General features: G+C 35.0%; 68 protein-coding genes (2 of these 68 running past the window's edge). 13 read left to right on the forward strand and 55 right to left on the reverse strand.

Annotated features, from left to right (window positions below; genetic code table 11):
• The 10 genes from GTR01_RS19845 to GTR01_RS19890 form a co-directional block, all read right to left on the reverse strand.
• Window positions 1-507: the beginning of a TonB-dependent receptor domain-containing protein gene (locus GTR01_RS19845; protein WP_160139489.1), read on the reverse strand. It extends 1668 nt beyond the left edge of the window; 507 of the gene's 2175 nt are visible here — the first part of the coding sequence; the start codon lies at window positions 505-507; its stop codon lies off the left edge, out of view.
• 80 nt (window positions 508-587) lie between these two features.
• Window positions 588-1652, reverse strand: coding sequence for a helix-turn-helix domain-containing protein (locus GTR01_RS19850; protein ID WP_160139490.1), 1065 nt, complete (start codon window positions 1650-1652; stop codon window positions 588-590).
• A 543-nt stretch (window positions 1653-2195) separates the two neighbouring features.
• Window positions 2196-3482, reverse strand: a complete 1287-nt coding sequence (locus tag GTR01_RS19855) for a citrate synthase (protein WP_160139491.1) — start codon at window positions 3480-3482, stop codon at window positions 2196-2198.
• 84 nt (window positions 3483-3566) lie between these two features.
• Window positions 3567-4859, reverse strand: a complete 1293-nt coding sequence (gene eno / locus GTR01_RS19860) for a phosphopyruvate hydratase (RefSeq protein ID WP_160139492.1) — start codon at window positions 4857-4859, stop codon at window positions 3567-3569.
• A 217-nt stretch (window positions 4860-5076) separates the two neighbouring features.
• On the reverse strand, window positions 5077-5634 hold the full coding sequence (locus GTR01_RS19865; protein WP_160139493.1) for a hypothetical protein: 558 nt from the start codon (window positions 5632-5634) through the stop codon (window positions 5077-5079).
• Complete coding sequence (locus GTR01_RS19870) at window positions 5631-5837, reverse strand: hypothetical protein (protein WP_160139494.1); 207 nt, start codon at window positions 5835-5837, stop codon at window positions 5631-5633. Before GTR01_RS19870 ends, GTR01_RS19865 begins: the two co-directional genes overlap by 4 nt.
• A 17-nt stretch (window positions 5838-5854) precedes the next feature.
• Complete coding sequence (locus GTR01_RS19875) at window positions 5855-6181, reverse strand: hypothetical protein (protein WP_160139495.1); 327 nt, start codon at window positions 6179-6181, stop codon at window positions 5855-5857.
• A 127-nt stretch (window positions 6182-6308) separates the two neighbouring features.
• Window positions 6309-7112 carry a sensor histidine kinase gene (locus GTR01_RS19880; protein WP_228452294.1) on the reverse strand — a complete coding sequence of 268 codons (804 nt, stop codon included), beginning with the start codon at window positions 7110-7112 and terminating at the stop codon, window positions 6309-6311.
• 621 nt (window positions 7113-7733) lie between these two features.
• The gene (locus GTR01_RS19885) at window positions 7734-8468 is read right to left on the reverse strand and encodes a hypothetical protein (RefSeq protein ID WP_160139496.1); all 735 of its coding nucleotides are present in this window, start codon (window positions 8466-8468) and stop codon (window positions 7734-7736) included.
• A gap of 6 nt (window positions 8469-8474) precedes the next feature.
• Window positions 8475-9107: a response regulator transcription factor gene (locus tag GTR01_RS19890; protein ID WP_160139497.1), complete on the reverse strand. Its 633-nt coding sequence runs from the start codon at window positions 9105-9107 to the stop codon at window positions 8475-8477.
• A gap of 333 nt (window positions 9108-9440) precedes the next feature.
• Between GTR01_RS19890 and GTR01_RS19895 the strand changes: the two genes are divergently transcribed.
• Complete coding sequence (locus tag GTR01_RS19895) at window positions 9441-9875, forward strand: hypothetical protein (protein ID WP_160139498.1); 435 nt, start codon at window positions 9441-9443, stop codon at window positions 9873-9875.
• A 48-nt stretch (window positions 9876-9923) separates the two neighbouring features.
• Here the strand turns inward: GTR01_RS19895 and GTR01_RS19900 are convergent, their stop codons facing one another.
• The 33 genes from GTR01_RS19900 to GTR01_RS20060 form a co-directional block, all read right to left on the reverse strand.
• Window positions 9924-10769 (reverse strand): GLPGLI family protein, encoded by an 846-nt coding sequence (locus tag GTR01_RS19900; protein ID WP_160139499.1) that lies wholly within the window; start codon window positions 10767-10769, stop codon window positions 9924-9926.
• Window positions 10770-10940: 171 nt separating this feature from the next.
• Window positions 10941-12059 (reverse strand): TlpA family protein disulfide reductase, encoded by a 1119-nt coding sequence (locus tag GTR01_RS19905; protein WP_160139500.1) that lies wholly within the window; start codon window positions 12057-12059, stop codon window positions 10941-10943.
• On the reverse strand, window positions 12040-12246 hold the full coding sequence (locus tag GTR01_RS19910) for a bacteriocin-like protein (RefSeq protein WP_160139501.1): 207 nt from the start codon (window positions 12244-12246) through the stop codon (window positions 12040-12042). Before GTR01_RS19910 ends, GTR01_RS19905 begins: the two co-directional genes overlap by 20 nt.
• 291 nt (window positions 12247-12537) lie before the next feature.
• Window positions 12538-14601 (reverse strand): T9SS type A sorting domain-containing protein, encoded by a 2064-nt coding sequence (locus GTR01_RS19915; RefSeq protein ID WP_160139502.1) that lies wholly within the window; start codon window positions 14599-14601, stop codon window positions 12538-12540.
• Window positions 14602-14676: 75 nt separating this feature from the next.
• Window positions 14677-15195: a 50S ribosomal protein L17 gene (rplQ, locus tag GTR01_RS19920; protein ID WP_160139503.1), complete on the reverse strand. Its 519-nt coding sequence runs from the start codon at window positions 15193-15195 to the stop codon at window positions 14677-14679.
• 6 nt (window positions 15196-15201) lie between these two features.
• The gene (locus GTR01_RS19925) at window positions 15202-16197 is read right to left on the reverse strand and encodes a DNA-directed RNA polymerase subunit alpha (RefSeq protein ID WP_160139504.1); all 996 of its coding nucleotides are present in this window, start codon (window positions 16195-16197) and stop codon (window positions 15202-15204) included.
• A 33-nt stretch (window positions 16198-16230) separates the two neighbouring features.
• Window positions 16231-16839, reverse strand: a complete 609-nt coding sequence (rpsD, locus tag GTR01_RS19930) for a 30S ribosomal protein S4 (RefSeq protein WP_045491111.1) — start codon at window positions 16837-16839, stop codon at window positions 16231-16233.
• 19 nt (window positions 16840-16858) lie between these two features.
• On the reverse strand, window positions 16859-17248 hold the full coding sequence (rpsK, locus tag GTR01_RS19935) for a 30S ribosomal protein S11 (protein WP_034694697.1): 390 nt from the start codon (window positions 17246-17248) through the stop codon (window positions 16859-16861).
• A gap of 12 nt (window positions 17249-17260) precedes the next feature.
• Window positions 17261-17638: a 30S ribosomal protein S13 gene (gene rpsM / locus GTR01_RS19940; protein ID WP_034694696.1), complete on the reverse strand. Its 378-nt coding sequence runs from the start codon at window positions 17636-17638 to the stop codon at window positions 17261-17263.
• Between the two features lie 7 nt (window positions 17639-17645).
• Window positions 17646-17762 (reverse strand): 50S ribosomal protein L36, encoded by a 117-nt coding sequence (gene rpmJ / locus GTR01_RS19945; protein ID WP_007839480.1) that lies wholly within the window; start codon window positions 17760-17762, stop codon window positions 17646-17648.
• A gap of 62 nt (window positions 17763-17824) precedes the next feature.
• Window positions 17825-18040 (reverse strand): translation initiation factor IF-1, encoded by a 216-nt coding sequence (gene infA / locus GTR01_RS19950; protein WP_034684855.1) that lies wholly within the window; start codon window positions 18038-18040, stop codon window positions 17825-17827.
• A 3-nt stretch (window positions 18041-18043) separates the two neighbouring features.
• Window positions 18044-19423, reverse strand: a complete 1380-nt coding sequence (secY, locus tag GTR01_RS19955; RefSeq protein WP_045491124.1) for a preprotein translocase subunit SecY — start codon at window positions 19421-19423, stop codon at window positions 18044-18046.
• A 9-nt stretch (window positions 19424-19432) separates the two neighbouring features.
• Window positions 19433-19882 carry a 50S ribosomal protein L15 gene (gene rplO / locus GTR01_RS19960; protein WP_034694692.1) on the reverse strand — a complete coding sequence of 150 codons (450 nt, stop codon included), beginning with the start codon at window positions 19880-19882 and terminating at the stop codon, window positions 19433-19435.
• Between the two features lie 21 nt (window positions 19883-19903).
• Window positions 19904-20080 (reverse strand): 50S ribosomal protein L30, encoded by a 177-nt coding sequence (gene rpmD, locus GTR01_RS19965; protein WP_027371710.1) that lies wholly within the window; start codon window positions 20078-20080, stop codon window positions 19904-19906.
• Between the two features lie 11 nt (window positions 20081-20091).
• Window positions 20092-20613: a 30S ribosomal protein S5 gene (rpsE, locus tag GTR01_RS19970; protein ID WP_042721505.1), complete on the reverse strand. Its 522-nt coding sequence runs from the start codon at window positions 20611-20613 to the stop codon at window positions 20092-20094.
• 19 nt (window positions 20614-20632) lie between these two features.
• Entirely contained in the window at window positions 20633-20986 is a 354-nt protein-coding gene (rplR, locus tag GTR01_RS19975; protein WP_027371711.1) for a 50S ribosomal protein L18, read from the reverse strand.
• Window positions 20987-21001: 15 nt separating this feature from the next.
• Window positions 21002-21547, reverse strand: a complete 546-nt coding sequence (gene rplF / locus GTR01_RS19980) for a 50S ribosomal protein L6 (protein ID WP_160139505.1) — start codon at window positions 21545-21547, stop codon at window positions 21002-21004.
• 17 nt (window positions 21548-21564) lie between these two features.
• Window positions 21565-21963, reverse strand: a complete 399-nt coding sequence (gene rpsH / locus GTR01_RS19985; protein WP_034694686.1) for a 30S ribosomal protein S8 — start codon at window positions 21961-21963, stop codon at window positions 21565-21567.
• Between the two features lie 146 nt (window positions 21964-22109).
• Window positions 22110-22379, reverse strand: a complete 270-nt coding sequence (gene rpsN / locus GTR01_RS19990; RefSeq protein ID WP_002983233.1) for a 30S ribosomal protein S14 — start codon at window positions 22377-22379, stop codon at window positions 22110-22112.
• 3 nt (window positions 22380-22382) lie between these two features.
• Window positions 22383-22934 (reverse strand): 50S ribosomal protein L5, encoded by a 552-nt coding sequence (gene rplE, locus GTR01_RS19995; protein ID WP_034694682.1) that lies wholly within the window; start codon window positions 22932-22934, stop codon window positions 22383-22385.
• Between the two features lie 13 nt (window positions 22935-22947).
• The gene (gene rplX / locus GTR01_RS20000) at window positions 22948-23274 is read right to left on the reverse strand and encodes a 50S ribosomal protein L24 (RefSeq protein ID WP_002983229.1); all 327 of its coding nucleotides are present in this window, start codon (window positions 23272-23274) and stop codon (window positions 22948-22950) included.
• Between the two features lie 21 nt (window positions 23275-23295).
• Window positions 23296-23664: a 50S ribosomal protein L14 gene (rplN, locus tag GTR01_RS20005; protein ID WP_002983226.1), complete on the reverse strand. Its 369-nt coding sequence runs from the start codon at window positions 23662-23664 to the stop codon at window positions 23296-23298.
• Window positions 23665-23666: 2 nt separating this feature from the next.
• Window positions 23667-23921, reverse strand: coding sequence for a 30S ribosomal protein S17 (rpsQ, locus tag GTR01_RS20010; RefSeq protein WP_034678021.1), 255 nt, complete (start codon window positions 23919-23921; stop codon window positions 23667-23669).
• 12 nt (window positions 23922-23933) lie between these two features.
• Window positions 23934-24119, reverse strand: a complete 186-nt coding sequence (rpmC, locus tag GTR01_RS20015) for a 50S ribosomal protein L29 (protein WP_027381309.1) — start codon at window positions 24117-24119, stop codon at window positions 23934-23936.
• A 12-nt stretch (window positions 24120-24131) separates the two neighbouring features.
• Window positions 24132-24557, reverse strand: a complete 426-nt coding sequence (gene rplP, locus GTR01_RS20020) for a 50S ribosomal protein L16 (RefSeq protein WP_002983219.1) — start codon at window positions 24555-24557, stop codon at window positions 24132-24134.
• A 98-nt stretch (window positions 24558-24655) separates the two neighbouring features.
• On the reverse strand, window positions 24656-25405 hold the full coding sequence (gene rpsC / locus GTR01_RS20025; RefSeq protein WP_034694675.1) for a 30S ribosomal protein S3: 750 nt from the start codon (window positions 25403-25405) through the stop codon (window positions 24656-24658).
• 7 nt (window positions 25406-25412) lie between these two features.
• The gene (gene rplV, locus GTR01_RS20030; protein ID WP_047096818.1) at window positions 25413-25811 is read right to left on the reverse strand and encodes a 50S ribosomal protein L22; all 399 of its coding nucleotides are present in this window, start codon (window positions 25809-25811) and stop codon (window positions 25413-25415) included.
• A 2-nt stretch (window positions 25812-25813) separates the two neighbouring features.
• Window positions 25814-26092, reverse strand: coding sequence for a 30S ribosomal protein S19 (gene rpsS, locus GTR01_RS20035; protein ID WP_002983209.1), 279 nt, complete (start codon window positions 26090-26092; stop codon window positions 25814-25816).
• A gap of 2 nt (window positions 26093-26094) precedes the next feature.
• A complete protein-coding gene (rplB, locus tag GTR01_RS20040) occupies window positions 26095-26916 on the reverse strand; it encodes a 50S ribosomal protein L2 (protein ID WP_047422407.1) in 822 nt (273 codons plus the stop codon).
• Between the two features lie 22 nt (window positions 26917-26938).
• Window positions 26939-27229, reverse strand: a complete 291-nt coding sequence (gene rplW, locus GTR01_RS20045; RefSeq protein WP_045491154.1) for a 50S ribosomal protein L23 — start codon at window positions 27227-27229, stop codon at window positions 26939-26941.
• 3 nt (window positions 27230-27232) lie between these two features.
• Window positions 27233-27862 (reverse strand): 50S ribosomal protein L4, encoded by a 630-nt coding sequence (rplD, locus tag GTR01_RS20050; RefSeq protein WP_047422406.1) that lies wholly within the window; start codon window positions 27860-27862, stop codon window positions 27233-27235.
• Window positions 27853-28476 carry a 50S ribosomal protein L3 gene (gene rplC, locus GTR01_RS20055; protein WP_160139506.1) on the reverse strand — a complete coding sequence of 208 codons (624 nt, stop codon included), beginning with the start codon at window positions 28474-28476 and terminating at the stop codon, window positions 27853-27855. Before rplC ends, rplD begins: the two co-directional genes overlap by 10 nt.
• A gap of 504 nt (window positions 28477-28980) precedes the next feature.
• Window positions 28981-29742, reverse strand: coding sequence for a DeoR/GlpR family DNA-binding transcription regulator (locus GTR01_RS20060; protein WP_160139507.1), 762 nt, complete (start codon window positions 29740-29742; stop codon window positions 28981-28983).
• A gap of 115 nt (window positions 29743-29857) precedes the next feature.
• Here GTR01_RS20060 and GTR01_RS20065 point away from each other — a divergent pair, with 115 nt between their 5' ends.
• The 7 genes from GTR01_RS20065 to GTR01_RS20095 all read left to right on the forward strand — a co-directional run bounded on the left by GTR01_RS20065 (window position 29858) and on the right by GTR01_RS20095 (window position 39272).
• Window positions 29858-31456: a glycerol-3-phosphate dehydrogenase/oxidase gene (locus GTR01_RS20065; RefSeq protein WP_160139508.1), complete on the forward strand. Its 1599-nt coding sequence runs from the start codon at window positions 29858-29860 to the stop codon at window positions 31454-31456.
• 7 nt (window positions 31457-31463) lie between these two features.
• Window positions 31464-32960, forward strand: coding sequence for a glycerol kinase GlpK (gene glpK, locus GTR01_RS20070; protein ID WP_160139509.1), 1497 nt, complete (start codon window positions 31464-31466; stop codon window positions 32958-32960).
• Between the two features lie 24 nt (window positions 32961-32984).
• A complete protein-coding gene (locus GTR01_RS20075) occupies window positions 32985-33716 on the forward strand; it encodes an MIP/aquaporin family protein (RefSeq protein WP_160139510.1) in 732 nt (243 codons plus the stop codon).
• Between the two features lie 20 nt (window positions 33717-33736).
• On the forward strand, window positions 33737-34543 hold the full coding sequence (locus tag GTR01_RS20080) for a hypothetical protein (protein ID WP_160139511.1): 807 nt from the start codon (window positions 33737-33739) through the stop codon (window positions 34541-34543).
• Window positions 34544-34791: 248 nt separating this feature from the next.
• Window positions 34792-35211: a hypothetical protein gene (locus GTR01_RS20085; RefSeq protein ID WP_160139512.1), complete on the forward strand. Its 420-nt coding sequence runs from the start codon at window positions 34792-34794 to the stop codon at window positions 35209-35211.
• Between the two features lie 237 nt (window positions 35212-35448).
• Window positions 35449-36420 carry a hypothetical protein gene (locus GTR01_RS20090; RefSeq protein WP_160139513.1) on the forward strand — a complete coding sequence of 324 codons (972 nt, stop codon included), beginning with the start codon at window positions 35449-35451 and terminating at the stop codon, window positions 36418-36420.
• Window positions 36421-36533: 113 nt separating this feature from the next.
• Window positions 36534-39272: a hypothetical protein gene (locus tag GTR01_RS20095; RefSeq protein WP_160139514.1), complete on the forward strand. Its 2739-nt coding sequence runs from the start codon at window positions 36534-36536 to the stop codon at window positions 39270-39272.
• Between the two features lie 43 nt (window positions 39273-39315).
• Here GTR01_RS20095 and GTR01_RS20100 read toward each other — a convergent pair whose 3' ends face one another.
• The 10 genes from GTR01_RS20100 to GTR01_RS20145 form a co-directional block, all read right to left on the reverse strand.
• Entirely contained in the window at window positions 39316-39819 is a 504-nt protein-coding gene (locus tag GTR01_RS20100; RefSeq protein ID WP_160139515.1) for a low affinity iron permease family protein, read from the reverse strand.
• 237 nt (window positions 39820-40056) lie between these two features.
• Window positions 40057-42066 (reverse strand): TonB-dependent receptor domain-containing protein, encoded by a 2010-nt coding sequence (locus GTR01_RS20105; RefSeq protein ID WP_160139516.1) that lies wholly within the window; start codon window positions 42064-42066, stop codon window positions 40057-40059.
• A gap of 307 nt (window positions 42067-42373) precedes the next feature.
• Window positions 42374-43198 carry a GLPGLI family protein gene (locus tag GTR01_RS20110; RefSeq protein ID WP_160139517.1) on the reverse strand — a complete coding sequence of 275 codons (825 nt, stop codon included), beginning with the start codon at window positions 43196-43198 and terminating at the stop codon, window positions 42374-42376.
• A 135-nt stretch (window positions 43199-43333) separates the two neighbouring features.
• The gene (rpsJ, locus tag GTR01_RS20115) at window positions 43334-43639 is read right to left on the reverse strand and encodes a 30S ribosomal protein S10 (protein WP_002661363.1); all 306 of its coding nucleotides are present in this window, start codon (window positions 43637-43639) and stop codon (window positions 43334-43336) included.
• A 16-nt stretch (window positions 43640-43655) separates the two neighbouring features.
• Window positions 43656-45773 (reverse strand): elongation factor G, encoded by a 2118-nt coding sequence (fusA, locus tag GTR01_RS20120; protein ID WP_160139518.1) that lies wholly within the window; start codon window positions 45771-45773, stop codon window positions 43656-43658.
• 6 nt (window positions 45774-45779) lie between these two features.
• Window positions 45780-46256: a 30S ribosomal protein S7 gene (gene rpsG / locus GTR01_RS20125; RefSeq protein WP_027371737.1), complete on the reverse strand. Its 477-nt coding sequence runs from the start codon at window positions 46254-46256 to the stop codon at window positions 45780-45782.
• A gap of 23 nt (window positions 46257-46279) precedes the next feature.
• Window positions 46280-46693, reverse strand: coding sequence for a 30S ribosomal protein S12 (rpsL, locus tag GTR01_RS20130; protein ID WP_002983146.1), 414 nt, complete (start codon window positions 46691-46693; stop codon window positions 46280-46282).
• Between the two features lie 249 nt (window positions 46694-46942).
• Complete coding sequence (locus GTR01_RS20135; protein ID WP_160139519.1) at window positions 46943-48718, reverse strand: MAC/perforin domain-containing protein; 1776 nt, start codon at window positions 48716-48718, stop codon at window positions 46943-46945.
• A 239-nt stretch (window positions 48719-48957) separates the two neighbouring features.
• The gene (locus GTR01_RS20140) at window positions 48958-49920 is read right to left on the reverse strand and encodes a sulfatase-like hydrolase/transferase (RefSeq protein WP_160139520.1); all 963 of its coding nucleotides are present in this window, start codon (window positions 49918-49920) and stop codon (window positions 48958-48960) included.
• Between the two features lie 147 nt (window positions 49921-50067).
• Window positions 50068-51663, reverse strand: a complete 1596-nt coding sequence (locus GTR01_RS20145; RefSeq protein ID WP_160139521.1) for a hypothetical protein — start codon at window positions 51661-51663, stop codon at window positions 50068-50070.
• Window positions 51664-51785: 122 nt separating this feature from the next.
• Between GTR01_RS20145 and GTR01_RS20150 the strand changes: the two genes are divergently transcribed.
• The 3 genes from GTR01_RS20150 to GTR01_RS20160 all read left to right on the forward strand — a co-directional run bounded on the left by GTR01_RS20150 (window position 51786) and on the right by GTR01_RS20160 (window position 54132).
• Window positions 51786-52262 carry a Dps family protein gene (locus tag GTR01_RS20150; protein ID WP_160139522.1) on the forward strand — a complete coding sequence of 159 codons (477 nt, stop codon included), beginning with the start codon at window positions 51786-51788 and terminating at the stop codon, window positions 52260-52262.
• Window positions 52263-52356: 94 nt separating this feature from the next.
• Window positions 52357-53535, forward strand: coding sequence for a nicotinate phosphoribosyltransferase (gene pncB, locus GTR01_RS20155; RefSeq protein ID WP_160139523.1), 1179 nt, complete (start codon window positions 52357-52359; stop codon window positions 53533-53535).
• Window positions 53536-53661: 126 nt separating this feature from the next.
• Complete coding sequence (locus GTR01_RS20160; RefSeq protein ID WP_160139524.1) at window positions 53662-54132, forward strand: YciI family protein; 471 nt, start codon at window positions 53662-53664, stop codon at window positions 54130-54132.
• Between the two features lie 36 nt (window positions 54133-54168).
• Here GTR01_RS20160 and GTR01_RS20165 read toward each other — a convergent pair whose 3' ends face one another.
• Complete coding sequence (locus GTR01_RS20165; protein ID WP_160139525.1) at window positions 54169-54336, reverse strand: bacteriocin-like protein; 168 nt, start codon at window positions 54334-54336, stop codon at window positions 54169-54171.
• 249 nt (window positions 54337-54585) lie between these two features.
• Between GTR01_RS20165 and GTR01_RS20170 the strand changes: the two genes are divergently transcribed.
• Entirely contained in the window at window positions 54586-54822 is a 237-nt protein-coding gene (locus GTR01_RS20170) for a hypothetical protein (RefSeq protein ID WP_160139526.1), read from the forward strand.
• A 131-nt stretch (window positions 54823-54953) separates the two neighbouring features.
• The gene (locus tag GTR01_RS20175; protein ID WP_160139527.1) at window positions 54954-55709 is read left to right on the forward strand and encodes a DUF5995 family protein; all 756 of its coding nucleotides are present in this window, start codon (window positions 54954-54956) and stop codon (window positions 55707-55709) included.
• 66 nt (window positions 55710-55775) lie between these two features.
• Here GTR01_RS20175 and GTR01_RS20180 read toward each other — a convergent pair whose 3' ends face one another.
• Window positions 55776-56361: the 3' end of an efflux RND transporter permease subunit gene (locus tag GTR01_RS20180; protein WP_160139528.1), read on the reverse strand. It continues 2513 nt past the right edge of the window; 586 of the gene's 3099 nt are visible here — the last part of the coding sequence; the start codon falls outside the window, past its right edge; the stop codon is at window positions 55776-55778.

A 56361-nucleotide genomic window follows, 5' to 3' on the forward strand; every position in this document is an offset into this window, starting at 1 on the left:
GTTATAGCTCCCTTTCCAGCCAATATTAGTATTCTTTCTTAATCTGATATCAATAACTCCTTTAAATTCGGCATCATATTTTGAGGAAGGATTGGTATTCACTTCTAAAGACTCTACCATTTCGGGAGTAAGAGATTGTAGATAAGCCTGTAATTCCTGGCTTCCCATTACTACTTGCTTTCCATCAATAAAAACGGCTGGTGTAATTCTTCCCCCAATATAAATTCCACCTTCCTGATCTACGGTAACGCCAGGTGTCTTTCTTAATACATCAAGAAGATGGGTAGACGTTTTAAAGTCTTTATTTCCGGAAACCGCCATCACCAGATTTCCATCATTCAGTTTTACATTTTTAGGGGCAGCCTGAATAATTACTTCAGAAATACTCGTGGTAGAAGCTTTAGAATCAGACAGAGAATCTGAAACTTTTCGAGAAGTAACTTTCTGTGCTTTTCCGAAAAATGAAAGAAACAATACTAGCAACAGGAGCCATAGTTTGATCATCATAAATTTTAAATTTTATGTGATCAAAAGTATCGGCTTATCGTAAAAATCAGGTTTTAGAATTAAAATTCCGCAGTACGAAATTATAAATTTGAACTCTGAAACCTAGGCCCAGTAAGCGTTTGCGACTGTTTGTATAAAAGAGGTGTAGTGTTCTTAATTTTTTTGAATGTTGAAAAGAAAGTAGACTTAGAATTGAATCCCACTTCATAACCGATTTCTTCAATTTTTAAATAAGACCCGTTTTCTATTTTTTCACAGGCTTCATTGATCCTGTATTCATTAATGTAGATGGAAAAACTTTTTTCGAGATTATCATTCAGCAATTGAGAAAGCTGATGGGCAGACATATTCATTCTGGAAGCAAGGTCATTCAGTTTAAGATTTGGGTTTTTATAGAGTTCTTCAGTATTCATCAATCTTTCTAATCTTGAAACAAAGTTATCTGCCTGCTCTTCCGAGATCTTTTTATTGGAATATCTATTACCGGGATCTTTTACGGAAATCTGCTGATCTTTTTTATTGATTAAAATTAAAAAATTAGCATACAGAACGAATGAAAAAACCAGACTTCCCCCAGCACAATAGATCTGTATCCAACCTGTAGAGATCAGTTGGTAAGTCAAAAAGATAATCACATTACTGATCAGAACCGGAAGAACAAATCTGTTACCTTTTGCAATATTCTGCTTAGAAAAAATATAATACTGATAAACCGTCAGACAAATAAATACTGACCAAACGGTATAAATAAAAGTTCCAATATAACGATCCCAAATCACTGGAAAGAACAGGTAAAGCAAACCGACAATTCCTAAAATTACGGTCAGGGTTCCAAATATCTTACGGCAGCTTTTCCAATTAAAATGTTCTTGCTGAAATGATGACTTAATGTAATAATATAAAGCTGGCCCTGTAAAAAACAACGCAGCTAGTCCCAAATATGGAATCAGTCTTGGCAGATCGGGGTAAAAGTAAATACATACTGAAATTCCCACCCTTAAGCTTAACATGAGTAACAGAAATCCAAGGAAAAAATCAGGGATATATTTCAGTTTTTTAACAAACAGCAGATAAATACCGAGCAGTAGCCCATTAAAGGCTCCTACTGCACTGAAAAAAAATAACATCTGTTGTCCGAAAGTCATGGCTTTATGTATTTTAGTTTTAAACATCAATCTCACCAATAAGGCTATCACCTCTCTAATTTCTTCATTACAGAAGAAAACTCCGATCTATTTCATCAAGAAATATCAGCTTTGTGGTTAAAATGTTGTTTAGAGTAAATTTAATAAATTATTGAATTGAATTTCAGATAGATGAACGTTTTTTTAGGTTTTGGCTAAAGCCAATAGAATTTTTGTTTATTTCTAAACGGGCTAAAGCCCGTTTCTATTGAATAATATATACTGTGGATAACTTTGTGGATAACGTTATTTGAATCTATATTAGATAATAAAGTTAGAATATAGACAGCAGTAAAAAACTATAATGGGAATGGTCATATTGATCACCAATTATTCATTATGATCAACCATAATCTTAGCCCCGATAGAAACGGCTACCCCACAGCAGGTTTTGGACAGCATGGGCGCGAGGAGTAAAAGTGGATAGCGGGAAACTGCTCCTAATCATTAAAAACAAAAAATCCCAAAGCAAGCCTTGGGATTTTGATATGGTATAAGCAAATATTATCTGCTTGCGATATCGATATAGTTTCTTTCCTGAGCACCTTGGTAAACCTGTCTTGGTCTTCCGATTGGGTCTCCTTTCAATCTCATTTCTTTCCATTGAGAGATCCATCCTGGTAGTCTTCCTAATGCAAACATTACTGTAAACATTTCTGTAGGAATTCCTAATGCTCTGTAGATGATTCCTGAATAGAAGTCTACGTTTGGATATAGTTTTCTTTCTACGAAGTACTCATCCTCAAGTGCTACTCTTTCTAACTGCATTGCAATGTCCAGCGCTTTATCTTGGATACCTAATGCTTTAAGGATATCGTCAGCAGCTTTCTTGATGATTTTTGCTCTTGGGTCGAAGTTTTTGTATACTCTGTGTCCGAATCCCATTAGACGGAAGCTATCTCCTTTATCTTTAGCTTTAGCCACATATTTAGATACGTCACCACCATCTTTCTCGATAAGCTCAAGCATTTCGATTACAGCTTGATTAGCACCACCGTGAAGTGGCCCCCAAAGTGCAGATACCCCAGCAGAGATAGAAGCGAAAAGACCTGTGTGAGCAGAACCTACCATTCTTACTGTAGAAGTAGAACAGTTTTGCTCGTGGTCAGCGTGAAGGATTAATAATTTATCTAATGCATTTACTACTACCGGATCGATTTCGAAATCAGCGTTTGGTAATCTGAATGCCATTTTGTAGAAGTTTTCTACATAGCTTAGGTTGTTATCACCGTGGTTTAATGGTAAACCTTGAGTTTTTCTGTACGTCCAAGCACAAAGGTGAGAGAACTTAGCGATCATTAGCTCAGCAGCGTGATCCATTTCTTCTTTAGAGTTTACGTTAACAGCTTTCGGGTTGAATGCTGTTAAAGCAGAAGTCATAGAAGAAAGAACTCCCATAGGGTGAGCAGAACGAGGAAAAACATCAATGATCTTTTTCATCTCATCTGCGATGAAGTTATATTTTTTAATGTTGTTGTCGAAAGAAGTAAATTGATCCTGAGTAGGTAATTCTCCATGTAATAAAAGATACATTACTTCTGTGAAGTTAGATTTCTCAGCAATTTGCTCGATTGGATAACCTCTGTAGAATAATTCTCCTTTATCTCCGTCTAAGTAAGTGATGTCGCTAATAGTAGCTCCTGTATTTTTGTAACCTAAATCCAGAGTGATCAAACCTGTCTGGTCTCTTAATTTCGAAATATCAATCCCTCTGTCTCCGATAGTACTATCCATGATTGGATATTCATATGAATTACCGTCGTAATTCAATATTACTTTGTTGTCTGACATTATTTATTTATTTTTTTTAAATATACCACTTTCCATAAAATACGGCAAACAAAAATTATCGCTTGCCGTTATTTATAAATTCGATTATCTTTTTATTTTGAATGCTTCTAATCCAGGGAAAATTGCAGTTTCACCTAATGCTTCTTCAATTCTCAATAACTGGTTGTATTTTGCCATTCTGTCTGATCTTGAAGCTGAACCTGTTTTAATTTGACCACAGTTCATTGCTACTGCTAAATCAGCGATGGTAGAATCTTCAGTTTCTCCTGATCTGTGAGACATTACTGAAGTGAATTTGTTGTTCTGAGCCATCTGTACTGCTGCCATTGTTTCAGAAAGAGAACCAATTTGGTTTACTTTTACAAGGATTGAATTAGCAATTCCTTCTTTTACTCCTCTTGATAATCTGTCAACGTTTGTTACAAATAAATCATCACCTACTAATTGTACTCTGTCACCGATTTTATCAGTTAACATTTTCCATCCTTCCCAGTCATCTTCCTGCATACCATCTTCGATAGAGATGATTGGATATTTAGCCGCTAATTCAGCAAGGTAAGAAACTTGTTCTTCTCTTGATCTGTGTGCTCCTTTATCTCCTTCGAATTTTCTGTAATCGTAAGTTCCGTCTTTGTAGAATTCTGAAGCTGCACAGTCTAATGCCAACATGATGTCGTCACCTGGCTTATATCCTGCTTTTTCGATTGCCTGAAGCAAAGTATCCAAAGCATCTTCTGTTCCGTTGAATGTTGGCGCAAAACCTCCTTCGTCTCCTACTGCTGTAGAAAGACCTCTTCCTTTAAGGATTGATTTAAGGTTGTGGAAAATTTCAGTTCCTTTTCTCAAAGCGTGAGAGAAAGAATCAGCTTTTACCGGCATGATCATGAATTCCTGGAATGCGATAGGCGCATCAGAGTGAGAACCACCATTGATTACGTTCATCATTGGAACAGGAAGAGTGTTTGCATTTACTCCACCTACATATTTGTATAGAGGCATTCCAAGTTCAGCAGCAGCAGCTCTTGCTACCGCTAAAGAAACTCCTAGAATTGCGTTAGCACCAAGATTTCCTTTGTTAGGCGTTCCATCAAGATCAATCATGATCTGATCGATATAGTTTTGTTCAAAAACCGGTTGTCCAACTAAATTCTCTGCAATTACTTCTTTTACATTTTCAACAGCTTTCAAAACTCCCTTTCCTTGGTATTCTGAACCTCCGTCACGTAATTCTACAGCCTCATGTTCTCCTGTAGATGCTCCTGAAGGAACAGCTGCACGACCCATAGCACCGTTTTCTGTAAATACATCTACTTCAATGGTAGGATTACCTCTGGAATCTAAAATTTGTCTTGCTTCTATGTAAGAAATTGCACTCATTTTTTATTTTTTTTAGTTTAGACAAATTTAATCAAAATTTAACTTTTAGGGGTACTTCATCAAGTTTTTTTGAAATAATTCGCCGTTAAATTTTAGTTAATTTATATTATGATAAACCGAGCAGTTTCTTTCTTCTTCATTGAATATTTCCCATAAGGAAAATGATATAAAAAAGCTCCAAGTACTATAAAATACTGGAGCTTATATTTCTCAATGACTATTTGTTAATATTATACTTTGCTCTTTCCTCTGGTGTGAGAACCCGTAGCGTTTTTGCCATCTCTTCCTTAGCTTCACTTTCGGCTGTTTTCGCTGCTTCTTTCTGTAAATCTGTGATAGCTTCTACTACAATTTGGAAGCTTTGCCAATACAATTCCCCTTTACACTGTGACTCAAAATTGATACAATGTTCTTCCATTCTATATAAAGCATCTCTGAGCATATTAACAGAAGCTGTTCTTTCACCAAGTTTAGATAGAGTTTCTGTAATTTTAGTGATTTGTTCTAGAGAAACACTCTGCCCTGAAGGCATCTGAGCAGCTAGTTTATTAGTAAGATCGGTAGTGGTGGCTATGGCTGCATCTGGTTGTACTTCGGATAAAATTTTATTAATTTTTCCTTTTTCGTCAATATTTAAAACGGCTCCTCTTCTCATCGCGTCATATGACATTTGATAATTAGAATTTGAGGTTTTTAGCTCTTTCACTATTGCTCGGTGCTGCATATTACAAGAAGCAAGCAAACTTAGAATTAGTAGATAAATAATTGTTTTCATAATGTTTTATAATTAAATACTGAATGGGTGGTTGAATCGAATTTTGAGCTCCCATGAGCCAATACAAGTGCAATCGCTGTAAAAGCGTTAAAACTTAAGTTTTCCAAAACTTCAGCCTCTCCATCTTCAAGTTTTAAAACAATCTTACCTCTTGAGGATGTAGTATTCCAATCTAAAATGTAATATTCAATAATGGTTTCCATGATAATTATTTTAATGGTTATTTTCTAGGGGAAGGAGATAAAAGGCCGGCTAAAGCACCAATGGCTCCTGATGAAATGGTGGCAAAGATGGTTACCAACTGACTGTCTGGTTCGCCCTCACTCCAAAAGGAAAGAAGGATGAGCCCTGCAATAATGGCTATAATAGCCAATCCAAGCATAATCACAATAATCCTGTAGATCCAATAATCTGTTTCTTTTGGATTTCTTATTTCCACATTTTTAATGGCCTCTACAGGATTGCTTCTAAACTTCTCCTGAAGATCTGCATTGTTCTTCAAGGCTTCCTGTAAATCTTCAATACTGTCGTTAATTAAAGTTTTCATATCGGTCAAGTTTTATTACATCAAAGTTCCCTCTAAAAAACATATCTGTCAATTACACAAAAGGGTGATTATACAAGCAAAACAGCACCATTAGAAATGGTGCTGTTTATAAAATTGATGATAATAACTAGAGTATTATTTCAAAAGTCAGACAAGTTCCTGAGCTTTTGGGTAAGATTTTACAGTCTCCTTCTGCCTCCTTCATCCTTCGTTTCATATTACGAAGTCCATTTCCTTCTGATTGATTATCAGGAATACCTATTCCGTTATCTTCGATAGTTATTAAGAATTGATGTTTATGCTGCGAAAAGGAAAGTTTTAAAGCAGTTGCCTGGCTGTGCTTATACACATTATTAACCGCCTCTTTCAAGCATAAAAACAGGTTGCGCCTCAGTTCTGTAGAAATGGGAGTATCAGAAATAATATCTTCACATTCTGAATGAAGGGTAATTTTTGTTTTCTTTAAAAAATTTCCGGTATAAAGGATAGCATAATCAACAAAGCTTCCTAGCGTATCATTTCCTGAGTTCAGGCTCCAAAGCATTTCCCGCATAGAAATGTTCATTTCTTCAGATGTCTTGAGTAGTTCATCTATATCACTTTGTAGATCTTCATCATTAGCTTTTTGTTTTAAAAATTCTGCCTGAAGTTTCAATGCTGAGATTCCTGCCCCTAGATCATCATGCATATCATGGGAAATACGCTCTCGCTCTTTTTCAATAGATCTTTGTTGTTCGAGTTCTTTTTGGAGAAGCTGATTTTGATATTCTGCTTCTTTAAGTTGTTTCTCTTTAGAATAAAGTAATTGCCTTCTGTTGTACATGAAAACAACAAAAATGATAAAGACAATAAAAAAAAGTACTATAACTAGCGCTACAATATAAGTACTTCTAATAATTTGAGGTAATTCCATTCCTAGAATTGTATTCATACTTAAATAAAGAAATGTATAACATTGTATATAATACAATATTTATTATATCAAAATTACTTTTTATAAATGTTGAAAACTCTCTGTCGTTATAATAAAAATAATACATTGGTAAACATCTGAAAATCGCAAAACAAGACCATAGCAAGAATCCTGAACTAATCCAAAAATTCGGATCATGATAAATTTTAGTTTCATCTACTATTAAGATCTTATTACAATACCAAAGAATAGAATGGCTTATCATGAATAGCATAACAATAATAGCGAGCTTTTCATCAAAGTATAATCCCCAAAATTTAGTAAAAAAGAGGATTAAAACCATAGAGATAAACAGAATGATTTTAGAAATCATTTTCAAAGCTGTTTTCTGCAAAATTTTAGAATAAAAAATGTAAAAGAAAACTGTGACAAATATTAAATATAGATTGTACTGTAATCCTACTAGTATATTTTCATCAATTTTATCAATTATTAAAGAATAAACTTCAATTAAAACAGTTACTAAGAGATATATAAATAGGTTATTTTGGGCAGAAAAACTATATTTCCTGCCCAAAATAAAAGATTTCAAAAAAACAATTATTAATACAATATTGTATACATAATGGATTATCACAATTATGGTTTTAAATTTCCTAAATCATAGTAGCCATCATAAATTCTAGCTCCGACACTATTTATATGATGAATCCTATTTTTATCATGTATGTAAGCACATAATGTCAACCTATATTTCTTTTTATCATCTACAATACATATCAGCTCAAGTGTTACGTCATGTTCAAAGCCGTTAAATAGAAAAATTTTCTTCATATTGTAGGTGATATATTCTGTGAGGGTTGAATTTTGAATTGAACTTATTTTCTCTCCTACACCTTCTTTATAATTAGAAGTAAGCGTGCTAAAATCAGGAGATGTTCTATCAAACTGAATGGCTTGCCCATTTTTTAATGAATAGGCACTTTCACTATTTAAATCAAGCTCTATATCATTTCCAATAGTACTTTTAAAATTTTCCGTATCTGAAAACCTAAACACAATGTCTAAGTCATTATTATTATCGATAAAAAAGATATGCATGAATTCCTTATCCCAATTATCTCCAATAATTTTATTAAACCATACTTTACTGATTATAAATGAATCTCTAATTTTAATACCTGCCTTACTACATTCATCTTTAAATAACTGTTTTGCCTCATCATAAATACGTGGTAATATTGGATCATTAAACCAGATATTCCACGAGTTCTTGATTTCCTGAAGTAATTCTTCATCACAGTCAGCATTTTCAATGGCTGTAATAACTTGTTTTTTTAATTCATCACATGATAATTCTAATCTTGTTTCCATGGTTTCTTAGTTTTTAAAATGGTTAAATTTATTTATAGCCTCCACTTTATTACTTACGTGAAGTTTTCTATAGATATTTCCGACATGCTTTTTCACTGTATCTATACTAATGCAGCTTTTATCCGCAATTTCTTTGTATAGAAGTCCCTGTGAAAGAAGTTCAAGAATTTCTTTTTCCCGTTCTGTAAGTTCATCAAAACCTTTAATCTCAGGGAGTTTTTTTTCAAAATGCTGTAAGACTCTTCGGGCAATAGAAAAACTCATGGGAGCACCACCATTATAAACATCTCTGATTGAAGCCAGGATCTTATCCATGCTTTCTCCTTTTACAAGATATCCCATTGCACCGGCTTTTAAAGAATTAAAGATCTTCTCATCATCTTCAAAACTGGTACACATGATGAACTGGGTTTCGGGCATATCTTTTTTGAGCTTTTCAATGATTTCAATGCCTAGCATGTCCTGCAGCTGGATATCCATCATAACAACATTGGGAGAAATATTTGGAAGGTTTTTTAAAGCATCATTACCATCAAAGAACTGTGCAACGACTTTCATATCCTGCTGATAATTGATCACCTTCTTCAACGCATTGTTGTAGTTCTTTTCGTCTTCTACTATGGCAATGGAAATGCTCATGTCTTTTTTATTTGAAACAAATTTCAACAGAAAACAAATGAGAATCAATTACACATTTGTGTAATTTTTGGAATTGAGTTTAGGGTTATGGTTCGTTTTTAGTCTTATTAAAATTAATTATTTTTTGATTTCAAAGCTATATTTTTTTAATAAATTTTAACAAATCCATACTGCCATTGTACTGGTAATGATTTTATTACTTATCAGTCTTCATTTCATTCAAATTATAAATGAAAAAACATCCATAGAACTGTAAAAAATCACCATATTGCAAGGCATGATTTTTGTAAAATTAAAGAGTAAAAATCATATTGAATATCAAATAATATAATCATGAAAAAAAGTCTTTTAGCACTTGGTGCTGTACTTGCATTAACTGTGGTTAGCTGCAAAAAAAGTGAAAGCGGAAATAAGAGTGTCATTAAAACAGACAGCACAGAAACAGTAGTTACTGATCACAACGGAAAGGTTGATTCAGTAACCCAGAGTTCATCAACAGTTGACGTTAATGGACAGAAAACTGAAAAAACAGATTTCGTCTATAAAGCAATGGATGGAACATTGGTAAAAGTAGTATTCAAAAACGATCCAAAAGAAAATACTTTAACCATTACCAGCAATAAAAAAACATTTGTTCTTACTAAGGAAGAGACCAAAGGAGATGAAACTGTTTATAAGAAAGATGATATGACTGCAAAAGTAAAAGGAGACAGTCTTCACCTGGAACAAGGGAACAATATTATTCCGTTGAAAAGAACGAAGATCTAACATATCAAAAAAACGTCCAATAATTTGGACGTTTTTTTATTTGAAAAATTACTTGGATGCTTTATAAAGTATTAGATCTATAAAATTATTATTATGTTTTATTTTATCTAATTCAACCTTCTCTTTAAATTTCAGAATCTCATTGCGATCCATCTCTTCTCCTTGTGCATTATACATTGTAAATTTTCCGTCCGAATTCAAAATAACCTGCCGTATTTTTATAATTGGATCTTTTTTATATTTATTCCACAGTTGATTAAATTTTTCTGTTGTTACATTTATAGATCCCTCATTAAAATCATTTGAAGGAACGATAGATCTTTTTCTAATACTAATTAATTTCAATTGATGATCATTTTTACTATCTGCAACTTCTACTATTAAGCCCGGCAGTCCAGAAAATACATAGGGACCATCTTGAATAGGAATTTCAGAAGCAAACCAGGCAACCCATTCTCTTCCACCAAAATTAGCAGTCGCTTTTTGACTTTTATAACCAAAAATATTTTTAGTATCGGATTGAATTTTCCAATCAATCTTTCTATTCGGTTGTATCTTATAATAATCACCATTCAGAGTAGTATATATCTCAGTGTTTTTAGTAATATAGTCCTTGATAATTACATCCTGAATTTTTGACTTCATACTGATAACAGGAATTTTAGCATTACTTTTTTTTAACTCGTCACTATTCAAAGAATCATCAGTATATTTTTGTAAACTAAAATATACTGATCTTGTTTCTGAAATATCCAAAAACATCGTTTCCTGATCTATCCTATTTCTATTTAATGAATCTATCTTATATTGATAATCATAGACAAAAATTTTATCCTGGCCGCATACAATCTTAAAAAGTATAAAGCACAATAAATAAATAAATTTTCTCACCATACTATTTAATAATAAGTCTACCAGTTTAAAACCAGTAGACTTATTTTATCATTTTAATTTAAATAATTAACACAATGACTTTGCTATTCTTAAAACATTATTGCAATCTCCTTTTGGATCGGTATAACATTGTTTGAATGTTGCTACTCCAAAATATTATCAATAGATGTGTTATTGATTAAGATTATTATCTAAAAAAAGTTTAAGTTCTTCAGCAGAAATATCCTTTTTTATAATTTTTCCATTAGAATCTAAAAGGAAATTAGTGGGGAATTTATTAATATTTATTTTTTTTGATTGAACACCATTTTCATCAAGATAATTCTGCCAAATCAGTTCTTTTTCCTTTACTGCCTTTTTCCAGTGTTCAACTTCTTCTGTTCTATCAGTTGAAATAGCAATTATATCAAACCCCTTAGATCTATACTTATCATATATCCCTTTATATTTGGGAAATTCTATTAAGCATGGAACACAATTACTAAACCAAAAATCAACAAGAGTAAATTTTTCAGTGAGTTTATATTTAATGAATTCATTATTTTGATCTTTAACTGGTAGATCCATAATCTTATTTTCAAAATACTTTTCATTAAGCATTCTAGCAAATTTTTTTGCAGTATCAGTTTGTTTAATGTTCTTTGATAAAAGATTATAAATTTTCAATAAGTTATCATCATATCCCCATACACTATATCTTTCAATTGCAAACCATAAGCTAATAAAAGAATTAGGATACTTTTTTGCATACTTTAGAATATATAATATTTTTCTATTGTTATAGTCTTTTCGTATACTCTTATAATCTGTTTCTTTAATTACGTTTTCATTAGATACACTTAACTCTTCTGCCGCTAAAATTTTTTTGTAATCAGGCAAAAATTTATTTTTAAACTCAGCATTTATTGGGGAATTTTCTAATAAATAATAATTATTGTATTTAAAATCATTAATACTAAGTTGATGAGTTCCTCTGTCTATAAATATCATTTGACTTAATACAAAATTCTTATCATTGTTTTGGAATGATAAAAATAAACCTATGGGATAATTAATATTCCCGGAAAAATGAAACTTACCATCCTTTACTTTAGAAGAAAAAGCATTAGTTTCATACAGCTCCGAATTAATAAAAGCAGATTCTAAATAAATAGAATCTGTTTTTGTTACGGATGGACTAATAATTCCTTCAATTTCAAAAGAATCTGAGTTCTTTTGACCGAATGCATTGTTTATATTAACTATTAAAACAATAAATAGAATTCTAATTTTAGCTCCAACAATAATCATGTTTATGAGTGTTACAAGTTACACATGTCAGGCCAGCACAACACTTCTTATTAGCAGTATAGCAGGCTTCACCTCTTGCTGCACAAGTTCCGCCGCCGCCTTCGCCTTCAAGATACTCTTTAGGATCTTTAATTCCTCCAACAATATCTTTCTGATCGTTTCTCGAAAGTTTTCTAAGATTTTTCATGTTTAATTTTATTTATAATTATTGCTAAATATAAATAAAATTAAACAATTAATTCACACAGTCGTGTTATTTAATATTTGTTTTTAATTAAGTTGAAATAATTAACAGCTATTCAAAAATAACATAAAAATTACACCCGATAAGCACCATTGGACATAAAAACACAATCATGAATAATACGAATAAAACATTTGTATTTTTAAAGTTTCGTCTAAATTTAAACACAAAAACTTTGATTACTATTTTTATGATAAAAACAAACCCCGTTCAGAAATCTGAACGGGGTTTATTTTATTTTTTAATTACCTTTTCAAGGTATGTTTTATTATGAGTAGTGATTTTCACAAAGTAATTGCCTTTCGCAAGATCAGAAATATCTATTGAGGTTTCTTTAGGAGAATCTATATTTTTGAAAACTCTTCCAGCCATATCAACAACAACAATATTCTTTATTTGTTCTTTACTATCAAAAAACAAAACTGAAGAGGTAGGATTTGGGTAGATCTTCATTTTATTGTTGGTTTCTATTTTAGGATCATCGGTAGTCAATGTACCATTTGCGAGATCCCATGTATAAAATCCAGACTTCCCAGTTCCTATTATATAATCTTTATAAATGGCATACTTATCTATATTCCATTTTACTTCAGGCAATATTTTTGTACTAAAAATTTTTTGCCAGTTCACTCCGTAATCTGTTGTTTTAAAAATATTACCATCCTGTACTCCATATCCGCTACCATCTTCAAAAATTTCAAAATCTTTAAATGCTCCTGTCCAGCCATTAAGTGTAAACCACGTGTTACCAAGATTTACAGAGCAATAATCTCCTATATATATTCTTGAATTATCTCCAAAAACAATATCTCTGATGTTATCAAGATATCCGGGAAAACTGATAACACTCCATGTTATACCACCATCAACTGTTTTCATCATTTTTTCACTGGTAACAAGAAATCCTACATTGTTATCCATAAATTTAATAATTCTCGCATAGCGTCCTACCTCAAAAGGAGTTGACCATCCTGTGGTTGCGTTGTAAATAGTGACATAACCTTTATAATAATCTGCATTATCTCCTCTCGTTGCCATTGCAAAATCACCATTAGGTTTCATTGCAAGTGCTCCTGTTAAACCACGGGAAATACTCTGGCTAGTCCATGTTAAACCATTATTTTGTGTTGTCCAAAATTCATAGGCATATTTACGCAATCCGATTCCTTTACCGTTAGGAAGTATACTAATAGCTCCAGTGGGTGTACTAGGAGGCATATACTTCCATGTCATTCCTTTATCTGTTGATGCGTAGTCTCCTACAGTTGCTAGATTTTTACTTGCATAGGCATAATTATATGTTAAGCCTCCTCTATAAATCCAATTTGTTTTTTCAGGAATCCAGTTCACAAGATCTGTACTCTTGAAAATTGAATGATGCAGCTCGTCTCCCGTTTCATTATCTCCACCTACTAGAAATTTCCCACCGTTTAAAGCCAGAGCATTAAAGACGTGGAATAAAGTAGGATATATAACACTTGAATTCCATACTTCTCCTGTTGCTGTTCTATACAATTTGTTTGGAGTTCCAACGGCAATGAATTCATTATTATAAACCTTAATATCCTTTAGAAAGGGAATATTTGTGCTCATCCAAGTATTTCCACCATCCAATGTATATTGGGTAGTTCCATCATCAAGAGTTGCAATACCGTTTAGTGCATTTTTAAAAATAACTTTCCAAAATCTACCAGGAGATTCACTTACCTTAACCCAAGTCTGACCTCCATCCGTTGATTTAAAAATAAAGCTATTACCTGCTGCTGCTTCAGTCACGCAGTATCCTGTATTTGCATCTGTAAAAAATAGACCTGTAATTTTGGCGGCATAGCCAGTAGGTACACTATATACATTCCATGTAACCCCACCATCAGTAGATTTCATAATTCTACTATTAATAGTACTGATAAATATGGTATTATCATTCAGAACAAACATTGCTTGGGCGAAATATACAGGTAATGGATGAGAAATACCGGGTGTAGAAAACTTTGGATCTGAAATGATTAAATCATATCCCATTACAGCATACCCTTTATTGTTATGAATTGCAAAATCACTTACACTTTTATTACGTATATTAATTCTTCTCCATGTCTTACCATCGTTCTCAGTAATTAATAAATCATCATCTTCATTATGCTTTTGTACCAGATAACTTCCATCTGGTAGAATTTCAATTTTTATCACCTTCTCCGATTGTAAGAATGGTGTAGTAAGCTTCCAGTCTGCAGGAAATAGCTGACTAAACAATAAGGTGCAATATAATACTGCAATAAAAGATAATATTTTTTTCATAGTTATAGTTTTTAAACAAAAGGAGCTTGCAGTAAACCACAAGCTCCTTTAAGATATTTTAGAAGTATAAACTTATTATTCTTCAGTTTTTTCTTCAGTAGTGTCAGCTTTAGCTTCTTCTACTTTTTCTACTGCAGGTGCATCAGCTACTACAGCTTCAGCTTTTTTAGGTGCAGCAGTTGATCTTCTGCTTCTTCTTGTAGCTTTTTTCTCCTCTGCATTCGGGTTGTAAAGCTCGTTGAAATCTACTAATTCGATAAGAGCAGTATCAGCAGCATCACCTGGTCTGAATCCTGTCTTGATGATTCTTGTATAACCACCGTTTCTTTCAGCGATTTTCGGAGCTACAGTTCTGAATAATTCAGCAACCGCAAATTTATTTTGAAGGTAAGAGAATACTACTCTTCTGTTGTGTGTAGTATCTTCTTTTGCTTTTGTTAATAGAGGCTCAACATATACTCTTAAAGCTTTAGCTTTAGCTACAGTAGTGTTGATTCTTTTATGCTCAATTAGAGAACAAGCCATATTAGAAAGTAAAGCACTTCTGTGAGAAGCTGTTCTTCCTAAGTGATTGAATTTTTTACCGTGTCTCATTATTAATTATTTATCAGCGTCTAACTTATATTTTGCAACGTCGAAACCGAAGTTAAGACCTTTTGAATGCACTAATTCTTCTAGTTCTGTCAAAGATTTTTTACCAAAATTTCTGAATTTCATCAAATCAGACTTACTGTAAGAAACAAGTTCTCCAAGAGTTTCTACTTCAGCTGCTTTTAGACAGTTAAGGGCTCTTACAGAAAGATCCATATCTGCTAATTTAGACTTAAGAAGTTGTCTTGTGTGAAGTGTTTCTTCATCGTATTGGATAGATGCTTTTACAGCTTCAGTTTCAAGCGTGATTCTCTCATCAGAGAATAACATGAAGTGATAAATTAATATCTTAGAAGCTTCTGTTAAAGCATTCTGAGGGCTGATAGACCCGTCAGTTTCTATATCTAATACAAGTTTTTCGTAGTCTGTTTTTTGCTCTACACGATAATTTTCAATGCTGTACTGTACTTTCTTGATCGGCGTGAAAATAGAGTCAATTGCAATAGTACCTACAGGTGCATTGTTTGACTTATTTTGTTCTGAAGGAACATATCCTCTACCTTTTTCAATATTGAAAGTAATTTCGAAAGTTACATCACTGTTTAGGTTACAAATCATTAAATCCGGGTTTAACACCTCGAATCCGTTGATCGATTTTCCTAAATCACCAGCAGTAATAATCGTTTGACCTGAAACTTTAGCAACAACCTGCTCGTTAGCCTGGCCTTCTGCTGAAGCTTTTAATCTTACCTGCTTTAGGTTAAGAATAATTTCGGTAACGTCTTCGATTACTCCTGGAATAGTTGAAAATTCGTGCTCTACACCTTCTATTTTGATAGATGAAATAGCGTATCCTTCCAGAGAAGAAAGCAACACTCTTCTCAAAGCATTACCGATTGTAAGCCCGAAACCTGGTTCTAAAGGTCTGAATTCAAATTGACCTTTAAATTCATCAGAGTTAAGTAAAATTACTTTATCGGGTTTTATGAATTGTAAAATTGCCATATTATTGGGTTGAGCAAAAATTTGATTAAAAAATTATTTAGAGTAAAGTTCGACGATAAGGTTCTCCTTGATGTCTTCCGGAATTTGGATTCTTTCAGGAGCAGAAATGAAGGTACCTTCTTTCTTCTCATCGTTGAATTGTAACCACTCATAGTTTGACTTAGAAGCCAATGCATTGGTAACAACTTCAAGAGACTTAGACTTTTCTCTTACAGCGATTACATCACCAGCTTTTACCAAGTAAGAAGGGATATTAAGAATCTCTCCGTTCACAGTAATGTGTCTGTGAGAAACTAATTGTCTTGCACCAGATCTAGTTTTAGCAAAACCTAATCTGTAAACAACGTTATCCAATCTTGATTCACAAAGTTGTAATAGAACTTCCCCTGTTACTCCTTTGCTTCTGTGTGCTTTTTCAAATAAGTTAGCAAACTGTCTTTCTAAGATACCGTAAGTATATTTAGCTTTTTGTTTTTCAGCTAACTGAACTGCGTATTCTGATTTTTTAGCACCTCTTCTTTTGTTAGGACCGTGTTGTCCTGGCGGTTGGTTCTTTCTTTTTTCGAAGTTTTTGTCATCTCCGTAGATTGCAGCACCAAACTTTCTAGCAATCTTAGTTTTAGGTCCAATATATCTTGCCATAATGGGTAAATTCTAAAAATTAAACTCTTCTTCTTTTTGGTGGTCTACATCCGTTGTGTGGCATAGGAGTCACGTCAACGATTTCTGAAACTTCAATTCCTGAATTGTGGATAGATCTGATTGCAGATTCTCTACCTGCACCTGGACCTTTCACAAACACCTTTACTCTTCTTAAACCAGCTTCGTGAGCTACAGCAGAGCAATTTTCAGCTGCCATCTGAGCAGCAAATGGAGTATTCTTTTTAGAACCTCTGAAACCCATTTTACCGGCAGAAGCCCAAGAGATAACCTCTCCGTTTTTATTTGTTAAAGAAATGATGATGTTATTGAAAGAAGCTTGAATATGTGCTTCACCAATAGCTTCAACTTTTACTTTTCTTTTCTTAACTACTTTAGTTTGTTTTGCCATAATTCCTAACGATTATTTACTAGCTTTTTTCTTGTTAGCAACAGTTTTTCTCTTTCCTTTTCGGGTTCTAGAGTTGTTTTTCGTTCTCTGGCCTCTTAAAGGTAATCCAAGTCTGTGACGTATTCCTCGTTGGCATCCTATGTCCATCAATCTCTTGATGTTCAATTGCACTTCAGATCTTAATTCTCCTTCAACTTTTACGTTTTCTAGGATGTAAGTTCTGATGGCAGCCAATTCATCGTCATTCCATTCGTTGACTTTTTTGTCTTCGCTGATACCGGCAGCTTTAAGGATTTCAGAAGAAGTACTTCTTCCAACTCCGTAGATGTAAGTTAAACCGATAACTCCTCTTTTGTTTTTTGGTAAATCAATACCTGCAATTCTCGCCATAATTTAATTAACCTTGTCTTTGTTTAAATTTTGGGTTCTTCTTGTTGATTACGAACAGTACACCTTTTCTGCGTACGATTTTGCAATCAGCGCTTCTTTTTTTAATTGATGCTCTTACTTTCATTTTGATAGTATTTATTTTTTACAAATGCCAAATGGAATGAGAATTCCATTTGGCTAAATGTTTTAATATCTAAATGTGATTCTCCCTTTTGTTAAATCATAGGGAGACATTTCTAGTTTCACCTTATCACCAGGTAAAAGTTTAATATAGTGCATTCGCATTTTACCAGAAATATGAGCAATAAGAATATGCCCATTTTCAAGTTCTACGCGGAACTGAGCGTTCGAAAGTGCTTCCGTTATAACGCCGTCTTGTTCAATATGTTTTTGTTTTGCCATAAATTAATATCCAGTCGTTCTAGACAGTTTAGATTGCATTAAGCCATCATAATGATGATTCAGCAGATATGTATTAATCTGTTGAACTGTATCTAAAATTACACCTACCATAATCAATAGTGATGTTCCCCCGAAAAACAGGGCAAACGCATCTGTCTGAACAAAGCTTCCATGCACAATTGCTGGAAGGACTGCAAAGATAGATAAAAAAATTGCACCTGGCAAGGTAATTTTTGATAAAATATCATCTAAATAATCTGCTGTCTCTTTTCCGGGTCTTACTTTCGGTACTAAACCTCCATTTCTCTTAAGATCATCAGCCATTTGGTTTACCGGAATTGTAATTGCAGTATAGAAAAACGAGAAGATAATAATTAATAGCGCAAACAATACATTGTACTGCCAGCTAAAAACATTCTTGAAACCTGCAAGAAAAGTGTTGGACTCATCGAATTTTGTTAATAATCCTGGTACGAACATCAATGCCTGAGCAAAGATAATTGGCATTACACCAGCAGCATTTACTTTCAATGGAATCCATTGTCTTGCGCCCTGCATAAGATTCTTGTTTACACCTCCTCTTGCTTGAGCTCTGCTTACATACTGAATAGGAATTTTTCTAACAGCAACTGATAAAATTACTGCTAAAAGAACTACCAACATCCAGAATAATACTTCGATAAGGATCATGATAGATCCCATTCCTCCTTTTCCGTTCTGCACGGCCATCTCCTGTACGAATGCCTCAGGTAATCTTGAAAGGATCCCCACCATAATCAGGATAGAGATACCATTTCCGATTCCCTTATCGGTAATCTTTTCACCTAACCACATTGCAAACACTGAACCACCTACCAAAATAACAATACTTGGTAACCAGAACATGATTGAATTTGGTTCTACAAAATATGCAGATTGGAACTGAGCATATGGTAAGAATAATTGAGTAATAGAAGTTAAGTAAGAAGGTGCCTGTACCAGACAAACCCCGATCGTTAACCATCTTGTAATTTGGTTCAATGTATTTCTACCTGACTCTCCATCTTTCTGAAGCTTCTGAAGATAAGGAATAGCCATCCCCATCAACTGAACAATAATAGAAGCAGAAATGTAAGGCATGATTCCTAACGCCATTACGGAAGCGTGGCTGAAAGCTCCCCCCGTAAACGACGAAAGCAAGCCAAGGAGACCTGCTCCTTGCTTGTTACCGCCTTGATTTTTATAATGCTCTAAGAGATCTCCCACCTCTGCAAGGTTAATTGCCGGAAGTGAGATATAAGATGCGAATCTATACACAAGGATAATACCTAAAGTGAAGAGAATTTTATCTCTCAATTCTTTAAGACTCCAAATATTTTTAAGTGTTTGTATAAATTCTTTCATTAGTAAGTATTATAAGGTAATTGCTTTTCCACCTGCTTTAGCAATAAGCTCTTCAGCAGATTTCGTGAATTTATCAGCAGAGATTGAAACCGCAGATTTCAATTCTCCTCTACCCATAATTTTCACTAATTCGTTTTTAGAAACGATACCGTTTGCTACTAATACCTCTTTCGTGATATCTCCAGTGATGGATTTGTTCTCGATTAAAGTTTGGATAGTATCAAGGTTCACACCTCTAAACTCTTTTCTGTTTACGTTTTTGAATCCGAATTTAGGTAATCTTCTTTGTAAAGGCATCTGTCCACCTTCGAAACCGATTTTCTGAGAATAACCAGCTCTAGCTTTCTGACCTTTGTGTCCTTTTGTTGAAGTACCTCCTTTTCCACTACCTTGACCTCTACCAATTCTTTTTGAGTTGAAAGTAGATCCTGCAGCAGGTTGTATATTATTTAAATTCATTTTAATTTCTCTTTTATAAAATTATTTTTGAACTTCTAGTAAGTGACCTACAGCAGCGATCATTCCTAAGATAGAAGGAGTAGCTTCGTGCTCTACAACTTGGTGAAGTTTTTTTAATCCTAATGCTTCAAGCGTTCTCTTTTGGGTTTTTGTTCTACCAATAGCGCTTCTTACTTGCTTTACTTTAATTGTTGCCATTGTTTTAATTATTAACCGTTAAACACTTTACTTAGAGAAACACCTCTCATTCTAGCAATTTCTTCAGGTCTTCTGATATCCAATAACGCTTTGAAAGTAGCTTTCACCACGTTGTGAGGGTTAGAAGATCCTTTAGATTTTGAAAGGATATCGTGAATACCAGCTGATTCCAATACCGCTCTTACCGCACCACCTGCAATAAGTCCTGTACCGTGAGAAGCAGGTCTTAAGAAGATATCTGCACCACCGTATCTAGCAGTAGTTTGGTGAGGAATAGTGTGGTTCATTACTGGAACTTTAACAAGGTTTTTCTTAGCGTCTTCAACTGCTTTAGCAATTGCAGAAGCAACCTCTTTAGATTTTCCTAAACCAAAACCGATAACTCCTTCTTCGTTTCCTACTACAACAATAGCAGAAAATCCGAAAGCTCTACCTCCTTTAGTTACTTTTGTTACTCTGTTAACAGCTACGAGACGATCTTTTAATTCTAATCCTCCCGGTTTTACTCTTTCTATATTATCTAGTCCTAACATATTTTCCGAAATTTAATGATTAGAATTTAAGTCCACCTTCTCTCGCACCATCAGCTAAAGCTTTTACTCTACCGTGGTATACGAAACCGTTTCTGTCAAATACAATACTTTCGATTCCTGCAGCGATAGCTTTAGCAGCGATAGCTTTACCAACAGCAGCAGAAACTTCAGTTTTAGTACCTTTAGCGTCTACACCTTTCTCTCTTGAAGAAGCTGATGCTAAAGTTGTACCGTTTTTATCGTCGATTAACTGAGCGTAAATTTCCTTATTACTTTTGTATACAGATAATCTTGGCAATTCAGAAGAACCAGAGATTTTTCCTCTTACTCTTCTTTTAATTCTTATTCTTTTTTCTAATTTACTTAATGCCATAATACTTATAATTTATTAAGCAGATTTACCAGCTTTACGTCTAACAATTTCTCCTACGAATCTTACACCTTTTCCTTTGTATGGCTCAGGCTTTCTGAAAGATCTGATCTTTGCAGCAACCATTCCTAGAAGTTGGTTATCGTGAGACGTTAAAGTAATAATTGGGTTTTTACCTTTTTCAGTCAATGTATCAACTTTTACTTCGCTTGGAAGTTCTAGTACAATACCGTGAGAGAATCCTAAAGCTAGCTCAAGTTTTTGACCTGCGTGAGAAGCTCTATATCCTACCCCTACTAGTTCTAGTTTCTTTTCGAAACCTGCACTAACACCAACAATCATGTTGTTGATTAACGCTCTGTATAAACCGTGAAGCGCTTTGTGTTGTTTAGTATCAGATGGTCTGTTTACGTTCAGTTCACCATCTTTTTGTTCTATAGTAATTCCTGCTGTAAGCTCCTGAGAAAGTTCTCCTTTTGCTCCTTTTACAGTTACTACACCGTTGTTTTCAGTGATTGTAACTCCAGCTGGAATTGTTATAATTGCTTTACCAATTCTTGACATTTTCCTCTGATTAAAAATTAATAAACATAGCAGATTACTTCACCGCCTACTTTCTCTTCTCTAGCTTTCTTGTCAGTCATTACTCCTTTAGAAGTAGAGATGATAGAAATACCCAAACCGTTTAGTACTCTTGGAAGTTCAGTAGAACCTTTGTACTGTCTCAAACCTGGTCTAGAAGCTCTTTGGATAGACTTAATAGCAGGTTTGTTAGTTTGCTTATCGTACTTTAAAGCGATTTTGATCACTCCTTGAACAGCGTTATCTTCAAACTTGTAGTTTAAGATATACCCTTGATCAAATAGGATCTTAGTAATCTCCTTTTTGATTTTCGATGCAGGAATTTCCACCACTTTGTGGCCTGCGCTTTGTGCGTTCCTTACTCTTGTTAGGAAATCTGAAATTGGATCTGTTACCATTTTTCTTTTATAAATTATTGGTTAAAGAACAATCAGTTTTGAAAAGACTTGAAGAGAAAAATATCAGACGTCAGAAATCTTCGGTCTGATATTTATTCTTTAGTATCTTGACAACTTAATTGTCCCGATTTTTTATCTAGTAATTATTACCAGCTAGCTTTTCTTACACCTGGGATAAGACCGTTGTTAGCCATTTCTCTGAAAGTTACTCTGGAAATACCAAACGTTCTCATGTATCCTCTTGGTCTACCTGTTAATTTACATCTGTTGTGTAATCTTACAGGAGAAGCATTTTTAGGCAATTTTTGAAGTCCTTCGTAATCACCAGCTTCTTTAAGAGCTTGTCTTTTAGCAGCGTATTTAGCAACTAGTGCTTCTCTTTTGCGCTCACGCGCTTTCATTGATTCTTTAGCCATTTCTTAGTTCTTTTTAAATGGTAAACCGAAGTGAGTTAATAATGCTTTAGCTTCTTTATCTGTTTTCGCAGTAGTAACGAAAGTGATGTCCATCCCTTGGATTTTTTTCACTTTGTCAATTACGATTTCAGGGAAGATAATCTGCTCAGTAATACCTAAGTTGTAGTTACCTCTACCATCGAAACCATCAGCTTTGATTCCAGAGAAATCTCTGATACGAGGCAAAGCAGAAGCAGTAAGTCTGTCTAAGAATTCATACATTTGGTTTCCTCTTAGGGTAACTTTCGCACCTACAGGCATACCTTTTCTCAATTTGAAAGCAGCTTCGTCTTTCTTAGAGATCGTACCAACAGCTTTTTGACCTGTGATATTCGTAAGCTCTTCTACAGCATAATCAATGATTTTTTTGTCTGCAGTAGCATCACCTAAACCTTGTGATACAACGATTTTCTCTAATTTAGGTACTTGCATTACTGACTTATACCCGAATTCTTCCATCATTGCAGGAACAATTGTCTCTTTATATGCTTTTTTGGGTCTTGCTATATATTCCATGTGTTATTTAAAATTATAAAGTTTCACCCGTTTTTTTGTTGATTCTTACTTTCTTATCTCCTTCGATTTTGTAACCTACTTTGATAGCTTTTCCGTCTTTACCAACTAAAGCTACGTTTGAGATATGAATAGAAGCTTCTCTTTCAACGATTCCTCCTTGAGGATTTGAAGCTGAAGGCTTAACGTGCTTTTTGATGATGTTAAGTCCTGCAACAACTACTCTAGGGTCTCTTCCTTCTTTCTTGATCACTTCAATAACTTCACCAGTCTTACCTTTGATATCTTTCTTACCAGTAGTAATGATTACGTTATCTCCTCTTTTTATTTTTAACTTTGACATTTCTTTAAAAAATTTTAAAAATTAAAGTACTTCAGGAGCTAATGAAATGATTTTCATATATTCTTTGTCTCTCAACTCACGAGCAACTGGTCCGAAAACACGCGTTCCTCTCATTTCTCCTGCTGCGTTTAGTAATACACAAGCATTGTCGTCGAATTTGATGTATGAACCATCTTTTCTTCTTACTGCTTTTTTAGTTCTTACTACTACAGCTTTAGATACCTGACCTTTTTTTGCGTTTCCTGATGGTGTAGAATCTTTGATCGTAACAACGATTTTATCACCAACTGAAGCATATCTTCTTCTGGTTCCTCCCAGAACTCTAATAACTAGTACTTCTTTAGCACCTGTGTTATCAGCAACTTTTAATCTTGATTCTGTTTGTAACATTATTACTTAGCTTTTTCAATGATTCTTACTAATCTCCATCTCTTGCTCTTACTCAAAGGTCTAGTTTCAGAAATTAAAACTGTATCCCCCTCGTTGCACTCGTTGTTCTCGTCATGTGCAGTATATTTTTTCGTTTTCAAAACGAATTTACCGTACATCGGGTGCTTAACTCTTGTAGTTTCACTAACAACAATAGTTTTTTCCATTTTATTGCTGGAAACCACTCCGATTCTTTCTTTTCTTAAATTTCTATCCATTGTAAAATGAAATTATTGTTTGTTAGTTAACTCAGTATTTAGTCTAGCGATTGTTTTTCTCAAATCTCTGATTTGAATCGGGTTTTCAATTGGGCTGATTGCATGAGCCAATTTCAATTTAGAATATTGAGCTTTTGCTTCAGTTAATTGAGCTTGAATATCACCCGCGCTTAAATTTTTAATATCAGCTTTTTTCATTGTATTCAAAGATTAAAGAGGTTTAACAAAATCGTTAGCAACGATGAATTTAGTAACTACTGGTAATTTTTGTGCAGCAAGTCTAAGAGCTTCTTTCGCAACTTCGTAAGGAACTCCACCTACTTCGAACATAATTTTACCTGGCTTTACTACAGCTACCCAGTATTCAACAGCACCTTTACCTTTACCCATACGTACTTCCGCTGGTTTCTTAGTAATTGGCTTATCTGGGAAGATTTTGATCCATAGTTGACCTTCTCTCTTCATATATCTTGTCGCAGCAATACGAGCAGCTTCAATTTGTCTTGCAGTGATCCAAGCACCTTCAGTTGCTTTGATCCCAAAAGTTCCGTAAGCAAGTTGACTACCTCTTTGGGCATTCCCCTTCATCTTCATCTTGTGAACTCTACGGAATTTGGTTCTTTTTGGTTGTAACATAATCTCTAAATTTTAGATTTTAGATTTTAGATTTTAGATTTTTTTTAATTTTAAAAAAGTAACGGTAATTTAAAATTCAAAATTTCTAATCTAAAATTTTAATTATTATTGTTATTGTTGTTGTTTTTTCTAGGTCTTCTGTTGTCTCTGTCTCCTCCTCTGTTTCCTCTGTCTGACTGACCTCCTTTTTTCTGTTGTCCCACTAGTGGAGAAAGTTCTCTTTTACCGTAAACTTCACCTTTCATGATCCAAACTTTTACTCCTAATCTACCGTAAGTAGTGTGAGCTTCTGCCCAGTGGTAATCGATATCAGCTCTGAAAGTTGACAATGGAATTCTTCCTTCTTTGAAAGATTCTGATCTTGCCATTTCAGCTCCGTTCAATCTACCAGAGATTTGAACTTTGATACCTTCAGCACCCATTCTCATAGTACTTGCCATCGCCATTTTAACAGCTCTTCTATAAGAAATTCTGTTTTCAATTTGCTTAGAAATACTATCAGCAACTAGTACAGCATCTAATTCAGGTCTTTTGATTTCGAAGATGTTGATTTGAATATCCTTACCTGTAAGTTTCTTCAATTCTTCTTTCAATTTATCAACTTCCTGACCTCCTTTACCGATGATAAGTCCCGGTCTAGCAGTAGTGATTGTAACTGTTACTAATTTAAGTGTTCTTTCAATATAGATTTTTGAAATACCACCTTTAGATAATCTAGCCTCAAGGTATCTTCTGATTTTGTAGTCTTCAGCGATTCTGTCTCCATAATCGTTTCCACCAAACCAGTTAGAATCCCATCCTCTGATGATACCTAATCTATTACCAATTGGATTTGTCTTCTGTCCCATACCTTGATTAATTTTCTTTATTACCTAAGATTAATGTAACGTGGTTAGATCTTTTTCTGATTCTATACCCTCTACCTTGTGGAGCTGGTCTTAGTCTCTTCAATTGTCTTGCGCTATCCACGAAGATTTCTTTAACGATAAGGTTAGCTTCTTCAATATCCGCACCTTCGTTTTTAGTCTGCCAGTTTGCCATAGCAGAAAGAAGTAATTTCTCTAACTTGTTAGATGCATCCTTCTTAGAATATTTTAGGATATAAAGAGCTTTATCTACCTGCTCTCCTCTAATGATATCAGCAACTAATCTCATTTTTCTTGGAGAAGACGGGCAATTATTTAATGAAGCTTTTACAACGTCTTTGTTAGCTTCTTTTCTTGCGATTGAACTATCTTGTTTTCTTGATCCCATGATTATCTGCTTCCTTTGTTTTTGTTACCACCATGACCTCTGAAAGATCTTGTTGGAGAAAATTCGCCTAACTTGTGACCAACCATGTTTTCTGTAACATATACAGGGATAAAAGATTTCCCGTTGTGTACTGCAATAGTTTGTCCTACGAAGTCCGGAGAGATCATCGATGCTCTAGACCAAGTTTTGATAACTGTCTTCTTACCAGACTCTATATTTGCCTGAACCTTCTTATCTAAAGTATGATGAATGAACGGTCCTTTCTTAAGTGATCTTGCCATAATTATTTTCTTTTAGATACGATGTAACGGTTAGACACTTTGTTTTTCTTTCTAGTTTTGTAACCTTTAGCTGGTTTACCGTTTCTAGATCTTGGGTGACCTCCTGAAGAACGTCCTTCACCACCTCCCATTGGGTGATCAACCGGGTTCATTACAACCGCTCTTGTTCTTGGTCTTCTACCTAACCATCTGCTTCTACCAGCCTTACCTGATACAGTTAATTGGTGGTCTGAGTTGGAAACTGATCCAATCATTGCATAACATTCAGTAAGGATCATTCTTGATTCTCCTGAAGGCAATTTGATGATTGCATATTTTCCGTCTCTTGAAGTTAATTGAGCTGAAGAACCAGCACTTCTTGCTAAAATTGCACCTTGACCAGGCTTCATTTCAACACAAGAAATAACAGTACCTAAAGGAATGTTTTTCAACTTCATTGCGTTACCTACATTTGGTTCTACGCTTTCACCAGAAATTACTTTCTGATCAACTTTGATACCGTTTGGAGCGATGATATATCTCTTCTCTCCGTCAGCATACTCAAGTAATGCGATAAATGCAGTTCTGTTTGGATCGTATTCTACAGATTTTACAGTTGCTTCAACGTTTGCTTTGTTTCTTTTGAAGTCAATAATTCTGTATTTCTTTTTGTGTCCACCTCCGGTGTAACGCATGGTCATTTTACCTGTTTGGTTACGTCCACCTGACTTTTTAATACCAACTGTTAGAGATTTCTCTGGTTTGTTGGTAGTAATTTCCTCAAAATTGTTTACAATTCTGAATCTCTGTCCCGGGGTGATAGGTTTTAATTTTCTAACAGACATTACTATTATTTATAATTAATAATTAATTTACAGCAAAAATATCGATAACCTCACCTTCAGCAAGTTTGATTACCGCTTTTTTCAATTTATTTGTCTTTCCTACTTGAAGACCTTTTTTAGTGTATTTTGAAGAAACCTTCGGAGCATAAATCATTGTGTTAACGTCTGCTACTTTTACACCGTAAGCTGCTTCAACAGCCTTTTTGATCTCGATCTTATTCGCCTTAGGGTTAACTAAGAAAGAATAAGTACCTCTTAAATCTGTAAGGTAGTTAGCCTTTTCTGAAATAACTGGTTTAATAATAACTGACATGACTTATTTCTTTAAATTTTCCTGGAATTTTTCAACTGCACCTTCGAAGAAAATGATCTCACCAGCGTTTACTAAGTCGTAAGAACTGATCTCGTTGAAGTTCATTACTTTAGTTTTAGGTAAGTTTCTTGAAGATAAATACACATTCTTGTTAGCTTCAGGAAGAACGAATAAAGATTTTTTACCGTTAAGTTCCAATGCATTTAATACATTGATGAAATCTTTAGTCTTAGGAGCAGCAAAGCTCACATCTTCTAAAACTTTAATGCTGTTGTCTCTCATTTTCTGAGATAAAACAGATTTCTTAGCTAATCTCTTAAGAGCTTTGTTCAATTTGAATCTGTAGTCTCTTGGTTTTGGTCCAAATACTCTACCTCCACCTCTGAAAGTTGGAGATTTAATATCACCATATCTAGCAGATCCAGATCCTTTTTGCTTCTTAAGCTTTTTAGTAGAAGCAGTAATTTCGCTTCTTTCTTTTGCTTTATGAGTCCCTTGTCTTTGTGCAGCAAGGTACTGTTTAACTTCTAAGTAAACCGCGTGCTGATTTGGCTCAATTCCGAATACTGTTTCGTCTAGAGTTACTTTTCTTCCGGTCTCTTTTCCTGATGTATTTAATACTACTAGTTCCATTTTCTGATAATTACATAAGAATTTTTAGCTCCCGGAACAGCACCTTTTACTACTAAAAGATTTTGTTCTTGATCAACTTTTAACACTTGAAGGTTTTGAACAGTTACCTGCTTACCTCCCATTCTTCCAGCCATTCTCATCCCTTTGAATACTCTTGAAGGGTCAGATCCAGCACCGATAGAACCTGGAGCTCTAAGTCTGTTGTGCTGACCATGAGTTGCCTGCATTACACCTCCAAATCCGTGTCTTTTAACAACACCTTGGAAACCTTTACCTTTTGAAGTTCCTGTTACATCTACATACTCACCTTCGATGAATAGATCAACATTTACTACCTCTCCTACTTTTGCTTCAGTGAATCCATCATGGAATTCTACTAATTTAGCTTTAGGAGCAGAACCAGCCTTTTTAAAATGACCAGCTAACGCTTTACCAACGTTCTTCTCACTCTTGTCATCGAAACCTAATTGAACAGCTGAATAACCGTCAACTTCTAAGGTTCTGACCTGTAAAATCGAGCATGGACCAGCTTGAATAACTGTACAAGGAATGTTTTTTCCTTCTTCGTTAAACAAAGACGTCATACCGATTTTTTTACCAATAATACCTGACATTGTTTATATTATAATAAAATTTATCCTTTATTTTTTTCCATTTTTCGGAAGTCTGAAGTGATTTCTACTTTTGATATAGGCACACTACGCTCCTAAAATGAGTGTGCAAATTTATGAATAATTTTGTAACCGACAAATATTTTGAGTAAAATATTTTGATTTTTAATCATTTAGATCATTTTCAGAAAAATCAACCGGTTTACAAAAATGAATCTGTCATAAAAAAAACACATTTCCCTCTCATTGCTCATCCTCACCATTCAAGGCCAACAGCTAGAAACAAAAAAAATGCCATAACTAAAGGATAATGAAACATTTCACAATTCCAGTATAAAATTTTACTCCTCTATTTTTAAACGGAGATAAAAAACATTCTATCTCTCCTTCGCAGGAAAATTAAACAATGTAATTAGAGCCAGACATAAAAAAAACAAAAGCCTCATGATCACTCATGGGCTTTATATTGTAAGCTATTATTATATGGTTTTAAAGAATTAGCACGATTTATTTCATCACATTAACCCCAATTTCCTCTAGCCGGATCTGATCTTCGACAGCAATTCCGTCATCTGTAATCAAATAATCCACCTGGTCCAGTGAGGCAATTTTACCAAAACCTTTTTTATTTAATTTTGAAGAATCTGCCAAAACCACTGTTTTATCTGCACAATCAATCATTACCTGATTGAGATGAGCTTCTGCAGCATTGGAAGTACTGATCCCAAATTCAAGATCAATTCCATCTACACCCAGAAAAAGTTTATTACAAGAGAATTGTTTAAGGATTCCTTCTGAAATAGATCCTACAATTGATGTGGAACTCTTTCTCACTTCACCTCCCAATTGAATGACATTTATATTAGGATTATTACAAAGTTCAATTGCTACTCTTAATGAAGAAGTCAAAACGGTAAGTGGCCCGAAGTTCATCAACATTCTTGCAAGATAATGCATCGTGGTTCCAGATGCTAATATAATACAATCATTTTCCTGAATCAACGGAAGTGCAGCTCTCGCAATAGCCTGCTTTGCTTCTACATTAATATTTTCCTTTTCCCCTACATTTTTTTCATAAGCATATCTTACCTGCTTACTTGCTCCTCCGTGATTTCTAAAAAGAAGCCCTAAACTTTCGAGATAATTCAAATCCTTTCGAATCGTAACTGAAGAAACATTTAATTTTTCACACAGATCCTGAACCAGAACATGTCCTTTTTCATCGAGTTCTTTTAATATTTCATCCTGTCTTGGAATTAGCTTTTCCATTTTATTCGTTTGCTCAAAATTACTGTTTTTTTTTAACATTTAAAATTTCATTTATTTTCTTTTTGCTTTCATTTTTAATTTATATATTTGAAAACGAAACATAAACGAAACATTTATGAAACGAAACGAAGAACTCAGTAAATTAACCAATGTAAAAGAATGGGACTTTATTGTCATAGGAGGAGGAGCCAGTGGTTTAGGTTCAGCATTAGACGCAGTAAGCAGAGGATTCAAAACTTTATTGCTTGAATCTCACGATTTTGCGAAAGCAACTTCCAGCAGAAGTACCAAACTGGTACATGGTGGAGTAAGATATTTAGCACAGGGAGATGTAGGTTTAGTGAAAGAAGCACTGAAGGAAAGAGGTCTATTGGCCAAAAATGCAGCTCATATTGTAAAAAATCAATCTTTCATTATTCCTAATTATACCTGGTGGGGCGGAATCTATTATAAAATAGGATTATCCGTTTATGATTTCCTTGCCGGAAAATTAAGTTTGGGGAAAACGAAATATATCAGCAAATCAAAAACCATTGAAAAGCTGCCTACTATTGAACAAAATCATTTAGCAAGTGGTGTTGTTTACCAGGATGGCCAGTTTGATGATGCAAGACTTGCGGTCAACTTAACTCAAACTATCATTGAAAAAGGAGGAAGTGCTGTCAATTACGTAAAAGTTGTTAATCTTCTGAAAGATGACAAGGACAAAGTAATTGGCGTGGTTGCTGAAGATCAAATTTCTAAACAGCAATATCAAATTCACGCTAAAGTGGTCATCAATGCAACAGGTGTTTTCACGAATGATATCCTTAATATGAATAATCCTAAACATGGTAAACTGGTGGTACCAAGTCAGGGAATTCACCTTGTACTGGATAAATCATTCCTGAAAAGTGATGATGCGATCATGATTCCCAAAACGTCAGATGGAAGAGTTTTATTTGTAGTGCCTTGGCACGACAGAGCTCTAGTAGGAACTACAGATACTCTTTTGGAAAGTGAGAGCTTTGAACCTCGTGCTTTGGAGGAAGAAATCAGTTTTGTTCTAAACACGGCAAGACAATATCTATCTAAAAAGCCAACCCGTGAAGATGTAAAATCTGTTTTTGCCGGACTTCGTCCTCTTGCAGCTCCAAAGGATGGAAGCAAAAGCACAAAAGAAGTTTCCCGAAGCCACAAGGTTATTGCATCTGATACAGGATTAATATCCATTATTGGCGGAAAATGGACTACTTACCGTAAAATGGCTGAAGATACTATTGATAAAGCAATGGAGGTTCACAAATTAGGCAATACCACTTCCAAAACAGAAAATATGTCTATTCATGGAAATGTAAAACCAGAGCAGGTAGACAGAACCAATCATTTATATGTATACGGATCTGATATTCCTGCTATCAAAGCTTTACAGGAAAGCAATCCGCGTTTTTCACAAAAAATACATCCTGACCATCCGTTTACTGTAGCAGAAGTTGTGTGGGCAGCAAGAAATGAAATGGCCGAAACCATTGAAGATGTTTTGGCAAGAAGAGCCCGACTTTTATTCTTAGATGCTAGAGCTGCTATAGACAGTGCTCACCATGTAGCCAGAATCATTGCTGAAGAAAAAGGATATTCTGAAGAATGGGCTCAGCAACAGGAAAACGAATTCATCGAATTAGCCAAAGGATATTTATTAACTCCTTATTCACCTAAAGTTATCAACCTTAATTAATCACCATATGAATGAAAAGTTAATCCTCGCTTTGGATCAGGGAACTACTTCCTCCAGAGCGATTCTATTCAACCATAGCGGAGAGATCAAATATCTATCTCAAAAAGATTTCAGACAAATATTCCCGACTCCAGGTTGGGTAGAACATGATCCGAACGAAATTTGGTCATCACAGATCTCCGTTGCTGCAGAAATTATTGCCAAAGCTGGTATTTCCGGATTGGAAGTAGCCGCGATTGGAATTACCAACCAACGTGAAACCACTATAGTTTGGGATAAGGAATCAGGGGAACCTATTTATAATGCTATTGTATGGCAAGATAGGAGAACGTCCAAATACTGTGATGAACTGAAAGAACAAGGACATGCAGAAACCATCAGAGAAAAAACAGGCCTTGTACTGGATGCTTACTTTTCTGCTACCAAATTAAAATGGATCCTTGACAATGTAGAGGGAGCAAGAGAGAAAGCAGAAGCAGGAAAATTATGTTTCGGAACTGTGGATACCTGGCTAGTATGGAAATTAACCCGTGGAAAAATGTTTATCACCGATGTTTCGAATGCCAGCAGAACAATGCTTCTGAATATTCATACGTTGGAATGGGACAATGATTTATTAGCACTCTTCAACATCCCGAAAGCTATTCTTCCTGAAGTAAAACAAAGCAGTGAAGTATACGGTGAAACTGCTACTACTCTATTCTCTACCAAAATTCCAATTGCTGGAATTGCCGGAGATCAACAGGCGGCTTTATTCGGACAGATGTGTACTTCTCCGGGAATGGTAAAAAACACTTACGGAACAGGATGTTTCTTATTAATGAATACAGGGAAAGAAGCTGTTTCTTCAAAGAACAATCTTTTAACAACGGTTGCCTGGAAAATCAATGGAGAGGTTAACTACGCATTGGAAGGAAGTGTATTCGTAGGTGGCGCGGCCATTCAATGGTTGAGAGACGGCCTTAAACTTATTCATTCTTCTGATGAAGTGAATGATCTGGCAGCATCTGTTGAAGATAATGGTGGTGTTTATTTCGTTCCTGCTCTTACAGGTCTAGGGGCTCCTCATTGGGATCAGTATGCTCGTGGAACTATTGTAGGAATTACCCGCGGTACTACAGATGCCCATATTGCAAGAGCCACATTGGAAGGAATTGCTTTCCAGGTATATGATATTGTAAAATCTATGGAAGCAGATTCAGGAAGAGCAAGCCTTGAATTAAGAGTAGATGGCGGAGCATCAGCAAGCAACCTACTCATGCAGATCCAATCTGATCTTTTCGGATTCAAAATTACAAGACCAAAAACATTGGAAACAACAGCTCTAGGTGCAGCTTATTTAGCAGGACTTGCTGTAGGATACTGGAAAAACATTGATGAGATCCAGGAACAATGGATTGTAGATAAAGATTTCCACCCTCAATTGGAAAAGGAAAAAGTAGACGCTATGGTTCATTCATGGAACAAAGCTGTTTCTCGTGCTCAATGCTGGATTGAAGATTAATTCACTGACCTTAAAAATACACATATGACTCCATTTATCGCAGAAGTGATCGGGACGATGCTTCTAATTTTGTTAGGCAACGGCGTTGTAGCCAATGTTGTCTTGAAGGATACCAAAGGAAATAATTCCGGATGGATTGTGATTACCACTGCCTGGGCATTAGCCGTTTTTGTAGGGGTAACTGTTGCAGGCCCTGTAAGTGGAGCCCACTTAAATCCAGCGGTTACCATTGGATTGGCTGCTGCAGGAAAATTTGCTTGGGATCTCGTTCCGTCTTATATCGCGGCTCAGATGATTGGAGGAATGTTGGGAGCCTTTTTGGTTTGGCTGTTTCATAAGGATCATTTTGCCATTACAGAAGATGAAGGGGCAAAACTGGCTTGTTTCAGTACCGGCCCTGCGATCAGAAAAGTTTCCTCTAACCTTATCAGTGAAATTATCGGAACATTTGTTTTGGTATTCGTTATTTTTTACATTTCGGGTGCGAGTATTAATGTACAGGCGGATCCTAATGCAAAAGTAGGATTAGGTTCCGTAGGGGCTATTCCTGTGACATTTCTTGTGTGGGTAATTGGGCTTTCTTTAGGAGGTACTACCGGCTATGCCATCAATCCGGCCAGAGATCTTGCGCCAAGAATTATGCATGCTATTCTTCCGATAAAAGGAAGCAGTGATTGGGGATATGCCTGGATTCCTGTTATAGGGCCAATTATCGGAGCAGTTATTGCGGCATTATTATTCATGGTTTTAAAATAAAAACTAACACAATGCGAATCATGAAAATACTAAAAGGAATCTTCCTACTTACTTTAGCCACAGGAAGGTTATTTTCACAGGAAAGCAGTGAGTCCAAAGAATCTAAAGAAGGAAGACTGGATTTTACTGCCAATATTCAAAACAACCATTTATGGAGAGGGCTAATCATTACTGATAAACCTGTTGTGATGGGAAATCTCTCTTATGCTTTGGACGCAGAAAAGAAATGGAAGGTTGGAATCTGGGGTGCTTCTGCCTTAGCAGATGATAAGGATAACACTCATTATAAAGAGATCAATTACTATGTTCAATATTCTAACGGACGTTTCTATATTGGATTATGGGATCTTTATAATTCAAGGAATATCAATACGGCTAATGCTGCTGACGATATTTTCAGCTACTCCCAAAGAAGAACAGCTCACATCATTGATTTAAGAACCAATTATACCTTCGGGCCGTCATTCCCAATTAATATTGAAGCAGATATTATGCTTTATGGCGGGGCTAATGCCGGAGAAGTAATTCTGGAACCGGATGGAAGCTATAAAAAGAACAGATATTCTACCTATGTTCAGGCCAGCTACCCTGTCATTAGTGGACAGAAGGTAAATCTGGATGCTTTTGTAGGAGCAGGGTTTTCATTGAATGGCAACACCTTTTTGTATGGGAATGGAAAAAACAATTTTGATATTGTTAACGTAGGAATAAAAGCAGGAAAAGTTCTTAAGATTACAGAACATTACAGTTTACCTGTTTCTATGATGGCTATGTGGAATCCTTCTAATAAATATGCAAGAATTCAATTAGCAGCTACAGTTTTTTAATTCAAATTTTTAAACTAAATTATATAATAGCCACTCCTTTTGGAGTGGTTTTATTGTTTTTGTGATGGAAGAAAAGACCATCCATCAAATCTTAGATTTGACATCTTTCCAGTGGAGGGGAATGATTATACGGATTATAGAGTTAGCTAAAAGAAGAGGAGAATACTAATTCCGGCAACCTATTTAATCACCGGGATTTTACGGTTTACTGATTTGATAGATATTTTTAAATTTGAAGAAAAAATATTATGAAAAAATTTTTCAGTTTAATGATCTTATGTATCAGCGTTTTCACCTTTGCACAGGGAAAGGTACCTTTTACCGGACATAGAAGTTTTGATATTCTGAAAGGATATAGCGGAACAGGTACTCCTCAATATTATTTAGATGTGAAGAAAACAGGAGATGTGTATTTCGGATATGTTCAGGTTAATCAGGCCAACGGGAAAGAAACCAAAGAGGAAATCAATGCTGGTAAATATGCTCCCAATAAAGTAATGAAAGTGGTATTCAAAAAGTATAAAGAGACTTTTTTTGTGAAATTTGGTAAAGATAAGATCTACCTTACTGATGAAAAGGGGAATATTCAGAATCTTGAAGGCTGTTGTTCTGCCAAGGATAGTATTGATAAAGATACTTGTAATTGTGAAAGTGAATTGTATCAATAAGCATAATAGAGAACCACTCCTTTTGGGGTGGCTTTTTGTTTGTTGTCAGGAAAAACATCCCGCCAAAAATTAAAAAAATTCTTGACACCCGGAATAGTTACACTCATCGTCAGCTATGCAAGGAAGGGACGTTTGAAATTATGGAATTTGTCAGGAATAAAAAATCCCGGAATTTCGCGATGAATGGTTTGTATAAATATCTTTAATTTTGAAGAATCAACTTATGTACACCACAGTATGAAAATCCTAAAGATTTTATGGGTTTTCCTTTTCATTGCTTCATGCAGCAAGCAAGAGGATCATCCTTACACATTTTATTATTGGAAAACCAACCTGAAACTTGACCATGAGGAAAAGAAAACTTTAGATCATGCAACGGTTCCTTTTTTATACACAAGATTTTTTGATGTAGATAAAGTAGGCGGAAAATTCCAGTCTGTTGCCGTTATTACAAAAGATCAAAATTTTGAAACCAATAAGCAGATCGTTCCTACCGTTTTTATCACGAATCCAACTTTACTTGGGATCACTCAGGAAGAAATCAAATTTCTGGCAGAGAGTATTCATCATTTGGTTCAAAAGAAAGCAGAAGAAGATCACCTAAAGATCAATAATGAAATTCAGATTGACTGTGACTGGACTGCCGGTACACGGGATGATTATTTTAAATTTTTAAAGGAGCTCAAAAAAATTTCAGGAAAAAACATTACTTGTACTTTACGCCTTCATCAGGTTAAAGATAAAAAACAGACAGGAATTCCTCCAGTGGAAAAAGTATATCTTATGTGCTACTCTACTTCTTCCCCATTAGAAAAATCTGACAAGAATTCTATTTTGGATGTAAACATTCTCAAAAGCTATCTTTCAAAAATGGAAGACTACCCCATCAAAAATATTGATGTAGCCTTGCCTATTTATTCATGGGGAATTATCACGAATCATCTCGGCAAACATAAACTGATTAACGCCCTCTCTAAAAAGGATCTTGACAATACCAACTTTATAAAGATCTCTGATCATGAAGCGATAGTTCTAAAAGATGACTTTTATTTCGGGCATTTTCTCAATAGGAACTTTAGCATAAAGGTAGAAGAAATCTCGAAGGAGCAGCTGGAAGAGGTAATTGATTTCCTTCAGAAAAAAATACCCCATTTTAATATTATTTATTATCAATTAGATAGTAAATTTGTGTTAGATCGAACATTTTAAATCTTCTATAGATTAAGACAGAAAATAAAGACTTACAGTCTATATTATTCTCTGCCAGCACCATGATTACAAAAACAACTATATAAAAAACTAAAAAAAACACTACAAACCCTATGAAAAAGTATATTCTTTCACTTGCGGTTGTATCTCTTTTCTACACCAAATCTGACGCTTGCGCATGGTCGGATCCGGATTATGAATACTTCAATCTTTTTACGCAGAGCATCATTAAGGATAAGTCCTATCTTCCTTTTCTTCATACTTATTCAACAAGATTCTATGGGAATTACAATCCATCATTGATTCCTGATGATAATATTGAAACCTGGAAAAAATATTTTAACAATCAGCTTAATTATGCCGAGACTCAAAACCTGGTCTATAAATTAAGTATGAATGATCTTAATGCTCTTAAAAATGGAACTCCCTCTAACCCACTTTTACAAAAACTGGGAACTGGATTTTACCAGAAGTATAAGGAAGGAATTGATTATTTAATTGAGGCTAAATACCTGGAGCCTTATATGAGCATCAATTATATTGAAAGTGAAAATTCATTTTATTATGACAGAAATGAAAACAGAAAGAATGCTACTGCTCTTGATTATAATAAGACTATAGCAGCTCTGACTTCTTTATATAATGCAGCCAAAAATCCTGAGATAAAACAACGTTACGGATATCAGCTCGTTCGTTTAAATCACTATACCAGAAATTATGATTCTGCACTACAGGCTTTCAAAAGTTATATTGAACCTATTAAATTAAAGGGAGCAGTATATTATATGGCTTTGGATCAATTGGCAGGAGCACAAAGAGGGCTGGAAATGAATAGTGATGCTAACTGGAATTTTTTCCAGGTATTTATGAACAGTAAAGACCGTAAGGAATCTTCTTTTGTTTCAATGAAACTTTCAGATACGGCTTCGTTCAGTAATATCATGAAAAGAGCTAATACGAATGAGGAAAAGAATATGGCTTATTTTCTTTTAGGATATGAAGATTTTAATAATCCGATTCCTATTATGGAAAAGATGTTTGACATTAACCCTGATTCTGAAATCTTAAAAGTGATGGCTGTAAGAAGTATCAATGAGCTGGAAAGAAGTTATCTTCCCATCTATTATTATACTTCCGATGCCTATGGTAGAGTGTCTGTCTACAGAGGAAATACTGAAAACCATACTTCAAAAGATACCAATACCGATAAGCCGGCAACAGAAGTAAAAGAGGTAAAGGAAGAAAAAATATCTTTCTGGCAAAAGATCGTAAGATTCTTTAAAAATCTTTTCGGAGGTTCAAAGTCTGATGCATCGGGTGATGGAAAGAAGGCAGATCAAAGTGATGATGAGTTACTGAACAACCCAAATAGAATTCCTTTTTACACTACCGGATACAGTGGCTATGATGACAACACTAAAGATTATCTTGATGACCTTGAAAAGTTCACTTCAAAGGCAAAAGAAAAATCAAAAGATGAGTATTGGCAGATTGCAGATGCTTATCTTAAATTTTTAAAGAAAGATTATAAAGAAAGTACGGAAATACTGAACGATATCAAAACAAGCAATCCTGAATATCTGGAAGAAATTAAAAGGATGAAAGTTCTGAATGATATTGTTTCTCAGCCTAAGGTAGATGCTGCTTTTGAAGATCATCTGATGAAAGACTATGCTGAGTATTTTGTAGAAAAAGAAGTGAAAAAAGACACTGCCAATATCAATAGTGATTACGATTATTATGGAAGCGCACCTTCTACTGCTGACTTCTTAAAAGACGTGATGGCTAACCGTTACTTCCTCCAAGGAGAAGACGGAAAATCGTTCCTGATGAATAATAAACTTTCCGATCTTCAGTACAACCCGAATTCCAGTCTGGTAAAAAGTGTTGAAGCGTTTTATAGAAAACCAAACAAGACTCAGTTTGAACAGCAGATCATCGCCAAAAATATGGATAGTGTAGGAAACATTGATGCATTCTTCAATACAATCTATGGTGACCGGGCAATGAGACTCGCCGATTTTGAAAAAGCGAAGTCTTACTATGAAAAGGCTCAGAAATTTGGCGGAATTCCAAGAGAAAATTATGACTGGAGTGAAAAAAGCGGCCAAACCATCACCCAAAAACAATATGCTTCTTCTGAATATAATGGCTTTAATAATATTTCAAATCTGGTTTTCGGACACAACGTTTGGGAAAGTTACCAAAGTCCGGATACTGAATCTATGAAGTCTGAAGGATATACTGATTTTCCTTTCATTAAGGACAATATGAATAAACTTGAATTGACCGACGCTCTTATTCAGCTTAAAAAAATAGGAAATGGTAAAGATGAAAAAGCCGTAAAAGCGAATCAGCTTATCGGGAATCTTCTATACAACACTTCTATTCTGGGATATTATCGTCAGCTGTTTGTGATGGATATTGACAATAGTAATGGTGGAAAATATTACTTCTGGAATAATGATAAAGGAAATCCTTACAAGTATTATTATAAAAACTTCCTTGACACCTCTTATATCGAACCGGATAACTTTGATCTGGCAATCAACTATTACCAAAAAGCCCTTGCGCTTTCCAACAACAAAGAACAAAAGGCAAGAATCCTTTTCCAGATGGCAAGTGCCGAGCAGGGTAAATATTATCAGTATGAAGCCAAAGCTCCGAAAGATTTTGATTATTCTGATCCGAAATGGTCTGAAAAAGAAGATAACCGCCAGAAGCAAATGGACAATCTGAAGAATGAAAAGTACAGAACTTATTTTGCTCAGCTGAAGGCACAGTATTCAGATGCTGAAACAACGAAAAGTCTGATGGGAAGCTGCAGTTATTTCAGCTATTTCATGCGATAACAAATACGAAAAGAAAGTTATTAACTTCAAATAAAAAAAGGAATCATTTTGATTCCTTTTTTTGTTGTTCCTGTCTTTGCAGCCATTCTTCATGTTTTCTTTTAAAGAATTCATGTTTATAATCCTGATTCCTTTGTGCGGCATCTATGGAATGAGAAGTATGAATATCCGTATCCTTTTTGGCAAACTGAGCTAGGTTCTCGTAGTAATGATGAAGCTGATCCAATTCTGGTTCTGTAAGGTCTTCAATATCTACTATTCTATTACTCGCTTTTTCATGAGCGGCAATGATTTCGTTTAACTTGATCTGTATGGCTTTTGAATCTTTGTTCTGGGCTTTTTGAATAAGAAAAACCATCAGAAAGGTGATGATAGTAGTTCCAGTATTAATAACCAGCTGCCAAGTTTCTGAATAATCAAAAAAAGGCCCCGTAACTGCCCAGGCTAAAACCACAAATGTTGCTCCAATAAAAGCATATTGACTTCCTGTAAATTTTACAGCCCAGTTTGAAAATTTTTCAAAAAGATTCTTATTCTTATGATCCATAGTTCAGATTATTTTAGAATAAATGTATAAAATTAACTTGAACAATTGATGAGAATAGGTATTTCAAAATGGAGTTTTGAAAATATAGAACTAAAAAAGCTCTACCAATATTTGATAGAGCTTTTTTAATTTTATTGATTCTTTAAGAAGAAGCAGGAAAGCTGTTCCCAGCAACAATACCTTTTCATCGTCCAACTTCCCTTCTTCTTTTAGTTTATTAATCTAAATTAAATGGGTTTAGAAGAAATAATTCGCTCCGAATTGATATCTGATTCCATCGATTCTGAAACCAAAGTTATTAGCAGGATCAGATACATCGTTACGGATATTTTTATCTAAAAGATTGTATACTCCTAACGTGAAACGAACATGCTTGTTCAGCCTATATACAGTTCCCAAATCCCATAAGAAATAAGATGGAATTGGATACTCCTGTGCTTTACCTCTGCTCACTCCCGGCTGGCTTTCACTTCTATAGTTTCCTCTTGACCAGAATTCGAAACTGTCATTCGCTTTCCAAGAAAGATTTACATTGGCCATGTGCTTAGGTATTCTTGCATAAGGTTTATTGTAAAGGGCAGGAATTTCCTCAGATTTGATCTTGGTATCCGTATACGTATAGTTTGCTTTTAAAACAATTGCTTTTGTCACGTTTATCCCAAGGTTAGCTTCAAGTCCCATACTATTTGCTTTCCCTAAATTTTCTCTTGTTGAGATGAAATCATAAACATGGTTGTATAAAGCTTCAAATTGTTTACATTCTTCGCTGTTATTACATTTTCTAACTTCAACCAGTTTGTTTTTAAAGTCGGTATTGAATCCTGTAACACTCACGTTAATTACTTTCTTATTATCCTCAAACATTACCGTCAATTCCTGGTTAAAGCTTTTCTCCGGTTTAAGATCTTTGTTTCCGATGATTACTCCATCCTGAGTTCCACCGCCGGTTACCTGTCCCCATCCTGGATTTACTGCTCTTAATCCCGGAGCTTTGTATCCCCAAGAAGCACCTCCTTTAAAGGTAAAGTTATCCGTAGCACTCCATACCAAGTAACCTCTTGGAGTAAAGTTAGAGCCATAGTTTTCGTCATTATCCAAACGCGCTCCTGTAACCAGGTGAAGTCTGTTGACCAGCTTCCAGTTTCCTTCTGCAAAAGCAGACCAGTTCCAACGTGTCAATTGAGTAACAACCTCCCCGTTCTCTGATTTCATTTTATTTCCTAAGTCATTCAATCTTTCATATCTGTATTCTCCCCCAAAGCTGATGACATGATCTTTAATACTGAAATTATTAAGACTGTACGCAGCAAATGTCTCATACCTCATATCCCTGTTGGGGTTGTTGGTATTGTCATATTGGATATAAGAGTTTGTATGAAAGTTTGAGTAATCTCCTTTGTGGCTTAATGCCAATACATTTCTTTCGTAGTTATTACGTGAACTTTTTGCATTAGGAGCTAATGAATATCCCGCATTTTGGTTTCTTTCCTGGCGGTTATAATCATAACTCAGTTTAAATGTATTCTTGGCATTGGGAGTAAGACTGAATTCTGTACCAAAAGCTTTGATGACTCTTTCGGTAAATCCGCCTACAAATTTATCTTCGTTTCTGTCTGAATAGCTTCCGGTAACTTTCATCTGAAGAAGGTTTTTCACTAAAGAACCTGAAGCATACCCATCAATCTGGTAGGTATTTCCGGATTCCTTATGTACCTGCTGTATCAGACTTGTTCCTACAGATCCTCTCCAACCGCCAGTCAATTTCTTAGTGATGATATTGATTACTCCTCCCATAGCATCAGAACCATATAGAGAAGACATTGGGCCTTTTACCACTTCTATTCTTTCAATGGTTTCCAATGGAGGCATCCATCCTTGTTCGATCCCCGGGCCGTCAGAATTGGGTCTTGTCTCTCTTGTATTGATCCTTTTCCCATCAATTAAAACTAATGTCTGACCAGATTCAGCACCTCTTATTGAAAAATCACTTGTACTTCCTCCTCCTGTAACGAAAACTCCCGGAACATCCTGTAATGCATCCGTAATATCTCTATAAGCTCTTTTTTTAAGGTCTGCCTGAGAAATTACAGAAATCGTAGCCGGTGTATCTTTGATCTTTTGAGCATATCCGGATCCTGTTATGACTACTTCATTAATATGGTTACTTTTTAACGTGTCCTTCGTTTTCTGACCGCTCATGAAAGCCGTTCCTAAAACAAGTAAGGAAAAAGATACTGTTCTAAACATCAATAATTTTTTTGCAAAATTATTATTTTTAATAATTCTAAATAAATAAACCAAGGTGACATATCTCACCCGGCCAGCACCCTCTAATATAAGATTACCAATCCCGCTTATATTATACTAAAAACATCCCAACAGATCTATACTGCTGTTAAGAATCCCTCGTCCATACTATTTAATGGTTATTAATTTTTAAAAAGAAAAAAAAATGTATTTATATCAATCCCAATTTCATTTATCCCCCATCATCATAAAAAAATCCATCCCTACAATAGGGACGGAAAGGATTATGTATTGTTATTTTATGCTACTACAAAGGGTACTTTACGGCTTTATCAATTTCGATAGGATTATTATCCCGAAGCATTACTCTTCTACGTTCATCAGACATCCCTTTCAATTGATCTAAGCTTTTAATCTGTACTCCTGAAACCCAAAAAGTATTCTCGGGGTTGGTATTGGATTTAAACGATTCTGCAACATCATGTAATGGATCATTGTAAAGCTCCAATTGTTTCTTTGCAATAATTTTTTCAGTTACAGGAAGAGGTTTCTTTCCAAGAAAGCTTTCAAGAAAAGATGTTTCGTAGGTTTTAGGGAATTTCATACTTCTAGCCAGCTTAAAAATAAAATTCTTATTGGTATCTTCTATTTCAAAGATGAGCCCCGGGAGGCCACGGAATTTATAAGGCCCCTCGCTTAGATTGATGTCTTTGCAAAACCAGGCAACCCATTCTCTGCCGCCAAATCGAGTGGTTGCTTTCTGCAAATGATATTGTCCATCAACTTTCGTATCACTTAGCAATTTCCAGTTCATTTTATCAGTGGATTTCAAAGAAAACAAATCATTTATCAGAATCAATGACGTATTTTCAAAAGAACCTTTTTTCCTGATAACAGCAGGAAGATCATCATCCCATCTTGATCTTTTTTGGCCACGGACAATATTCAAAGAATCGTTCTGAGCGTAAGAATATGGATAGAATTTGACATCATCAGGATTGATATCCAGAATCATATTGGCTTTGGTAAAATCCTGTGCTAATGAATCTTTTTTATATTGTAGCAGATATACAAAGCGATGCGTCTGTGCACTCAGCAGTAAAGGAAATAATAAGAGTATTAGTTTTTTCATGGTATAGATTTGGCCAAAAATATCAATAATATTTGGATTCGGCTAAATAGGTGGTCATCATTTTGAAAATGAAAACAAAAAAAATCCGTCCCTAAAAAGGAACGGATTGTATAATCATTGCAAAGTATGCAGTTATCACACTTTAATTTCAACGTCTACACCTGAAGGAAGTTCTAATTTCATTAGAGCATCAACAGTTTTAGAAGAAGAAGAGTAGATATCCATTAGTCTCTTGTGAGCTGATAATTGGAACTGCTCTCTTGCTTTCTTGTTTACGTGCGGAGATCTCAACACTGTGAAGATTCTCTTGTTCGTTGGCAATGGAATTGGACCGTTTACAACAGCACCAGTAGCCTTTACCGTTTTTACGATTTTCTCAGCAGACTTGTCTACCAAGTTGTAATCGTAAGATTTTAGTTTTATTCTGATTCTTTGTGACATTTCTTTAATTTAAAAATTAACCTTTTGCTTTAGCTATGATTTCTTCAGCAACGTTTTGTGGAGTAGCTTGGTACTTCTCTAATTCCATAGAAGAAGTAGCTCTTCCTGATGAAAGTGTTCTTAGAGTAGTAACGTATCCAAACATTTCAGAAAGTGGAACTGAACCTTTGATTACAACAGCACCGTTCTTTTCTTCCTGACCACTGATTGTACCTCTTCTCTTGTTAAGGTCACCAATGATGTTACCCATGTATTCTTCCGGAGTTACAACTTCCAGTTTCATAATAGGCTCCATAATTACCGGTTTAGCAGCTTTACCAGCTTCTTTAAATCCTAGCTTAGCAGCCATTTCGAAAGAAAGAGCGTCAGAATCCACCGCGTGGAAAGATCCATCTTTAAGAGTAACTTTAATACCTTCAACTTCGAAACCAGCCAATGGACCGTTCTTCATTGCAGCTTTAAATCCTTTTTCAATTGCAGGAACAAATTCTCTAGGAACGTTACCACCTTTGATCTCGTTGATGAATTCTAAACCAACTTTACCTTCGTCTGCAGGTCCTAGTTCAAATACAATGTCAGCAAATTTACCTTTACCACCAGATTGTTTTTTGTAAACTTCTCTGTGTTGAGCAACTTTTGTTAAGTTTTCTTTGTACTCTACCTGAGGTTGTCCTTGGTTTACTTCAACCTTGAATTCTCTCTTCATACGGTCTACAATGATATCTAAGTGAAGCTCACCCATACCAGAGATGATCGTTTGTCCAGAAGCCTCGTCAGTTCTTACCGTAAACGTTGGATCTTCTTCAGCCAATTTAGCTAGAGCGTTACCCATTTTATCTTGGTCAGCTTTAGTTTTAGGCTCAACAGCGATACCAATTACCGGATCAGGGAAAACCATCGATTCAAGAACGATTGGGTTTTTCTCGTCACACATTGTATCACCAGTTTTGATAGACTTGAATCCTACAGCAGCACCAATATCACCAGCTTCAATATATTCTACCGGGTTTTGCTTGTTAGCGTGCATCTGATAGATTCTAGAGATTCTTTCTTTATCTCCTGAACGAGTGTTCAAGATATAAGAACCAGCATCTAGTCTTCCAGAATATGCTCTGAAGAATGCTAATCTTCCCACGAATGGGTCAGTAGCAATCTTAAATGCTAGAGCAGAGAAAGGCTCATCTACAGATGGCTTTCTTGTAATTTCAGCGTCTGTTCTTGGGTCAGTACCTTTGATATCATCTTTATCCAATGGAGAAGGCAAGTATTTACATACTGCATCCAACATAAACTGTACTCCTTTGTTCTTGAATGAAGAACCACAAGTCATTGGGATAATAGATAAATCGATAGTAGCAGCTCTCAATGCAGCATTGATTTCTTCTTCTGTAATTGAATCCGGATCTTCGAAGAATTTCTCCATCAAAGTTTCGTCATATTCAGAAACAGCTTCTACTAATTTCTCTCTATATTCAAGAACCTCATCTTTCATGTCTTCAGGAATTGGAACTACCTCGAAAGTAGCACCTTGTCCAGCTTCATCCCAGATGATCGCTCTGTTTTTAATTAAGTCTACAACTCCTTTAAAGTCTTCTTCAGCACCGATTGGTAAAACGATTGGAACTGCATTAGATCCTAACATGTCTTTAACCTGGTTTACCACGTTAAGGAAGTCAGCACCTTGTCTGTCCATTTTGTTTACGAATCCCATTCTAGCAACTTTGTAGTTGTCAGCAAGTCTCCAGTTTGTTTCAGACTGAGGCTCTACTCCATCTACTGCTGAGAATAAGAATACTAATCCATCTAATACTCTCAAAGATCTGTTTACTTCTACAGTGAAGTCAACGTGTCCCGGTGTATCGATGATGTTGAAGTGGTAAGGTTTAGTATCTGCAAGAGGTTTTCCTTGATCTGTAGGAAAGTTCCAAGAACAAGTAGTTGCAGCAGAAGTAATAGTAATACCTCTTTCTGCTTCCTGCTCCATCCAGTCCATTGTAGAAGCACCATCGTGAACTTCTCCAATTTTGTGGTTTACCCCTGTATAGAATAAAATCCTTTCAGTAGTGGTAGTCTTACCCGCGTCAATGTGAGCAGCAATACCAATATTTCTTGTAAATTTAAGATCTCTACCCATTTCAGATTAGAATTTAAAGTGTGAAAACGCTTTGTTAGCTTCCGCCATTTTGTGAGTATCAGTTTTCTTTTTGAAAGCTGCACCTTCTTCTCTTGAAGCAGCTACAACTTCATTAGCTAATTTCAAAGCCATAGACTTATCATTTCTCTTTTTAGAGTAGCTAATTAACCATTTCATTGCCATAGAAATTTTTCTATCAGCTCTGATTGGCATAGGAATCTGGAAGTTAGCTCCACCTACTCTTCTAGAACGTACTTCTACGTGAGGCATAACGTTTGTTAATGCATCTTTCCAGATTTCAAGGGCTGTTTTCTCAGTTTCTCCTTTTTTAGTTTCTACGATATCTAATGCATCATAGAAAATTTTGAATGCGATAGACTTCTTACCGTCTAGCATTAAGTTGTTTACGAATCTCGTTACCAATTGATCATTAAACTTCGGATCTGGTAACAACGGTCTTTTTTTCGCTTTTGTCTTTCTCATTGCTTCTGTACCTTATTTAATGATTATTTTTTCTTTCCTTTTGCAGGAGCTGCAGCAGCTTGTCCTGGTTTAGGTCTCTTAGCTCCGTACTTAGATCTTCTCTGAGTTCTTCCATTTACACCAGCTGTGTCTAATGCACCTCTTACGATGTGGTAACGTACTCCCGGTAGGTCTTTCACCCTTCCGCCTCTAACCAATACTATCGAGTGCTCTTGAAGATTATGTCCTTCGCCCGGGATATAGGCGTTAACTTCTTTACCGTTTGAAAGTCTTACCCTTGCTACTTTTCTAAGTGCAGAGTTAGGTTTCTTAGGTGTAGTAGTATATACTCTCGTACATACTCCACGTCTTTGTGGACAAGAATCAAGGGCAGCCGATTTGCTCTTCTTGGCAAGCGTGGCTCTTCCTTTTCTTACTAATTGTTGAATAGTAGGCATTTAATTGCTTTTTATTTTAGGCTGCAAAAATAGTAATATTTTTTTAATTGACAAGCAGTTATGCATTTTTATTTCTGTCAAAAAACTTTCCCCTTATTTCCCGAAGGGCTCAAAACCTGCATCCATTTTAGAGTATTGAGTTTTTTTATTCAGAAGATGAGATAAAAAAATATTTTCTTTCCCAACCTTTTATTACATTTTGATGGATTTAATGATTATATGGGTACACCCCTCATCTTTATAATTCAGTTACAATCCAATAATCGTATATTGATACAATTCCTGTGAGCTAATCTGAACAGGTGGCATAGCATTGACCCAAGCTCTTATTCCATACGTATCCAATGCATAATCATCATGAATAGCATAGGCATACTTTCTATTTTTATTATCCGTTGACAATAAATAGATAATGTTATTGTTTGGGTTCACATACTTTTTAGCAGTGGTTTCATTGAAATTAAAAAAGATCTCAGGATAATTAAAAGAATAAGTATCTACATCAAATTTACTTGTTGTTGTAGCTGCATTTTGAGAGCTGGCTTTGTTCTTATAACTATTATAAGCATAATTACCCACTTCAAAACGAACTTTATAAGTATCCTTTAATTTATTTTTAACGATCTCTCCTATTTGGTTCAACTTCAATTGAGCATCCTGAGGATCATCATCTATATCTCCAAGGGCAATTTTCCCGTATTTAGGATCAATGGGTAAATTTTCATTTTCAAGCAATCTATCGATGTCAATTCTAATATTATCTCCGAAACGGTTATATAAAAACACCTGAACAACGCCATATAATCTTCCTGATTCCATCAGTACTTTTCTCTGGATCTTGATATAGGGTTCTATTAAGCTTTTCTTGAATCCAAAGCCATTTCCATATTCCCCGATATACTGATTAAATGCTTTTTTAAAATTGTCTTCCAATAAATAATCTGAAAAAACACTCAATCCTTTATCATTAATATCAACCAGTGTATGTGTTTTTTTATCATTTAAGGAGGAAACCCAGCCTGACAAATCAATATTCACATCGTTGACATCTTTTGGGACGGTAAAACTTCCAAAGGTTTTTGAGCCTCCAAAAGTTTTAATGGAAGTTTCCATATTGGAAATTTCGTGAGAGATATTGGTATTGGTAGATCCTTTTCTCCCTATCCCAAAGTCAGCTTTAAGATTTCCATTTGCGCCACTTGCCATTTTAAAATCAAATGATGCATTTACATCAAGATTCATATCTGATTCTTTAGTGGTGATGCTTGAGTTTTTATTATACAATCCTGTAAACACTGCTGTAGCCCTTCCTCCAGAGTAAAAGTCAGTCAAAATAAATGGGCCATAATTCTCCATCATATCAAGATAAGTCGTATTGTACATCTCATTCACAAAAGTAGGATGTAAATATTTCTCGGCTACTTCTTTATTGATCGCGCTGCTTTTCTGTAAAGTATAGACTGCATCTTTTATGGAAACATTTAATTCACCAAATACCCTTTTGCTTTCATTTACCTTATTTTGAGTAAATATGTCTGACATAACGTACTTAGATCCTATATTAAACAATCCCAATTTAAGCTGAAAACCCGCATTCATCTTTTTCGTTGAGGATGAATTTTCTTCATAACGATCAAAACTTGAATAAGCAAACGATTTTGCTTCACTTTTCCCTATATAATTCTGCATCACATAGTCAGGGTGTGCAGTATATAACTTTTCAATATTTATTGCAGGAAAAGAAATATTTTCAGGATCTCCCAAGGGAATTCTTTTAGCTTTATATGTCCTTCCTAAATAATATTGTAATTCAAGAGGTTCGTTTGGAATTCCATTCTTACTCATTGAATTGGCCTGGAACCCCTTATTACTAAGAATTACAGGTGAATTAGGATCTCTTTGTTGTATTACCGTAGAATGATTGGTTGCATTTTCTGATTTTTCATCATTCATAAGAAAGCTTTCCGTGCTGCAAGAACTTAGAATAGCAAGCAAAGACATTGTGCCGTAGAATCTTCTTTTCATAGTTATTATAGATGTGATTTATAACTGTAAAACTAGAAAAACCCGGCGGCAAGCTCCATTAAGAAATCATTACCTATTTTTTAACAAATCTCACCAAAATGAGAATAATAAGATTACATGACTATTCTACTGATGTTACTTTTATACATGTCATCAACCTATTACTTTTAATCATAAAAAAAGCCTCTGTGATTTCATTATATTTATATCACAGAGGCTGGTATCAAAAAATCAAAGTTTTATTTAAAGGCATCCTTTATTACTTTTCCTTTCATAAATTGTTTAGGAACACCCAAAAGTTCTGCCATTGTACTTGCAATATCGATTTGCTCATAATTTCCCGTGCTGATGGTAGTATTCTTTTTAAAATCAGGCCCCATCGCAAAGAATTCAATATGTCTACATCCTTCACAATCATCTCCATGATTTCTGAATCCGCCTTTACTATCCAAATGCCTTCCATGGTCATTGGAAACAATTAAGGTAGTCTTATCTTTATAAGCAGGCAGAGACTGAATATAATCCCAGATCTCTTTAATAGAAGCATCTGTTGTCTTTATAGCCTGAATGTATTCTGCATACTTATTATCATGTCCGTATGAATCCACATCTTTAAGATTGATCACAATCATATTAGGACTATATTTTTTCATGATTTCCTTCGTGTTGGTCATTGTAACTGCATCATCTCTATATCCAGATCCATTTCCGCTTACCCCACAATCTACACTTGGCTGATACTTCCCTTTCCAGTCTGTTAGTTTACAATCATTCAAAACTTCCAGTTTATCTTTAGAAGCAATAACCCATGCTTTTGTTTTATCAGCTCCCGTGAACTTCAGCCATTGTTGCATTACAGATGGATAACCTGGCAATTCTGTTCCATTATTAACGATATTTTCATAGACCCCCGAACACATCGCGCTATGCCCCGGGTTTGTGTTTGTAGTTCCGTTGTTTTTAAAATTACTAATAAAAACACCCTGACTTAATAAACTTACTCTGTTCGGTATATTTTCCTTATTGGGTGCTTCCCAGGTTTCAGAGATACGAGGGCCGTCTACTACTAAAAGTATGACATTCTTAGTTTGATACTGAGCTTCCGGTTTTGTAGGTAAAGTTGGAGTTTGCGCGTCTGTATCACTATTACTGCATGAAAACATGAATAATGATAATATAGAACACAGAAAGAACTTCTTCATTGCTTTTTACTTTAAATTATATTTCGAGCGCAAAGCTAGAGAAACCCTGTCTTGAGTTTATTAACAAATTGTTATCTATTCCTTAAAAAATTAAGACAAAGATCAATGAAGAGGGAAATAATAAATATCCTAGAACCCTATGGAAAATTAGTCTAGAATTTTTACAGTTATATCTTTATTCCATGTAAAGCTCCTTACCTGTTCTTTCAATATTTCATGAATCTCAGGATCTATAGAATAAATATATACATGATCTCTTCCTAATACGGCATTCCAGCCACTGATCGTTAAAACAGCTACTTTTCTCCAGTTTTTAGGAGTATGCCCATCCATCCATTCATCATAAGCAATAGCAAGTTGATATCTATTTTGTACAGAATACTTAGTAAGAAAGATTTCTACCTCAGCATCTACTTTTCTCTTCTTCATTCTTAAAGGAACAATCTCTTTTGAACCCAATCCCACGAAATCGAATAGATGAATATCCGTGAAGTAACTGATGGCTCCGATATCATTGGCCATTACTTTGGATTGATTGTAGTATTTTTTTAGAAATCTGGCAGATTGTATCTGCTGTTCATAAATATTTTTACTTCCTGTGACAATAAGATAGCTCCCCAATCCAATCTTGAGTACAAGTGTACACAATAAAAGAGCAACCAAAACTGCCATTAATCTATTTTGTTTTACCATAAAATGAGAAATAGTAAATCCATTCAGATAGATTTTTAGTTTTGGAATTACAGCCATTGCCATCCCTGTCAGCAAATAGGCTTCATATCGGAAGAAATTGGTAAACTGACTAAAAATTCCGTGTAATACTAATGCCATACACCAAACAACAATAAAAAAGTTTCGCGTAAGCAAATCCTGAAAGCTTAATTTCTGTTTAATATCTTTAATTATTAAAAATCCGCAAATCAATATCGGGAATAATGCGGCATTGAGAAAATAAGGATTTTTAATAAATTTATATTCAATAATCATAACCAGCTGCTCCATATAATCTTTTGAAGCATCAATCCTTAGTCCTTTTATAATCACCGAATTTGGGAAGAAATACCCTGTTTTTTGATAAGTAAAATAGCTAAAAATCAACACAGGAACAAAGCCAAAAAAAAGTACTCCCGCCCCCTCTTTAAATCTTCTAAGTATAAGAAGAACAAAAGCAAGAGCCATAAAATAGAACATACTTTCAAATCGTATGAGCCCCAACAATGCCAGCGTTATATAGAACCCTAAAGAATCCCCTTTATTTTTATAGCTGGATGCCCGCCATCTTTCAAAACAATAAACATTTAGCGCAATAACAAGTACCTGCAGCGCATGCTCCATTCCAGAAAAGATGAGTAGCGGAATAGAAGCAAATAACAAAGTGAATATACTTGCGATAACCACAGACTTATTTTGCAAGAAATACAAGGCATAATACCTATTTAAGAAAAATACCAACAGGACTGCACACACGAAATTAAAAACCAATGGAATGAGCTCATGATTTCCCAATATATAGATCAAACCGCTTATCACAAAGGTAAATACAGGTGAGGATGAGGATGAAGAAAAAGAATACTCTGTAATTCCCCAAACACCATGAAGAGCAAAGTTCTTAGCCATCGCAAGATGAATATATGCATCATCCAGAATATAAGTAAAATAATGTTCAGTCCCAGTCAACATCAGGAGGAGGTATATTATACATACTCCTATAAATAGCGCCGTAGTTATTAAAAAGCTTTTCATGATGTGCAATATTAATACTTCCAAACTATTTTTAAAAATTTTCTTATAGTTATCATCTATTGATATCCCCGGTTATTCGGCATGATATTTCGTAACTTTGAGATATATAAAAAGATAAACGTATGAAAAACGCTAGTATTATAGGCCTTAAAGAAGCCGACTGCAAGAAAATAGCAGAAAAATTAAATGCACTTTTAGCCAACTATTCTGTATTTTATCAGAATACAAGAGGTTCTCACTGGAACATCAAAGGAGATCAGTTTTTTACCCTTCACCCGAAGTTTGAAGAACTTTACAATAGCTTAGTTTTAAAAATAGATGAAATTGCGGAAAGAATCCTGACATTAGGAGCAACACCGGCACACAATTACTCTGATTATTTAAAAGTGGCCACCATCAAAGAAAGCAAAGAGGTAACGGATGGTACTAAAAGTGTTGAACAAATTCTAAGTTCATTCAAAGTAGTAATTGATCTTCAAAGAGAACTTTTAGATATTACAGATCAGGCTGGTGACGAAGGTACCAACTCTCAAATGAGCGACTATATCACCGAGCAGGAGAAGGAAGTTTGGATGTACAATTCTTATTTGGGGAAATAAACAGATAGGATCATCAAAATATTTCAAAAAAATCGCCTTACATTTAGGCGATTTTATTTTTAATTTTTATATTTGCGTTAAAATTACACATATTATGAACAACGTAAAACTCAACTCAATCTTAGATAACGATTTCTATAAAATAACCATGCAAAATGCCGTGGTAAAGCTATTCCCTAGTTCTGTTGTAAAATATGAATTTATAAACAGAGGTAAACATCATTTTCCAGAAGGCTTTGATGTAGCTTTAAAGGAAGCTGTAAATAAAATGGCTGAACTTAAGCTTACCAAGGATGAAAAGAAATTCATGGCCAGAACATGTCCATATATTGACCTGCCTTATCTTGATTTCCTGGAAGGTTATCACTACGATCCGTCTGAAGTAAAAATTCATCAGGAAGGAGGAGACCTTTCTGTAATTGTTGAAGGGCTATGGTACAGAACGATCCTTTGGGAAGTTCCTCTACTGGCATTAATCAGTGAGCTCCATTACGAAATGAACCACATGGAGAGAGACTCCAATGAAGTGGTTATGAGTAAAACTATTGAAAAGGCAGATGCATTAGGGAGACTTGGGGTAACATTTGCAGAATTTGGAACCAGAAGAAGACATTCTTATAAAGTACAAAATCTGGTAATGGAAGCTTTAACACAGAAAAAAGACTCTACCTTCATCGGAAGCTCCAATGTACATTTTGCCATGAAATATGGGGTGAAGCCAATTGGAACCCATGCTCATGAGTGGTTCATGTTCCATGCTGCAGAATATGGTTTCAAAATGGCTAACGAACTGGCCCTAGAACATTGGGTGGATGTGTATAGAGGTGATTTGGGAGTTGCTCTTTCTGATACCTATACTACGGATGTTTTCTTCCAGCAATTTGATAAAAAATTCGCAAAATTATTTGATGGTGTACGTCACGACAGCGGTGATGCCTTGGAGTTTGCAGATAAAACGATTGCTCACTATCAAAAAAATGGTATTAATCCAATGTTTAAATATATTATTTTCTCTGATGCCCTAAACCTTGAAAAAGTAGAGGAAATCACCAACTACTGCAGAGGAAAAATCGGAATCTCTTTTGGAATTGGAACCAACCTTACCAATGATGTCGGATTAAAGCCAATGAATATCGTAATGAAGCTGATTGGAGTACAGGCACCTAATAAAGAATGGATCCCAACAGTAAAACTTTCTGATGAACATGGAAAATATACCGGAGATCCAAAAATGATTGAATTAGCCAAAGAATTTTTAAGAATAAAAGATTGATATTACCTCATCAGACATTCAAATATAACCTCGTCATCATCGAGGTTTTTTTGTACCATATCTTCGCTTGTAACCCTGGTCTTAAAAGTTGATAAGGTTTTATTATATTTATCTAAACAAAGCAACATGATATCAAAGACATTACTTACCGTTTTCCTCCTCTCTTCTGCGTTATTTTTTGCACAGGAAAAGAAAAAAGAAAAACCGAAGTTCAACCAGGAACTGGCCACTTCACTAGGAGCAGATCAGTATGGTATGAAGGCTTATACTATTGTCATGCTAGCCACCGGTACTGCAAAAATTGAGGATAAAACCGAAATGAGCAATCTTATGAAAGGACATATGGCCAATATTGGAAAACTTGCTGATGAGGGAAAAATAATTGTTGCCGGGCCTTTCCTCGAAAAGAACAAGGAAAACTACCGTGGTATGTTTATTTTCAATACAAAATCTAAAGAAGAGGCAGAACAATGGGTAAAAACAGATCCTGCGGTTCAAGCGAAGGTCTTCAGCTATGAAATCTTCCCTTGGTACGGTTCTGCCGCTCTCCCTTTATATTTGAAACATCATGATGAGATTTCAAAAGAGAATCCTTAAAAAATAAAATCCCTCAATGGAGGGATTTTTTTATTGTTAATCAAAACAGATAAATGGTCTTCTCGGTGGATAACAACAATAAGGGTTACTACAGAATGTATATCCAGCCGGACAACCTCCATCTGCAGGCGTTTCACATGCTACTACTGCTGCTCCTAAAACAGTTTTTAACTCTTTTCTGTTTAAGTTTTTTAAATTTTTCATAGGTATTCAGTTTGGTTTTAATTTCCTACTCTTAAGATTTTCGGAATCCTCTTTTTAATTCTCATTAACTAGAAATAAATATACAATTTATTCTTTAATCATTTAAATTTCAAATAATTATATCTTAAAAAATCAAAAATACATCTTGTTTTAATGAATTAATATAAGTACTTTAGCTTTTAACAAAGCAAACTTACAAAACTGATTGTAAGCTAGTTAAAACCATTGTTAAACTAAAAAATTAATTCCATGAAAAAAATGAACACATCAAAACTTTCGAGAACAGAACTGAAAGAAGTAATCGGAGGGTATTTGCATCTGCCAGAATGTCCCGGAGGATGCCCTGGTGAAGGCATGATCAGATGTCCCGACGGTTCTACCACTATGACTAATTTTATATGCATGGGCGGAAGATGTGAACCCGCTGCAAGATGCAAGCCATTGGTTCTTGAACCTTTTCCAGATCCGATCATAGTTACTCCTTAATCCGATTAATAATAAATAAGGTGAGCTGAAAAGCTCACTTTTTTACTATTCAAAGGTTGTTCTATAAGCGCCCGAAGCTATACATTACCGATCACAGGTTTTTATTATCTTTAAATAAACAAAAAACCACCATGAAAACCATTGAAGAAGTTCTAAAAAAACTTGATGAAATTATCATCTGGTGCAAGGAAAACAAAAGCCCTGCCGGATATTTCGCCTGTACTTACCGCATTATGACTGCACAGGTTTTAAAAGGAATTCAACAAAGGAAATTTGAAGATAATCCCAGAATGATATTGCTTGATATCGCTTTTGCACAACGATATCTTGAAGCATGGGAAAGCTACAATAATGGTAAAAAATGTACTAATTCCTGGTATATTGCTTTTGAAGCCACAAAGAATAAAAATCTTCTCATCTTACAGCATATTTTTCTGGGAATGAATGCCCATATTAATTTGGATCTAGGCATCTCGGCGGCTTCCATTATGCCCTACCGAAAAATCAATCCTTTAAAAATAGACTTTGGGAATATTAATAATGTTATCGCTTCCATTAATCAGAAAGTACAGGATTCTCTGAACCAGATATGTTATCCGATAGAACTCATTGATCAGCTTTCTAATGGAAAAGACAATGCAATTTTAGATTTTGCGATTTCCAAAGCCAGAGATACCTCATGGGCAACAGCTGTGATTGCATCCAATACACCTAATTTCCTAAGAGAACAGGTCATTAATATTGTAGATTATGCAGCCGCAAAAGTTGCCACACAAATAACCCATCCAAAGATTCTTACTCCTGCTCTCCTTAAAGAGCTTAAAAAATGTGAGAGCAGTGATGTGGTTAAAAATATTGAAATTCTGGAATCCACAAAAAATGGGTAGACTAAAATAAAATGGCCGGGATCTTCCTCACGAATCCCGGCCAAATAATGAACAAATAAAAAGAAACTATATTGTTTCCTTATGCTTTTTACGGTAAGCATAATAGAATACTATTGGTAATATGGCAAATGAAAGCAGCATACAGATAATTAATCCGCCAACAATCATAATCGCCAAAGGTTTTTGAATTTCGGATCCCATTCCGTTAGACATTGCTGCCGGAAGAAGTCCCATAGATCCCATCAGTGCAATCATCACTACCGGACGAATTCTGCTTTTTACTCCTTCAGCAATGGATTCTTTAAGTGACATTCTATTCTGAAGATTCTCTTTCATCACCCCGATCAGAACAATTCCATCAATAGTAGCCACTCCAAAAAGGATAATAAAACCTATCCCCGCCGAGATTCCAAAAATGGTTCCTGTAAACCAAAGTGATAAAAAACCACCGATGAATGCAAAGGCTAATGTAATAGAAGAGATCAGGGTATCTTTTACATTCCCAAAGTTGAAATACAATAGCATTAAAATAAGTACTAATGAAATAGGAACTACCATTGCCAGCTGCTTGGCAGCTCTTTCTTTACTTTCGAATTCGCCTGCCCAGGTCATCTTGTGGCTTTTCGGAAGTTTCACCTCTTTATCTACTTTT

The organism is Chryseobacterium sp. c4a, assembly GCF_009900745.1.
Taxonomy (GTDB): domain Bacteria; phylum Bacteroidota; class Bacteroidia; order Flavobacteriales; family Weeksellaceae; genus Chryseobacterium.

What these genes read in the sequence shown, in the direction of transcription:
- GTR01_RS19850 (WP_160139490.1), bottom strand. Translation starts at nt 1,652, where the DNA reads ATGACTTTCGGACAACAGATGTTATTTTTTTTCAGTGCAGTAGGAGCC.
- GTR01_RS19855 (WP_160139491.1), bottom strand. Translation starts at nt 3,482, where the DNA reads ATGTCAGACAACAAAGTAATATTGAATTACGACGGTAATTCATATGAA.
- eno (WP_160139492.1), bottom strand. Translation starts at nt 4,859, where the DNA reads ATGAGTGCAATTTCTTACATAGAAGCAAGACAAATTTTAGATTCCAGA.
- GTR01_RS19865 (WP_160139493.1), bottom strand. Translation starts at nt 5,634, where the DNA reads ATGAAAACAATTATTTATCTACTAATTCTAAGTTTGCTTGCTTCTTGT.
- GTR01_RS19870 (WP_160139494.1), bottom strand. Translation starts at nt 5,837, where the DNA reads ATGGAAACCATTATTGAATATTACATTTTAGATTGGAATACTACATCC.
- GTR01_RS19875 (WP_160139495.1), bottom strand. Translation starts at nt 6,181, where the DNA reads ATGAAAACTTTAATTAACGACAGTATTGAAGATTTACAGGAAGCCTTG.
- GTR01_RS19880 (WP_228452294.1), bottom strand. Translation starts at nt 7,112, where the DNA reads ATGAATACAATTCTAGGAATGGAATTACCTCAAATTATTAGAAGTACT.
- GTR01_RS19885 (WP_160139496.1), bottom strand. Translation starts at nt 8,468, where the DNA reads ATGGAAACAAGATTAGAATTATCATGTGATGAATTAAAAAAACAAGTT.
- GTR01_RS19890 (WP_160139497.1), bottom strand. Translation starts at nt 9,107, where the DNA reads ATGAGCATTTCCATTGCCATAGTAGAAGACGAAAAGAACTACAACAAT.
- GTR01_RS19895 (WP_160139498.1), top strand. Translation starts at nt 9,441, where the DNA reads ATGAAAAAAAGTCTTTTAGCACTTGGTGCTGTACTTGCATTAACTGTG.
- GTR01_RS19900 (WP_160139499.1), bottom strand. Translation starts at nt 10,769, where the DNA reads ATGGTGAGAAAATTTATTTATTTATTGTGCTTTATACTTTTTAAGATT.
- GTR01_RS19905 (WP_160139500.1), bottom strand. Translation starts at nt 12,059, where the DNA reads ATGATTATTGTTGGAGCTAAAATTAGAATTCTATTTATTGTTTTAATA.
- GTR01_RS19910 (WP_160139501.1), bottom strand. Translation starts at nt 12,246, where the DNA reads ATGAAAAATCTTAGAAAACTTTCGAGAAACGATCAGAAAGATATTGTT.
- GTR01_RS19915 (WP_160139502.1), bottom strand. Translation starts at nt 14,601, where the DNA reads ATGAAAAAAATATTATCTTTTATTGCAGTATTATATTGCACCTTATTG.
- rplQ (WP_160139503.1), bottom strand. Translation starts at nt 15,195, where the DNA reads ATGAGACACGGTAAAAAATTCAATCACTTAGGAAGAACAGCTTCTCAC.
- GTR01_RS19925 (WP_160139504.1), bottom strand. Translation starts at nt 16,197, where the DNA reads ATGGCAATTTTACAATTCATAAAACCCGATAAAGTAATTTTACTTAAC.
- rpsD (WP_045491111.1), bottom strand. Translation starts at nt 16,839, where the DNA reads ATGGCAAGATATATTGGACCTAAAACTAAGATTGCTAGAAAGTTTGGT.
- rpsK (WP_034694697.1), bottom strand. Translation starts at nt 17,248, where the DNA reads ATGGCAAAACAAACTAAAGTAGTTAAGAAAAGAAAAGTAAAAGTTGAA.
- rpsM (WP_034694696.1), bottom strand. Translation starts at nt 17,638, where the DNA reads ATGGCGAGAATTGCAGGTATTGATTTACCAAAAAACAAAAGAGGAGTT.
- rpmJ (WP_007839480.1), bottom strand. Translation starts at nt 17,762, where the DNA reads ATGAAAGTAAGAGCATCAATTAAAAAAAGAAGCGCTGATTGCAAAATC.
- infA (WP_034684855.1), bottom strand. Translation starts at nt 18,040, where the DNA reads ATGGCAAAACAAAAACATATTGAACAAGACGGCGTTATAACGGAAGCA.
- secY (WP_045491124.1), bottom strand. Translation starts at nt 19,423, where the DNA reads ATGAAAGAATTTATACAAACACTTAAAAATATTTGGAGTCTTAAAGAA.
- rplO (WP_034694692.1), bottom strand. Translation starts at nt 19,882, where the DNA reads ATGAATTTAAATAATATACAACCTGCTGCAGGATCTACTTTCAACTCA.
- rpmD (WP_027371710.1), bottom strand. Translation starts at nt 20,080, where the DNA reads ATGGCAACAATTAAAGTAAAGCAAGTAAGAAGCGCTATTGGTAGAACA.
- rpsE (WP_042721505.1), bottom strand. Translation starts at nt 20,613, where the DNA reads ATGTTAGGACTAGATAATATAGAAAGAGTAAAACCGGGAGGATTAGAA.
- rplR (WP_027371711.1), bottom strand. Translation starts at nt 20,986, where the DNA reads ATGGCATTAAGTAAATTAGAAAAAAGAATAAGAATTAAAAGAAGAGTA.
- rplF (WP_160139505.1), bottom strand. Translation starts at nt 21,547, where the DNA reads ATGTCAAGAATTGGTAAAGCAATTATAACAATTCCAGCTGGAGTTACA.
- rpsH (WP_034694686.1), bottom strand. Translation starts at nt 21,963, where the DNA reads ATGGTAACAGATCCAATTTCAGATTTCCTAACAAGAGTAAGGAACGCA.
- rpsN (WP_002983233.1), bottom strand. Translation starts at nt 22,379, where the DNA reads ATGGCTAAAGAATCAATGAAAGCGCGTGAGCGCAAAAGAGAAGCACTA.
- rplE (WP_034694682.1), bottom strand. Translation starts at nt 22,934, where the DNA reads ATGGAATATATAGCAAGACCCAAAAAAGCATATAAAGAGACAATTGTT.
- rplX (WP_002983229.1), bottom strand. Translation starts at nt 23,274, where the DNA reads ATGTCAAAGTTAAAAATAAAAAGAGGAGATAACGTAATCATTACTACT.
- rplN (WP_002983226.1), bottom strand. Translation starts at nt 23,664, where the DNA reads ATGTTACAAACAGAATCAAGATTAAAAGTTGCTGATAACACAGGTGCT.
- rpsQ (WP_034678021.1), bottom strand. Translation starts at nt 23,921, where the DNA reads ATGGATAGAAATTTAAGAAAAGAAAGAATCGGAGTGGTTTCCAGCAAT.
- rpmC (WP_027381309.1), bottom strand. Translation starts at nt 24,119, where the DNA reads ATGAAAAAAGCTGATATTAAAAATTTAAGCGCGGGTGATATTCAAGCT.
- rplP (WP_002983219.1), bottom strand. Translation starts at nt 24,557, where the DNA reads ATGTTACAACCAAAAAGAACCAAATTCCGTAGAGTTCACAAGATGAAG.
- rpsC (WP_034694675.1), bottom strand. Translation starts at nt 25,405, where the DNA reads ATGGGACAGAAGACAAATCCAATTGGTAATAGATTAGGTATCATCAGA.
- rplV (WP_047096818.1), bottom strand. Translation starts at nt 25,811, where the DNA reads ATGGGATCAAGAAAACAAGATAGTTCAATCGCAAGAAAAGAAGCTAAC.
- rpsS (WP_002983209.1), bottom strand. Translation starts at nt 26,092, where the DNA reads ATGGCAAGATCACTTAAGAAAGGACCGTTCATTCATCATACTTTAGAT.
- rplB (WP_047422407.1), bottom strand. Translation starts at nt 26,916, where the DNA reads ATGTCTGTTAGAAAATTAAAACCTATCACCCCGGGACAGAGATTCAGA.
- rplW (WP_045491154.1), bottom strand. Translation starts at nt 27,229, where the DNA reads ATGTCAGTTATTATTAAACCAGTTATTTCAGAAAAGGCTAACTACCTT.
- rplD (WP_047422406.1), bottom strand. Translation starts at nt 27,862, where the DNA reads ATGGAACTAGTAGTATTAAATACATCAGGAAAAGAGACCGGAAGAAAA.
- rplC (WP_160139506.1), bottom strand. Translation starts at nt 28,476, where the DNA reads ATGTCAGGTATTATTGGTAAAAAAATCGGTATGACGTCTTTGTTTAAC.
- GTR01_RS20060 (WP_160139507.1), bottom strand. Translation starts at nt 29,742, where the DNA reads ATGGAAAAGCTAATTCCAAGACAGGATGAAATATTAAAAGAACTCGAT.
- GTR01_RS20065 (WP_160139508.1), top strand. Translation starts at nt 29,858, where the DNA reads ATGAAACGAAACGAAGAACTCAGTAAATTAACCAATGTAAAAGAATGG.
- glpK (WP_160139509.1), top strand. Translation starts at nt 31,464, where the DNA reads ATGAATGAAAAGTTAATCCTCGCTTTGGATCAGGGAACTACTTCCTCC.
- GTR01_RS20075 (WP_160139510.1), top strand. Translation starts at nt 32,985, where the DNA reads ATGACTCCATTTATCGCAGAAGTGATCGGGACGATGCTTCTAATTTTG.
- GTR01_RS20080 (WP_160139511.1), top strand. Translation starts at nt 33,737, where the DNA reads ATGAAAATACTAAAAGGAATCTTCCTACTTACTTTAGCCACAGGAAGG.
- GTR01_RS20085 (WP_160139512.1), top strand. Translation starts at nt 34,792, where the DNA reads ATGAAAAAATTTTTCAGTTTAATGATCTTATGTATCAGCGTTTTCACC.
- GTR01_RS20090 (WP_160139513.1), top strand. Translation starts at nt 35,449, where the DNA reads ATGAAAATCCTAAAGATTTTATGGGTTTTCCTTTTCATTGCTTCATGC.
- GTR01_RS20095 (WP_160139514.1), top strand. Translation starts at nt 36,534, where the DNA reads ATGAAAAAGTATATTCTTTCACTTGCGGTTGTATCTCTTTTCTACACC.
- GTR01_RS20100 (WP_160139515.1), bottom strand. Translation starts at nt 39,819, where the DNA reads ATGGATCATAAGAATAAGAATCTTTTTGAAAAATTTTCAAACTGGGCT.
- GTR01_RS20105 (WP_160139516.1), bottom strand. Translation starts at nt 42,066, where the DNA reads ATGTTTAGAACAGTATCTTTTTCCTTACTTGTTTTAGGAACGGCTTTC.
- GTR01_RS20110 (WP_160139517.1), bottom strand. Translation starts at nt 43,198, where the DNA reads ATGAAAAAACTAATACTCTTATTATTTCCTTTACTGCTGAGTGCACAG.
- rpsJ (WP_002661363.1), bottom strand. Translation starts at nt 43,639, where the DNA reads ATGTCACAAAGAATCAGAATAAAACTAAAATCTTACGATTACAACTTG.
- fusA (WP_160139518.1), bottom strand. Translation starts at nt 45,773, where the DNA reads ATGGGTAGAGATCTTAAATTTACAAGAAATATTGGTATTGCTGCTCAC.
- rpsG (WP_027371737.1), bottom strand. Translation starts at nt 46,256, where the DNA reads ATGAGAAAGACAAAAGCGAAAAAAAGACCGTTGTTACCAGATCCGAAG.
- rpsL (WP_002983146.1), bottom strand. Translation starts at nt 46,693, where the DNA reads ATGCCTACTATTCAACAATTAGTAAGAAAAGGAAGAGCCACGCTTGCC.
- GTR01_RS20135 (WP_160139519.1), bottom strand. Translation starts at nt 48,718, where the DNA reads ATGAAAAGAAGATTCTACGGCACAATGTCTTTGCTTGCTATTCTAAGT.
- GTR01_RS20140 (WP_160139520.1), bottom strand. Translation starts at nt 49,920, where the DNA reads ATGAAGAAGTTCTTTCTGTGTTCTATATTATCATTATTCATGTTTTCA.
- GTR01_RS20145 (WP_160139521.1), bottom strand. Translation starts at nt 51,663, where the DNA reads ATGAAAAGCTTTTTAATAACTACGGCGCTATTTATAGGAGTATGTATA.
- GTR01_RS20150 (WP_160139522.1), top strand. Translation starts at nt 51,786, where the DNA reads ATGAAAAACGCTAGTATTATAGGCCTTAAAGAAGCCGACTGCAAGAAA.
- pncB (WP_160139523.1), top strand. Translation starts at nt 52,357, where the DNA reads ATGAACAACGTAAAACTCAACTCAATCTTAGATAACGATTTCTATAAA.
- GTR01_RS20160 (WP_160139524.1), top strand. Translation starts at nt 53,662, where the DNA reads ATGATATCAAAGACATTACTTACCGTTTTCCTCCTCTCTTCTGCGTTA.
- GTR01_RS20165 (WP_160139525.1), bottom strand. Translation starts at nt 54,336, where the DNA reads ATGAAAAATTTAAAAAACTTAAACAGAAAAGAGTTAAAAACTGTTTTA.
- GTR01_RS20170 (WP_160139526.1), top strand. Translation starts at nt 54,586, where the DNA reads ATGAAAAAAATGAACACATCAAAACTTTCGAGAACAGAACTGAAAGAA.
- GTR01_RS20175 (WP_160139527.1), top strand. Translation starts at nt 54,954, where the DNA reads ATGAAAACCATTGAAGAAGTTCTAAAAAAACTTGATGAAATTATCATC.